General features: G+C 68.2%; 40 protein-coding genes and 1 riboswitch (2 of these 41 cut by a window edge). Of the genes, 14 read left to right on the top strand and 26 right to left on the bottom strand.

Features of this window, described 5'->3' with window-relative positions; all coding sequences use genetic code 11:
* The 5 genes in view from ACSFA7_RS06800 to ACSFA7_RS06820 are tightly spaced (at most 21 nt apart) and all read right to left on the bottom strand, a layout consistent with a single transcriptional unit that may run on beyond the window.
* Window positions 1-508, bottom strand: partial view of an urea amidolyase associated protein UAAP2 gene (locus ACSFA7_RS06800; RefSeq protein ID WP_435498658.1) — the 5' portion only. Its footprint begins 182 nt before the window's first position; only the first 508 of its 690 coding nucleotides appear in the window; the start codon lies at window positions 506-508; its stop codon lies beyond the left edge, outside the window.
* Window positions 509-529: 21 nt separating this feature from the next.
* Window positions 530-1339 carry an urea amidolyase associated protein UAAP1 gene (locus ACSFA7_RS06805; protein WP_435498659.1) on the bottom strand — a complete coding sequence of 270 codons (810 nt, stop codon included), beginning with the start codon at window positions 1337-1339 and terminating at the stop codon, window positions 530-532.
* A 17-nt stretch (window positions 1340-1356) separates the two neighbouring features.
* On the bottom strand, window positions 1357-2241 hold the full coding sequence (locus ACSFA7_RS06810; protein WP_435498901.1) for an ABC transporter ATP-binding protein: 885 nt from the start codon (window positions 2239-2241) through the stop codon (window positions 1357-1359).
* Between the two features lie 9 nt (window positions 2242-2250).
* Entirely contained in the window at window positions 2251-3105 is an 855-nt protein-coding gene (locus ACSFA7_RS06815) for an ABC transporter permease (RefSeq protein WP_435498660.1), read from the bottom strand.
* Between the two features lie 10 nt (window positions 3106-3115).
* On the bottom strand, window positions 3116-4129 hold the full coding sequence (locus ACSFA7_RS06820; RefSeq protein ID WP_435498661.1) for an ABC transporter substrate-binding protein: 1014 nt from the start codon (window positions 4127-4129) through the stop codon (window positions 3116-3118).
* Window positions 4130-4187: 58 nt separating this feature from the next.
* A riboswitch (guanidine-I (ykkC/yxkD leader) is annotated at window positions 4188-4305 on the bottom strand.
* 250 nt (window positions 4306-4555) lie between these two features.
* Between ACSFA7_RS06820 and ACSFA7_RS06825 the strand changes: the two genes are divergently transcribed.
* Window positions 4556-4690, top strand: coding sequence for a hypothetical protein (locus ACSFA7_RS06825; protein WP_435498662.1), 135 nt, complete (start codon window positions 4556-4558; stop codon window positions 4688-4690).
* A gap of 22 nt (window positions 4691-4712) precedes the next feature.
* On the opposite strand, the gene ACSFA7_RS06830 is transcribed toward ACSFA7_RS06825, so the two are convergent.
* Window positions 4713-5357, bottom strand: coding sequence for a TetR/AcrR family transcriptional regulator (locus tag ACSFA7_RS06830; RefSeq protein ID WP_435498663.1), 645 nt, complete (start codon window positions 5355-5357; stop codon window positions 4713-4715).
* Between the two features lie 161 nt (window positions 5358-5518).
* On the opposite strand from ACSFA7_RS06830, the gene ACSFA7_RS06835 reads away from it, so the two are divergent.
* Entirely contained in the window at window positions 5519-7159 is a 1641-nt protein-coding gene (locus tag ACSFA7_RS06835) for a tannase/feruloyl esterase family alpha/beta hydrolase (RefSeq protein ID WP_435498664.1), read from the top strand.
* A gap of 27 nt (window positions 7160-7186) precedes the next feature.
* On the opposite strand, the gene ACSFA7_RS06840 is transcribed toward ACSFA7_RS06835, so the two are convergent.
* The gene (locus ACSFA7_RS06840) at window positions 7187-8539 is read right to left on the bottom strand and encodes an LLM class flavin-dependent oxidoreductase (RefSeq protein WP_435498665.1); all 1353 of its coding nucleotides are present in this window, start codon (window positions 8537-8539) and stop codon (window positions 7187-7189) included.
* 332 nt (window positions 8540-8871) lie between these two features.
* Between ACSFA7_RS06840 and ACSFA7_RS06845 the strand changes: the two genes are divergently transcribed.
* The 3 genes from ACSFA7_RS06845 (at window position 8872) to ACSFA7_RS06855 (ending at window position 15673) form a co-directional block, all read left to right on the top strand.
* Window positions 8872-10998: a TonB-dependent siderophore receptor gene (locus tag ACSFA7_RS06845; RefSeq protein ID WP_435498666.1), complete on the top strand. Its 2127-nt coding sequence runs from the start codon at window positions 8872-8874 to the stop codon at window positions 10996-10998.
* A gap of 1 nt (window position 10999) precedes the next feature.
* Window positions 11000-13564: a PepSY domain-containing protein gene (locus ACSFA7_RS06850; protein ID WP_435498667.1), complete on the top strand. Its 2565-nt coding sequence runs from the start codon at window positions 11000-11002 to the stop codon at window positions 13562-13564.
* Between the two features lie 165 nt (window positions 13565-13729).
* Window positions 13730-15673 (top strand): PAS domain-containing hybrid sensor histidine kinase/response regulator, encoded by a 1944-nt coding sequence (locus ACSFA7_RS06855; RefSeq protein WP_435498668.1) that lies wholly within the window; start codon window positions 13730-13732, stop codon window positions 15671-15673.
* Between the two features lie 26 nt (window positions 15674-15699).
* Here the strand turns inward: ACSFA7_RS06855 and ACSFA7_RS06860 are convergent, their stop codons facing one another.
* The 4 genes from ACSFA7_RS06860 to ACSFA7_RS06875 all read right to left on the bottom strand — a co-directional run bounded on the left by ACSFA7_RS06860 (window position 15700) and on the right by ACSFA7_RS06875 (window position 18131).
* A complete protein-coding gene (locus ACSFA7_RS06860; RefSeq protein WP_435498669.1) occupies window positions 15700-16074 on the bottom strand; it encodes a response regulator in 375 nt (124 codons plus the stop codon).
* Window positions 16075-16184: 110 nt separating this feature from the next.
* The gene (locus ACSFA7_RS06865; RefSeq protein WP_435498670.1) at window positions 16185-16817 is read right to left on the bottom strand and encodes a L,D-transpeptidase; all 633 of its coding nucleotides are present in this window, start codon (window positions 16815-16817) and stop codon (window positions 16185-16187) included.
* A 37-nt stretch (window positions 16818-16854) separates the two neighbouring features.
* Window positions 16855-17133, bottom strand: a complete 279-nt coding sequence (locus tag ACSFA7_RS06870) for a proteophosphoglycan ppg4 (protein WP_435498671.1) — start codon at window positions 17131-17133, stop codon at window positions 16855-16857.
* Window positions 17134-17267: 134 nt separating this feature from the next.
* On the bottom strand, window positions 17268-18131 hold the full coding sequence (locus ACSFA7_RS06875) for a c-type cytochrome (protein WP_435498672.1): 864 nt from the start codon (window positions 18129-18131) through the stop codon (window positions 17268-17270).
* Window positions 18132-18205: 74 nt separating this feature from the next.
* On the opposite strand from ACSFA7_RS06875, the gene ACSFA7_RS06880 reads away from it, so the two are divergent.
* The 3 genes from ACSFA7_RS06880 to ctaD are packed head-to-tail and all read left to right on the top strand — an operon-like array spanning window position 18206 to window position 22067.
* Window positions 18206-18631, top strand: a complete 426-nt coding sequence (locus tag ACSFA7_RS06880; RefSeq protein ID WP_435498673.1) for a c-type cytochrome — start codon at window positions 18206-18208, stop codon at window positions 18629-18631.
* Entirely contained in the window at window positions 18628-19563 is a 936-nt protein-coding gene (locus ACSFA7_RS06885) for a cytochrome c oxidase subunit II (RefSeq protein ID WP_435498674.1), read from the top strand. Before ACSFA7_RS06880 ends, ACSFA7_RS06885 begins: the two co-directional genes overlap by 4 nt.
* Window positions 19560-22067, top strand: coding sequence for a cytochrome c oxidase subunit I (gene ctaD, locus ACSFA7_RS06890; RefSeq protein ID WP_435498675.1), 2508 nt, complete (start codon window positions 19560-19562; stop codon window positions 22065-22067). Before ACSFA7_RS06885 ends, ctaD begins: the two co-directional genes overlap by 4 nt.
* Here ctaD and ACSFA7_RS06895 read toward each other — a convergent pair whose 3' ends face one another.
* The 8 genes from ACSFA7_RS06895 to ACSFA7_RS06930 all read right to left on the bottom strand — a co-directional run bounded on the left by ACSFA7_RS06895 (window position 22068) and on the right by ACSFA7_RS06930 (window position 39875).
* Window positions 22068-27239 (bottom strand): malto-oligosyltrehalose synthase, encoded by a 5172-nt coding sequence (locus ACSFA7_RS06895; RefSeq protein WP_435498676.1) that lies wholly within the window; start codon window positions 27237-27239, stop codon window positions 22068-22070.
* Window positions 27229-29067 (bottom strand): malto-oligosyltrehalose trehalohydrolase, encoded by a 1839-nt coding sequence (gene treZ, locus ACSFA7_RS06900; RefSeq protein ID WP_435498677.1) that lies wholly within the window; start codon window positions 29065-29067, stop codon window positions 27229-27231. Before treZ ends, ACSFA7_RS06895 begins: the two co-directional genes overlap by 11 nt.
* Window positions 29064-31226 (bottom strand): glycogen debranching protein GlgX, encoded by a 2163-nt coding sequence (gene glgX / locus ACSFA7_RS06905; RefSeq protein ID WP_435498678.1) that lies wholly within the window; start codon window positions 31224-31226, stop codon window positions 29064-29066. Before glgX ends, treZ begins: the two co-directional genes overlap by 4 nt.
* A gap of 49 nt (window positions 31227-31275) precedes the next feature.
* A complete protein-coding gene (locus ACSFA7_RS06910; RefSeq protein ID WP_435498679.1) occupies window positions 31276-32022 on the bottom strand; it encodes a mechanosensitive ion channel family protein in 747 nt (248 codons plus the stop codon).
* 46 nt (window positions 32023-32068) lie between these two features.
* The gene (gene treS / locus ACSFA7_RS06915) at window positions 32069-35383 is read right to left on the bottom strand and encodes a maltose alpha-D-glucosyltransferase (protein ID WP_435498680.1); all 3315 of its coding nucleotides are present in this window, start codon (window positions 35381-35383) and stop codon (window positions 32069-32071) included.
* A gap of 15 nt (window positions 35384-35398) precedes the next feature.
* Entirely contained in the window at window positions 35399-37477 is a 2079-nt protein-coding gene (locus ACSFA7_RS06920) for an alpha-1,4-glucan--maltose-1-phosphate maltosyltransferase (protein WP_435498681.1), read from the bottom strand.
* The gene (gene glgB / locus ACSFA7_RS06925; protein WP_435498682.1) at window positions 37477-39375 is read right to left on the bottom strand and encodes a 1,4-alpha-glucan branching protein GlgB; all 1899 of its coding nucleotides are present in this window, start codon (window positions 39373-39375) and stop codon (window positions 37477-37479) included. Before glgB ends, ACSFA7_RS06920 begins: the two co-directional genes overlap by 1 nt.
* Before the next feature lie 188 nt (window positions 39376-39563).
* The gene (locus ACSFA7_RS06930) at window positions 39564-39875 is read right to left on the bottom strand and encodes a hypothetical protein (RefSeq protein ID WP_435498683.1); all 312 of its coding nucleotides are present in this window, start codon (window positions 39873-39875) and stop codon (window positions 39564-39566) included.
* A 176-nt stretch (window positions 39876-40051) separates the two neighbouring features.
* Between ACSFA7_RS06930 and ACSFA7_RS06935 the strand changes: the two genes are divergently transcribed.
* From ACSFA7_RS06935 to ACSFA7_RS06945, 3 genes are all read left to right on the top strand, one after another.
* Entirely contained in the window at window positions 40052-40297 is a 246-nt protein-coding gene (locus ACSFA7_RS06935; protein ID WP_435498684.1) for a hypothetical protein, read from the top strand.
* 163 nt (window positions 40298-40460) lie between these two features.
* Complete coding sequence (locus ACSFA7_RS06940; protein ID WP_435498685.1) at window positions 40461-41093, top strand: response regulator; 633 nt, start codon at window positions 40461-40463, stop codon at window positions 41091-41093.
* Between the two features lie 22 nt (window positions 41094-41115).
* Window positions 41116-42396: a phospholipase D-like domain-containing protein gene (locus tag ACSFA7_RS06945; RefSeq protein WP_435498686.1), complete on the top strand. Its 1281-nt coding sequence runs from the start codon at window positions 41116-41118 to the stop codon at window positions 42394-42396.
* A 57-nt stretch (window positions 42397-42453) separates the two neighbouring features.
* Here the strand turns inward: ACSFA7_RS06945 and ACSFA7_RS06950 are convergent, their stop codons facing one another.
* Together ACSFA7_RS06950 and ACSFA7_RS06955 are read right to left on the bottom strand one after the other, a co-directional pair.
* On the bottom strand, window positions 42454-43434 hold the full coding sequence (locus tag ACSFA7_RS06950; protein WP_435498687.1) for a ferritin-like domain-containing protein: 981 nt from the start codon (window positions 43432-43434) through the stop codon (window positions 42454-42456).
* Between the two features lie 140 nt (window positions 43435-43574).
* Complete coding sequence (locus ACSFA7_RS06955) at window positions 43575-46187, bottom strand: excinuclease ABC subunit UvrA (RefSeq protein ID WP_435498688.1); 2613 nt, start codon at window positions 46185-46187, stop codon at window positions 43575-43577.
* Between the two features lie 138 nt (window positions 46188-46325).
* Here ACSFA7_RS06955 and ACSFA7_RS06960 point away from each other — a divergent pair, with 138 nt between their 5' ends.
* Window positions 46326-47513 (top strand): amylo-alpha-1,6-glucosidase, encoded by a 1188-nt coding sequence (locus tag ACSFA7_RS06960; RefSeq protein WP_435498689.1) that lies wholly within the window; start codon window positions 46326-46328, stop codon window positions 47511-47513.
* A 1-nt stretch (window position 47514) separates the two neighbouring features.
* Here ACSFA7_RS06960 and ACSFA7_RS06965 read toward each other — a convergent pair whose 3' ends face one another.
* From ACSFA7_RS06965 to ACSFA7_RS06975, 3 genes are read right to left on the bottom strand one after another with little or no spacing between them, the layout of a single operon-like run.
* Window positions 47515-48981 (bottom strand): N-acyl-D-amino-acid deacylase family protein, encoded by a 1467-nt coding sequence (locus ACSFA7_RS06965; RefSeq protein ID WP_435498690.1) that lies wholly within the window; start codon window positions 48979-48981, stop codon window positions 47515-47517.
* Between the two features lie 36 nt (window positions 48982-49017).
* A complete protein-coding gene (locus ACSFA7_RS06970; protein WP_435498691.1) occupies window positions 49018-50136 on the bottom strand; it encodes a DSD1 family PLP-dependent enzyme in 1119 nt (372 codons plus the stop codon).
* Between the two features lie 22 nt (window positions 50137-50158).
* Window positions 50159-51130 (bottom strand): Bug family tripartite tricarboxylate transporter substrate binding protein, encoded by a 972-nt coding sequence (locus tag ACSFA7_RS06975; RefSeq protein ID WP_435498692.1) that lies wholly within the window; start codon window positions 51128-51130, stop codon window positions 50159-50161.
* 166 nt (window positions 51131-51296) lie between these two features.
* Here ACSFA7_RS06975 and ACSFA7_RS06980 point away from each other — a divergent pair, with 166 nt between their 5' ends.
* Complete coding sequence (locus ACSFA7_RS06980) at window positions 51297-52193, top strand: LysR substrate-binding domain-containing protein (RefSeq protein ID WP_435498693.1); 897 nt, start codon at window positions 51297-51299, stop codon at window positions 52191-52193.
* 460 nt (window positions 52194-52653) lie between these two features.
* Here ACSFA7_RS06980 and ACSFA7_RS06985 read toward each other — a convergent pair whose 3' ends face one another.
* Window positions 52654-53691: a hypothetical protein gene (locus tag ACSFA7_RS06985; protein ID WP_435498694.1), complete on the bottom strand. Its 1038-nt coding sequence runs from the start codon at window positions 53689-53691 to the stop codon at window positions 52654-52656.
* Window positions 53692-53805: 114 nt separating this feature from the next.
* Window positions 53806-55167 carry a homoserine dehydrogenase gene (locus tag ACSFA7_RS06990; protein WP_435498695.1) on the bottom strand — a complete coding sequence of 454 codons (1362 nt, stop codon included), beginning with the start codon at window positions 55165-55167 and terminating at the stop codon, window positions 53806-53808.
* A gap of 310 nt (window positions 55168-55477) precedes the next feature.
* Here ACSFA7_RS06990 and ACSFA7_RS06995 point away from each other — a divergent pair, with 310 nt between their 5' ends.
* Window positions 55478-57671: the 5' portion of a bifunctional acetate--CoA ligase family protein/GNAT family N-acetyltransferase gene (locus tag ACSFA7_RS06995; RefSeq protein ID WP_435498696.1), read on the top strand. It continues 506 nt past the right edge of the window; only the first 2194 of its 2700 coding nucleotides appear in the window; it begins with the start codon at window positions 55478-55480; the stop codon falls past the right edge of the window.

Below are 57671 nucleotides of genomic sequence, written 5' to 3' on the forward strand. Positions count from 1 at the left end.
GCGTGACCGGCACGTTCATGAAGAAGTTGATGTTCGGCACGAGGTCGCGCTTCCCGAGGCCGATGTCGGCTTGGATCAACGCGGTCAGGAAGTTGTCGCGGCAGGAGTGCATGAACTTCTTCTGCAGCGCATAGCGCACCGTGTTGCTCTCGGCCGCGCAGGCGCCGCCCAGCGTGTCGTGCCGGCCGCAGGTGTCGGCCACGACGGTCAGCATCGGCCGGCCTTCGCTGGACACCAGCACCGAGCCGGTGGTGAGGTAGATGCCGCCCTGGCGCAGCAGCGTGTCGCTGGCGCTGTAGTGCTCGGCGACGTCGTGGCGGTTGTAGAACAGCACGTCGGCGGCCTGGTTGCCTTCGAGGTCGACGATGCGCACGGTCTGGCCGGCGCGGATTTCTCCGAGCCAGGGTTCCCCGGCAGGCTGGCGATGGCGCAGCACGGCGCGGGCCGGATCGAGCGCGCTTTCCTGCAGGCGCTGGGCGGATGAAGGGATGGAAGCGGTGGTGGTCATGGGGCTGCAAGGGCTGAAGGTTCAGGAGATCGCGAAGACATCCGCGTTGTGCAGCGCACGCGCGCACTCGGGACGAAAGTCGCGGCAGAAGTCGTCGGCCGGTGCGGCACCGGAGCGCCAGGCGGCGATGCCCACCTTGCCCGGCGCGTAGCCCAGGCGCGGATCGAGCGGATGCGGCGCGGTAGACACGGCAACGATCACATCCATCTCGCAGCGCAGCTCGACCGCATGGCCCTCGACACGCTGGCCGGCGTTGAAGCCGAAGTGGCCCTCGGCATCGACCGCGACCTGGCTGAACAGGTTGACGGGCGTGATGAGGTCGCGCGCGGACATGCCGTGCTTGCCGATCTCGATCAAGAGGCCGTCGCGGCCCGCGCGGTACATCGCGTTGCGGTGCGTCTCGTAGCGCTGCTCGCCGTGCTTCTCGCGCAGCCGCGCGGCATCGAGCAGGCCGCCGAAGGGGTCGTGCCAACCCAGGGTGTCGTGCGTGATCGAAGCCATGGCACGGCCCATGTCGCTCATCAGCACATGGCCGCGCGTGAAGTGCGCGGTGTGCAGCGCCTTGCAGGTGTCGGGCATGCTGTAGCGCTCGAGCTTGTCGTGCGCTGCATAGAGCAGCACCGAACAGTTGGCGCGCTCACCCATCGCCACGAAGCGCAGCGCGGTGCCGCGCGAGACGCGCCAGCTCCAGTGGCTGCCGCCGGGCAGCACTTCGCTCCACAGCACACGGTCGGCAGGCAGCTTGGCGGCGAAGCTGCGCCAGTGGGGCACGGCGTCGACGGGGGCGTGCGCCGTCGGATCGGGCGCGGCAGTGTTGTCGATATCGGTCATCGGGGTCTCCGTTTCATTCATGAAGAAAGGCCGCCCGGCTCGGGCGCGAGGTCGGTGGAGGCGGCATGCGAGAGCTTTTCGAGCAACTCGAAATCGGTCTGCATGCCCGAGGTCGCGCGGATGCGCGTGAGCACCTCGCGCTTGAGGGCCAGGAACTCAGGCGCGAGCTTCATGTCCTGCGTGCGCGCGTCGGGCAGCGGCACCGGGTAGACGGTGTCGATGCGCCCCGGCCGCGGCGCCATCAGCACCACGCGCTGGCCGAGGTAGATCGCCTCCTCCACGTCGTGCGTGACGAAGACGATGGTGCTGCGCTCCAGCCGGTGCACATGCAGGATCAGGTCGTGCATCACCTCGCGGGTCTGCGCGTCGAGGGCGCCGAAGGGCTCGTCCATCAGCAGGATCTGCGGCCGGCCCATCAGCGCCCGCGCGATGGCCACGCGCTGCTGCATGCCGCCCGAGAGCTGGCCGGGGTAGGCGTTCTCGACGTGGCACAGGCCCATGAGACGCAGCAGCGCATCGGCGCGGCCGGAGGCGGCTTCCACGTCGGCGCTGGTGCGCTCGCGGGTATGCACCTGCAGCCGGCGGCAGAACTTGATGTTCTCGATCACCGTGAGCCAGGGGTAGAGGCTGTAGTGCTGGAACACCATGGCGCGTTGCGGACCGGGGCCTTCGATCGGCGCGCCGTCGCACAGCATCTCGCCGGCGCTGTGCGGCTCCAGCCCGGCCAGGGCGCGCAGCAGCGTGGACTTGCCGCAGCCCGAGGCGCCCACGAGCGTGACGAACTCGTTGTCGGCGATGTCCAGGTGCGCGTTCTGCAGCGCGGCGGGGCCGGTGGTGTCGGTGCCGAAGAACTTCCATGCGCCGCGAACGCGCAGCTTGGGCAACTTGGGTGTGACTTGCATGTCCATGGCTCAGCGCCTCGCGTGCAGGTAGGGAAAGGCGCGCCGGTGCGCCCAGCGCATCGACTGGTCGATCGCGAGGCCGATGAGCCCGATCAGCAGGATGCCGGCGAAGATCTTGTCGGTCTGCAGGAAGCGCTGGGCCTTCAGGATCGAGAAGCCCAGCCCCGAACTCGCAGCCACCAGCTCGGCCACCACGAGGTAGGTCCAGGCCCAGCCCATGGTGACGCGCAAGGTGTCGAGCAGCGCGGGCTTGGCGGCGGGAACGATGACGAGCGCGATCACTTCCGCGCGGCTCGCGCCCATGGTCTGCGCGGCCTCGATCTGCGCCATGGGCACGCGCCGCACGTCCTCGGCCACCATCAGCACCATCTGGAAGAAGGTGCCGATGAAGATGATCGCGATCTTGGCGCCTTCGTCGATGCCCACCCACACCATCACCAGCGGAATGAAGGCCACCGCCGGCATGTAGCGGATGAAATCGGTCAGCGGCTCCAGCAGCGCCTGCATGCTGCGGAAGCTGCCGATCGCCAGGCCCAGCGGCAGCGCAAGCAGCGCCGACAGCGCCCAGCCCGCCACCACGCGCAGGGTGCTGATGCCGATGTCGCCCAGGAGGGCATCATCGACGTACCAGCCGTGCAGTCGTTGAAGCACCTGCCAGGGGCCAGGCATGAAGACGGGCTCGACCCAGCCGCTGGCCGCGAGCAGGCCCCAGGCCAGCAGCGGCAACAAGAGGCCCAGGCCCACCAGCACGGCGGTGCGGCGCATCGGGATGGCGCTGCGCACGCCCCACCAGGGCTGGCGCAACGCGCGCAGGGTCGGCGGCAACGGTGGTGCCTCCGGCAAGGGGCCGGGGTTCTGGCTCATCTCGACCGCCTTACTTGAGCGCGTCGGCCAGCAGGCTGGCGTCCACGCCGCGCGCCGCATCGGGCTTGCCGTCGATCAGCTTGTGTTCGAGCAGGAAGGCCGCGATGGTGGGCGTCACCGCCTGCAGCGAAGCGCCCTGCCCTGCATCGAGTGCGAGCTTGTTGGTGGCGGCGTCGAAGAAGCGGGTGCCCGGCAGGAAGACCTTGTAGTCGGCCGGCTTCATGCTGACCACCTTGGCCATGATCGCGGCCGCTTCTTCCGGGTGCTCGCGGATGAATCGCTCGGTGTCGAACCAGGCGCGGATCATGCCGACCAAGTCCTTGCGCTTGCCCTGGATGGCCTTGTCCTGTGCCACCAGCAGGTCGGGCACCAGGCCCGGCATGTCCTTCGAGGTGAACAGCGCACGACCTTTGCCGCTGCGCGTGATCTGGTCGATCCACGGGTTCCACACGACGGCCGCATCGACGCGGCCGGTCATGAAGGCGGCCGCCGCGTCACCCGCGGACAGGTTGGTGATCTTGACGTCGGAGGCCTTCAAGCCATTCTTCGCCAGCGCCGTGACCAGCACGAAATGCGAGACGCTGTACTGCTCCAGCGCCACGGTCTTGCCCTTGAGGTCGGCGAAGGACTTGATCTTCGCGCTCACCACCAGCGCATCGTTGCCGGCCGAGTTGTCGTTGACCAGCACGGCCTTCAGCGGCAGTCCCTTGGCCAGCGGCCCGAGCGTGTCAGACCAGGTCTGCGAATTGGCGTCGAGCTGGCCCGAAGAGAGCGCGGCGATGGAGTCGGTGTAGTTGGCAAACCAGACGAGCTTGACGTCCGCGCCCTGCTTCTTGAAGAAGCCTTTCTGCTCGGCCACGTACCAGGCCACCCAGCCCGGCCAGTCGGACACGCCGACCTTGACCTCGGCCATTGCAGGCCGCGATGCGCCCAGGCCACCCGCGAGCAGCAAGGCCCCCAGGAAGCCCGCGCAAGCGCGCCGATACCAACGCCGTGAAAGGCGTGCAAAAGAGATTCCAGACATGTTTCGGCTCCAAAAAGCGAATAGCAAAAGGCTGGGAAGCCACCTCGCAACGAAGTGAACCTCCCGGGCTTTTGTCCCGCCGTGGAGCCTGGACGCGGTCGTGCGCGCCTGAGGCCGGTTGCTCTCGGACCAGACATTGCACCGCGCGTGCAACCGGAACCCTAGCGACCCTTCGGTGAGCGACTGAACGTCGCTTCCCTGCCCTCTTCCACGCAAACGCCGTGCCAGGCATTTGCGCTGTTTTCACGTGTCGGCGCACTGTGGAACGCAAGGCATCGGTGCGCCTGCCGATTCACCGCACCCATCCAGTGCAACCTTTGGCAACTTTCTGGTGCTGCCCCGGCAAGGCTCGACGGCATGCGGCTTGCAAGCAAGCCGCATGTTCGATGTTCGGAATGCGTTGTGCCTGCCTTGAAGGAAAAACTTATGCCTGAATTCACCTTGCTGCGTCCGCTCTGGCGCGCATTCGCCGCTGCGCTCAGGGATGGGTTGCTGGCTCGCGCCGATGCGCGTGCGTGCTGGCACGCGCAGTCCACGGGCCGGTCCGGCAGGAAGACCTAGCGTGCCCTGCGGCCGCGGTTCCTCAGGATGACTTGCCCGGCCGCTTGCCCCGCGCCGTTTTCTTCGGCGCGACTTCCAGCCCCGAGATCCCGTTCACGAACAGCTGCGTCGCGATCGGCACCATCTCCTCGTAGGTGAACCGTCCGCCGGGCTTGAACCAGGTGAACATCCAGTTGAGCATGCCGAAGAGGAACATCGTCAGCAGCTTGTGAAGCTGCGCGTCATGCAGGTCGGGGCGCGTCGCGGCGATGGCATCCGCAAACACCCGCACCACCGTGCGTTCCTTGTCGAGCACGCGGGCCTGCGCTTCCGGGGCGAGGAATCGCACGTCTTCGGTGAGCACGCGATGCTCGCTCTGCGCCCCCGCGTACTCGAGCATGAACGCCTCGATCAGCTCGGGCAGCCTTTGCTCCGGCGCGAGGTCCAGCGCTTCCACCCCCGTCACGATGTCGACCAGCCGCGAGACATGGCCGTCCGCGATGTGCAGCAGCACCTCGGCCTTGTCCTTGAAGTGGTGGTAGAGGCCGGGCTTGGACAGGTGGCTGGCTTCGGCGATCTCGTTCATCGACGTCGCCGCGTAGCCCCTGCGGGCGAACAACTCTGCGGCGCTCTTGGCGATCAGGCTGCGCTGGTCGCCCGCGCGAGGAGAAAGGGATTCAGCGGTCATGGGTCGGGATGATGGGGCCTGCACGAAGCGGCGGGTCCGGCGATCTTAGGGGTTAGTCCCGAGCCGCAGCCGCTTGCCCGTGTTCGCATCCCTGCGTTACGCTCGCTCCGCCCACAAGCCGACCGACCGGTCGGTTCAAAACTCAAATACTGGAGACAACCATGCGTGACGAAAAGTGTGTGCCCCGTGCCCTGCTGCCCAAGGGCTTGCTGCTGGCGCTGGGCCTGGCCCTGCAAGCCTGCGGAGGTGGTGGCGGCGGTGGCGGCAGCTTCTTGCCGATCGTTCCCGCGCCCGCCCCTGCGCCGGCGCCCCCCGCACCTCCGCCCGCGGGACCCACCGCCGAGCAACTCAAGGCCACCTGCAACACGCTCAAGGGACAGGTCATCGAAGGCGTGACCGTCACCGGCACCGCGCGCTTCGAGGCCAAGGCGCCGATCTACCCGTCGGGCTTCTGCCAGGTGCTCGGCACGCGCGCCCCCTTCCTCGACATCGAGATCGACGTGCCCGACAACTGGACCGGCCGCTACTGGCAGCAAGGCGGCGGCGGCTTCGACGGTCGCATCGCCTCCGCGGTGACCAAGGACGTGGGCGGTGCGGTAACGGCCGTCGACCCCACGCTCGCGCTCAAGGGCGCGGTGTACGCGGCATCGAACGGCGGCAACCGCGCGAGCGTTCCCGCGGAGGCCGCCCCCGCCGTGTGGGCGAGCGGCACGCCCGAGGGCCAGCAGTCGGCGACCGACTACGCGTATGCCGCGGTGGGCACCACGGTGCGCTTCGGCAAGGCCGTCGCGAAGACCTTCTTCGGCAAGGCGCCGGGCCACAGCTATTTCAACGGATGCTCCAACGGCGGGCGCAACGCCTACATCGCCGCGCAGCGCTGGCCCCAGGAGTTCGACGGCATCGTCGCGGGCTGCGAGACCATGGACATGGCCGGCCAGACCGGCGCCTGGCTGCGCGCGGCATCGCTGACCGGCACGCCCGCGGCACTGAGTCCGGCCCAGACCGGCGCAGCCTATGCCGCCGCGCTGTCGGCATGCGATGCGCTCGACGGCGCCACCGACAACCTGATCGGCAATCCGCAGGCCTGCACCTTCGATCCGGCGGTCCTGCAGTGCGGAATGCCCGGTGCGAGTTCCGACCCCGCGATCTGCCTGAGCGCGGCGCAAGCGGGCACGCTGAAATCCTTCCTCTCGGAGTTGAAGCTCACGAACGGCAGCACCGTGCTCTCCGGCTACTCATGGGGCAACGGCCTGGGCCTCGGTTGGGGCGGTCTCGGCGGCGGCTTTGCGCTGCTCGCGAGCGGCGACCCGGCCTGGCTCACGCCCGCCAAGCAGGCGGGCTTCCAGTTGGACACCGACTACTACATGCTCGGCGCGGGCCTTGCGCGCATCGGCGCCGACCATGACAAGGCCGCCATTGCCAGCTTCGTGGCCTCGGGCCGCAAGCTCATCTCGTGGCACGCCGGCAGCGATGCGCTGCTCTCCCCGAACGACCACTACCGCAACTGGACGACGATGACCGGCATCGCAAGGTCGATGGGCCTTGCCGACCCGAACAGCGCCACGCGATTCTTCATCGTCCCCGGCGGCGGACACGGCGCCGGCGGCAGCTTGAAGGAAGTGGATTGGGCGTCCGCCATCATGGGCTGGGTGGAAAACGGCGAGGCCCCCACGCAGATGACCTACAACTTCACCAGCGCCGGGACGGCCCGCAGCATGCCGGCCTGCCAGTACCCCAAGTACCCGAAGTACAACGGGTCCGGCGATGTGAATGCGGCCTCGAGCTACAGCTGCAATACGTGACGGTTTCGCCGCCGCGCCTGCAGCCCGCTACGCGACCTTGCGGCCCTTGACCGAGAACTGATTGACCGGCCGCTCCAGCCCGAGGTTTTCGCGCAAGGTCCGGCCTTCGTACGCCGTGCGAAACAGCCCGCGGCGCTGGAGCTCGGGGATCACCAGGTCGACGAATTCGTCGAGCGATTCCGGCAGCACCGGCGGCATGACATTGAAGCCGTCGGCCGCGCCGTTCTCGAACCATTCCTGCATCCGGTCCGCGATGGTTTGCGGCGTGCCGACCACCACCCAGTGGCCGCGCGCGCCGGCCAGGTATTCATAGAGCTGCCGCACGGTGAGCTTGTCGCGCCGGGCCAGTTCCAGCACCACGTGCGCGCGGCTGTTGCGTCCCGGTGGCGGTTCCGGAATGTAGGGCGGCGGCGCGTCCAGGTCCCAGGTCGACAGGTCTTCGCCGGGCCAGAACGTGTGCAGCGTGTTGAGCCCGACGGACGGGTGGATCAGCTGCTGCAGCCTAGTCCACTTGGCATCGGCCTCTTCCTGCGTCCGGCCGATCACCGGCGAGATGCCGGGCAGCACCAGCAGTTGCTCGGGACGGCGGCCGTATCTGGCAAGCCGCCCTTTCACGTCGCGGTAGAACGCCTGCGCTTCGGCCAGGCTGGTCCATGCGGTGAAGATCGCCTCGGCCGACGCGGCCGCGAGTTCGCGCCCGGGCTCCGACGATCCCGCCTGCACGATCACCGGGTAGCCCTGCGGCGGTCGCTCCAGGTTGAGCGGACCCGAGACCTTGAAGTACTTGCCCGAATGGTTCAGGGCATGCAGCTTGGCCGGGTCGAAGTACTTGCCCGAGACGGGGTCGCGATGGAATGCGTCGTCCTCGAAGCTGTCCCACAGGCCCTTGGCCACGTCGATGAACTCGTGCGCCTGCTCGTAGCGGGAGACCGGATCGGGGTGTTTGTCGAGGCCGAAGTTGCCGTGGACGTTGTCCGCGCTGGTGGTCACCACGTTCCAGGCCGCGCGGCCCTTGCTCAGGTGGTCCAGCGACGCGAACTTGCGGGCCAGGAGAAAAGGATCTTCGTAGGTGGTGGACGCCGTCGCCACGAAGCCGATGTGCCGCGTCACCGCGGACAGGGCCGACCACAACGTGACCGGCTCGAAGTAGGACACCCTGCCCTGCCGGCTGAAGGCCTCGTCGTCGCCGTGGAAGGCGATGCCGGGGCTGTCGGCCACGAACACCTGGTAGAACAGGCCGCGCTCGGCGGTTTTCGCGACTTCGATGTAGTGGTCGATGTTGACGCCCGAGTCGACCTGGGAACCCGGGTGGCGCCATGCGGCCACGTGGTGGCCGGTGGCCATGATGAAGGCGCCGAGGCGCAGCTTGCGTTGACTCATGAGATCCGTTGCTGGCGAAGACGCTGGACCTTAGATCGCCATGGCAACGGCGCCAAAGAAGAAATTCGCGCTTCGTTATTTGGCGCGATTTGCTGCGCAGCGCGCATCGGTGCGGTGTCTCCCGCAGTTCTGCGCTGCGGCGTCGGCCGAACTCGGCCGCGAGGCCGACCATCCGAGCGAGCTCTTGCACCCGAACGTGCCGCTTGCGAGAGGCATTGAAATTGCTCTGGCATTCTGGCGAGAACGATTCTCATCCTCACGCCCTGCGATAAACTCCATCTGAATACTCTTTGAGTACTGCGCGCTTCACGCAACGCTGACTTCCCTCCTCCATGCACAAGCTTCTTCTGGCAACGCCACTCGCGTTCGCGGGCGCCTTTTCCCACGTCTCGTACGCACAAACGACCGACGCCACCACCTCCGAATCGCGCGGTCAGCTCGATACGGTCACCGTGGAGGGCGGCGCGACCAGCGGCTTCGTCGCGAACACCGTGGAGGCCGGCACATTCCGCGGCGCCAACATCCTGGAGGTCCCCGCAACCGTCAACACGGTCACGCGCGACGTGTTCGAGCTCCAGGGCGCAACAGGCATCTACGACGTGTTGCGCAACACGGCCGGCGTGACGCGCCAGCAGAACGGCGGCGACACCTTCGACCAGCTCGTGATCCGCGGCATCGCCGTGGAGAACCGGACGAACTACCGGCTCAATGGCTCGCTCGCCATTCCCAACGTCTCCGAGATCCCCATGGAGAACAAGGAGCGCGTCGAGGTGCTGAAGGGCGCATCGGCGCTCTACTACGGCTTCACCACGCCGGCCGGCATCATCAACCTGGTGACCAAGCGCGCCGGCAGCACGCCGGTGAGTTCGGTCGGGCTCACGGTCGACGACAAGGGTTCGCTGCAGGCCTCCACCGACATCGGACGGCAGTTCGGCGACCAGAACCAGTTCGGACTGCGCATCAACGCAGCCGGCGGCCGCGTCGGTTCCAACATCGACGACGTCGATGGCAACCGCAGGTTCGTGTCCGCGGCGTTCGACTGGCGCGTCAACAGCCGCCTCACCCTCAAGGCCGACGTCGAGAACTACCGCAAGCGCATCACCGAGCAGGCCGGCATCACGCGGCCCGCGGCCGTCAGGGGCGTGATCACCCTGCCCGCCCTGCCCGATCCGGACAAGCTGCTGGGCCCCGCCTGGGCCGTCTTCGACGCCGAGGTCACCAACACCCAGCTGCGCGCCGACTATTCGCTCAGCAACAACTGGGCGCTGACGGTGGAAGCCGGCCACTCCGAGGCCGAGCGCGATCGGCGGCTCGCCAGCTTCGGCAACTACAACGTGCAGACCGGCCTGGGCCGCATCACCGGCAACGACCAGAGCCTGAAGCAGACCTCCGACCTCTTCCGCACGGAGCTGTTCGGCACCTTCTCGACCGGCAGCGTGCAGCACGAGCTCACCCTCGGCGCCGCGCAGAGCAAGAAGACACAGGATCCGATCTTCCAGCGCAACTACGGCGGCGCGAGCACCGCGCAGAACCTGTACAACCCGGTCGTCATCGGCTACCTGCCGCTGACCGCGCTTCCGACCCGCCCCACCACCGGGGCGCAGGACAGCAAGGAACTGGGCCTCTACGCGCTGGACCGGATCACTTTCTCGCCGCAGTGGCAACTGGTGGTCGGCGTGCGCCGCACACACTTCGAGAGCACGCAGGGCGCCAGCGCGACGATCCCGCTGATCGCCTTCGACGTGCGCAAGACCACGCCGCTCGCGGCACTGAGCTACAAGTTCACGCCGGACCTCGTGGGTTACGTGTCGTATGCGCAAGGCGTCGAGGAAGGCGAGATCGCGCCTGCGGGCACCGCCAATCAGAACGCCCACATGCCGCCCGGCATCAGCAAGCAGAAGGAAATCGGCCTGCGCTGGCTCACCGGCGGCGGCATGCTGCTGTCCGGCGCGCTTTTCGACATCGAGCGCCCGGGCGCCTACACCAACAGCGCCAACACCTTCGTGGCCGACGGGCGGCAGCGCTACCGCGGCCTCGAGCTCTCGGCACAGGGCCGCCTGACCCGCGCCCTCGCCTGGCAACTCTCGGCCCAGTCGCTCGATGCCGAATTCCGCGACATCAATGCGCAGTACAACGGGAAGCTGCCCGAGAACACCGCCAAGCAGACGGCCAGCGCCTTCCTCTCGTACGACATCGCGGCCGTGCCCGGCCTGTCGGTCAACGGCGGGGCCTACTACACGGGGCGGCGCCCGGTGGACGACCTGAACCAGGCGTTCATCGGCGGCAACACCCTCTTCGGCCTGGGCGCGCGCTACGTCACGCAGCTGTTCGGCAAGCGCACGCTGTGGCAGATCAACATCGACAACGTCGGCGACAAGCGCTACTGGGCCGCGGCCGGCACGCGGCTGGCCGTCGGCACGCCGCGCTCGGTCAAGGCAACGCTGAAGATCGATCTCTGACATGGCACTCCTGCGGCGCATCTGGTTCCAGATCCACTGGTTCATCGGCATCACGGCCGGGTCCGTGCTCGTGGTGATCGGGCTGACCGGCGCCACGCTGTCCTTCCGCGCCGAAATCGTCGACGCGATCAATCCCGAGCTGCGCCACGTGGCCAATCCGCAGGGCGCGGCGGCGCTGCTTCCCGTGGCGCTGGCAGAGCGCATACAGGCGGCGCATCCGGCGGAGCGGATCGTCGCGCTCACCGTGTATGCCGAACCCGGCCGGCCGGCGCGCGTCAATTTCGCGCCGCCCGAAGGCCAGCGCCAGGGCGAGGCGCGGCTGGTCGATCCCTGGACCGCCGAACTGCTGCCCGAACCGAAGGGCGACGCCTTCTTCGAGTTCGTCGAGCGCCTGCACCGGTGGCTGCTGCTGCCCCGGGATACCGGCAAGCCCGTCACCGGCACACTGGCCACGGGCCTGCTGATCCTGGCGCTGTCGGGCCTCTACCTGCGCTGGCCGCGGCGGCCGCTCGCCTGGCGGGCCTGGCTGAAGCTGGACTTCGCGCTCACCGGCCGCGCCTTCCTCTGGAACCTGCACGCGGTTGTCGGCACCGTGGCGCTGCTGGCGTACCTGGCCTCCAGCCTGACGGGCCTCTACTGGGGTTTCGATGCGCTGCGAACGGTGATCGACAACGCCGCGGGCGAAGGACGTGCGGTTCGCGCACAACGCATGCAAACCGGCGCTGCGCCCGTCAAGAAGGCCGCGGCGCCCAGGCCCGACCTGCAGCGCGTGTGGCAATCCTTCCTGCAGGAAACCCATGGCGACTGGAGTCTGGTCACGTTCCGCATGCCGGGGCGCAATGCAACGCAGATCGAGGCGACCTACCTGCGCACCAACCCCGAGCACGAGCGCGCACGCAACCGCCTCTATCTCGATGCCGCCACCGGTGAAGCCTCGCGGCACGAGCGCTACGCCGACAAGCCGTTGGCGGGCCGCCTGCTCAACAGCGTCTACCCGCTGCACATGGGAACCTACTGGGGCCTGCCGGGCCGCATCGTGATGACGCTCAGCAGCCTGGGGTTGTCGCTGTTCGCCATCACCGGATGGATGCTCTACCTCGGTCGCCGCCGCACCAAGCGGGCCGTGCGCGACGAACGCGCCCGGCTGAGCCCCGCCCTGCCACCGGCCGGCGGCGGCACCGAACCCGTGCTGCTGACCTTCGCGACCCAAACCGGCCACGCCGAGCGCATTGCGCTGCAGACGGCGGCGGTGCTGCAATCGGCCGGCGTGGCGGTGGTGCTGCAGCCGCTGGTGCGCCTGAGCGTCGATGCGCTGCAGCGCTACCGCAAGGTGCTGCTGGTGGCCAGCACCTTCGGCGACGGCGATCCGCCGGACAGCCTGCGCGCCTTTGCGCGCCAGTTCGCGCGGCAGACCGGTTCCGGCCTGCAGGACGTGCGCTACGGCCTGCTCGCCCTGGGCGACCGGCACTACGCCAACTTCTGCGGCTTCGGCCGCACGCTCGACCACGACCTGCGCGGCCATGGCGCGCAGGCGCTGTTCCCGATGATCGAGGTGAGCAACGGCGATGTTGGCGCCCTCGCCCGCTGGCGACAGTCGCTGGCCGAAACCTTCGACGTGCAGGCCGACACCTGGCGGACGCACGAGACGAAAGAAGAATCCTTCGAGCCGTGGCGCCTCGTGCGCCGCACCTTGCTCAACGACGGCAGCCAGGGCGATCCGCTGTTCGAGATCGAACTGGCCCGCTCCGATGCAGCCGCCTGGGCGCCCGGCGCACTCGTCGAACTGCTGCCGCGCCAGGCCGCGTCTTCCGTCGAGCGGTTCCTGCGCGACAGCGGGCTCGACGGGCGAGCGCCGGTGCGTTTCGACGGCCATGAGCGCACGCTCGAAGAGGCGCTGGCCCGCAGCACGCTGCCGCCCGTGGCCCCGGCCAGCACCGCGCAAGCGCTGGCGGACACGCTGCGGCCCCTGGCGCCGCGCAGCTATTCGGTGGCATCGATCACGCCCGACGGGTGCGTGCAACTGCTGGTGCGCCAGGCTCGCCACGACGACGGGCTGGGCGTGGCCTCGGGCTGGCTGACCGCCTCGGCGCCGGCTGACGCCGCCATCGAATTGCGCCTGCTGCCCAACCCCGGTTTCGCGCTGGTCGACGACCAGGCGCCGTGCATCTTCATCGGCAACGGCTCCGGCTTTGCGGGCCTTCGCGCGCATCTGCGCGAGCGCGTGCGGCGCGGGCACGGGCGCAACTGGCTGGTGTACGGCGAGCGGAACGCCGCGCACGATGCCTTCTGCGCCGCCGACATCGCGCAATGGCGAGTGGCGGGCATGCTGGAGCGCGCCGACCTGGTGTTCTCCCGCGACCAGCCGCAGCGCTGCTACGTGCAGGACCGGTTGCGCGAGTCTGCCGACACGCTGCGGCAATGGGTGGCCGAAGGAGCCGTGGTCTATGTCTGCGGCAGCCTCGAAGGCATGGCCCCGGGTGTCGATTCGGCGCTGCGCGACGCGCTGGGTGCGGCTGTCTTCGACGACCTGGTCGCGCAGGGCCGTTATCGCCGCGACGTCTATTGAACGGTGGCAAGCGGCGCCCGAACCGGCGCCGCACCCCCGAACAGCGCGTCGTGCTGCCCGCGCCTGCGGCTTTGTCCGACACATGGGCGCAACAAAAAGCAATAACGTCTCGCACCACGCCGGCTGCTTGCCGCGCACGGCTTTCCAGAACGAGATCGACAACACATGGCAGATGGCCGCGCACCAGTCACGAACGAGGAATCTGCCCCCGATCTCAGCGCGCCCCTGAATCTCGGGCTGGTCACCAACGTCGACTACCGCCTGATGGTCGATTCCATCGCGGACTACGCGATCATCTTCCTGGACCCCGGCGGCATCGTGCTCAGCTGGAACAAGGGCGCAAGGCACCTGAAGGGCTACGAACCCCGGGAGGCGATCGGGCGTCACTTCTCGATCTTCTCTCCGCCCGAGCTGCTGGAGAAGAACTGGCCGCAGCACGAACTCGAGGTGGCCGCCCGGACCGGGCAGTTCCAGGAAGAGGGTTGGCGGCTTCGCAAGGATGGAAGCCGCTTCTGGGCCAGCGTGGTGATCACCCGCCTGCTGGGCCCCCACGGCGAGCTGCGCGGCTTCTCCAAGATCACCCGCGACCTGTCCGACCGCCGCAAACAGGACGAGCTGCTGCGCGCCAGTGAAGAACGCTTCCGGCTGATGGTGGACGGCGTGAAGGACTATGCGATCTTCATGCTCGACCCCGGCGGCTTCATCGTGAGCTGGAATACCGGCGCGAAAGCCAACAAGGGCTACGAGGCGCACGAGATCATCGGCAAGCACTTCTCGGTGTTCTACCCGGCCGAAGTGGCGGCCACTGGCTTTCCCGACCAGGAGCTGAAGACGGCGCGCGAAGTCGGCCGCTTCGAGGACGAAGGCTGGCGCGTGCGCAAGGACGGCAGCCGTTTCTGGGCAAGCGTGATCATCACCGCGCTCTTCGACGAGACCGGCCGCCACCGCGGCTTCGCCAAGGTCACGCGCGACCTGACCGACCGCCGGCGCATCTCCACGCTCGAAGACGAGGGGCGCCGCATCACCACCTTCCTGGCCATGCTCGGCCACGAACTGCGCAACCCGCTCACGCCGATCTCCAACGCGGTGGCCATCATGGAGCGCCTGGGCCCGGCCGCCGATGCGGCGACGATGGCCCGCATGAGCAACATCATCGGCCGCCAGCTCAAGCAGATCACCCGGCTCGTCGACGACCTGCTCGACGTCGGGCGCATCACGAGCGGCAAGATCCACCTCGAATCGAAGCCGGTGAAGCTCACCGGCGTGATCGAGGAATCGCTGGAGATGATGCGGCCCGCCGCCGACGCCAAGCGCCACGCGCTGGTCTTCCCCGGTCCGTCCGGCGAACCGTGGATCACCGGCGACCGCGCCCGCATGATCCAGGTGGTCTGCAACCTGCTGAACAACGCCATCAAGTTCACGCCCGAGGGCGGCCGCGTCGAGGTGCGGTTGCGCGAGGTCGGCGACAACGCGGAGATCAGCGTCAGCGACAACGGCCCCGGCATCCCGCCGCCATCGTTGCCGCAGATCTTCGAGCTGTTCGCGCAGGGCGAGCAGGAGATCTCCCGGCCGCAGGGCGGCCTGGGCCTGGGCCTCACGCTGGTGCAACAGCTGGTGACGCTGCACGGCGGCGACGTCAGCGCCTTCAGCAGGGGCACGCCCGGCGACGGCGCCGAATTCGTCATCCGCCTGCCGCGCGCGGCCGCGCCGCTGGAAAGGAAAAAGAGCAACGGCGCGGATGCCGGGAAGATCGTGCTCGTGGTCGACGACAACCGCGATGCAGCGGAAACGATGTGCCTGCTGGTGGAGAGCCTGGGCTATGCAACGCGCACGGCCGCCGACGGCCCCTCGGCGCTCGAGGCGATCAAGGTCGAGCAGCCGGACCTGGTCCTGCTGGACATCGGCCTGCCGGGCTTCAGCGGCGTGGAGGTGGCGCAGCGGGTGCGCCGCGAGGTCGCCCATCCACCCGCCCTGGTCGCCGTCACCGGCTATGGCCAGGCCTCGGACCGGGATGCGAGCATGGCCGCGGGCTTCTACGCGCACCTGACCAAGCCGGTCGATGCGCAGCACCTCGAGGGCCTGCTCGAACGCCTGCTCGGCAAGCCCTGAAAAGAAAAAAGAGAGACAAGGCGCGCTCAAGGCGCACCGGCGGCGCAGAACGCCAGGAACTCGTTGATCTCCGCCGCCTTGTCGAACACCGCGTCGGCACCCAGGCGGATGCACTCGGCGCGGTTGTCCGCGGAGGCCGCGTTCGTCAGCGCCACCACGATGCCGCCCGTTCGGCCGAGCGCGGACAGCGCATGCAGCACGCCCAGCCCGGTGCCCTTCTTGAGCAACAGGTCCACCACCAGCAATTGCCAGCCCTGCGGATTCGCGGTGAGCCAGGCCACCGCTTCGGCCTCGGAGGGCGCGGTGCCGACCACCTGCGCGCGCAGATAGCCTTCGAGCACGACCCGCAGGCTTTCCTCCACCGCCGGCTCGTCTTCCACGATGAATACAGCGATTGTCATGAGCCGCACGGTCGCTCGTGCGAGCGGCTGCGGGTGTAGGCATACAGCGCATCCGCATGGTGGCGCAACGGGAACTTGTCCGACCCGCTGGATTGCGGGTGCAACCGTTGCTACTGCAGGCCCGGGAATGTGAAGCGGGCCTGCATCGGCGCGGTCTCGGGCAGCACGTAGACCACGCCCTTGCGCAGCCCCAGCACCGGACGGATGTGGGTGTCGTAGAAACCCGCCGGGACATTGATGCACCCGTACGAGATGCGGTTGTCGTCCACGCCCGGCGTGGCGAGCCTCTGCAGGCGGCGCTCGGCCTTGTTGGTCGCGCGCACGCGGTGCATGGAGACTGCGGCGTCGTAGTCGATCCACACGATGTCCTCGCCCTGCAGGTTGCGGCCCGGCTCGCTCGCGAAGCGGCCCGCTGGCGTGGTGCGTTCGTCGGGGCGGATCTCGGACATCTTCCGTTCACCGATGCCCGGCACCGAATCGTCGCCGCGGGCCAGGCCCAGCAGCACCGGCGAGTCGCCCCTGAGCCGGCCTTCCGCATCGAAGACGAAGACGCGCGCCCTCTTCTTGTCGACCACGGCGAAAGCTTCGCCCCGGTTGTCGGCCGCGGCCACGACCGCTTTCGCGAGCCTGATCGCATCGGCCTCTGCGGCCATGCTCGTCGTCCAGACCACGGCAAGAACGCAGGGCGCGAGCGTGCGGAGCCAACGGCCCGCAGCGCCCGCCCGTGCTGTCGCGATGCTCATCGTCGAATCAGCGTTCATGTCGGCCTGCCAGGTGCCATCAGTTGCGGTCGGCGCGGGCCTGGCGCATCGGCGGCTCGCTCGCCATGGTCGAGTTGCTGCTCGTGCCCGCCGAACTCTGCGCCATCGGTGCAGCGGGGGCCTGCGCGGTGTTCTGCGGGGTGGTGCCGGTGGTGCCCATCGGGCCGCCCACAGGGTTTTGCTGGCCCGCGGCGGTCGCGGGGTTCGGGGGTGTGGTGGTGGGCGGGTTGCCCTGTGCGAAGGCGATGCCGGCGGTGCCGAGCGTCAGCGCTGCGATCAAGCTGGAAGTGCGGTTCATGGGGATGTCTCCTGAGGGTTTCGCCGGGCGGATGTCCGGCGCAGTTCCACACTGGGGGCGCGCGCGCCGCGACAGGTCGGTTGACGGCGCGGCCGACTGTAGGAGACAGCAACGGCGCGAAGGTCCCGGGCGAGTCAGTCCAGCGTCGCGAGATAGGCCGCAATGTCCTGCGCGTCCTGTTCCGTCACGCCCATTTCTGGCATGGCGGTGAGCGGATCGACGGTGCGCGTGTGGCGCAGCCACTGGACCATGTTGTCGGGCGTGTTGGCGAGCTTGCCGCCGATCATCGCGCGCCTGGCCATGCCGGCCAGCGGCGGCCCGACATGGGGAAACGAGCCCGTGGTGCCGGGTATGGCGTGGCACGCGTTGCAGGCGTATTGCGCGAGGGCGCGTTGACCGCGCCGCACGCTGTCCTGCGCACCATCGGCCGCGCGCGGCCCCGGTCCGCACGCCGGCCCGGCCGGTCCGCCCTTCCCCGACGGCATCATCGGTGCGCTCGCCTCTGCGTACTGCTGCGGCGTCATGTCGGGCAGCCGCTCGAGAAACGCGACCAGGGCCCACAGGTCCTGATCGGAGAGGCGGTACTCCCACGCCGGCATGCCGCTCATCTTGATGCCGTTCTTCGTCACCCAATAGAGCTCGCGCGCATTCCAGCGCTGGCGCGCATCGACGAGCGGGCCGGGCAGCGGCTGCATGCTCTTGCCGATGTCGCCCTGTGCCACGCCCGGTGCGCCGTGGCACTGCACGCACTTCTCGCGGTAGCAGGCGGCGCCGTGCATCACCTGCGCTTCTGCGCCGAGCGCCGGCGGCTCGATGCCGCGGGCCCGCAGGCGCACCGACTGCCGCATCGCGGTTTCCAGGAGCGAATACACCGGTTGCGTGTGCTGCGCGGTCGCGGAGACGTTGTAGAGACCGCCCCACACCATCCACGCCGCGCCGGCCGCCGCGGCCAGGCCGAGCGCCGCGACGGTGAGAAGGATGGTCTTGGGTGTCCCCATTTGGCGGCATTGTCTGACGCGCACCAGGGCAGCCGTGTCGGCGCAAGCCGCGTCCGCGCTCGCAGAATCCGCAGATGGCTATTTCCGCCGTCGCTGCCACCGTTCCTCGTGCCGCGCTCATGCATCGGGTGTTCCCCGTTTCTGCCGTGCTGCTGGTCGCGGCGTTCACGAGCGGCTGCGAACTCGGCGAGCGCGATCTGCCGTATGGCGGCGCGCCATCGGCCCAACGCCTCGCTGGCCAGCGCCTTCTCGCGCAGTACCAGTGCGGCAGCTGCCATGCCATTCCCGGCGTGCCGATCGCACAGGGCGCGGCCGCCCCGCCGCTCGGCGCCTTCGGCCGGCGCAGCTACATTGCCGGCCGCGTGCCGAACCGCCCGGACACGCTGGCCAACTGGATCGTCGCTCCCGCATCGCTGGTGCCCGGCACCGTGATGCCGGCCATGGGCGTGTCTCCCACCGACGCGCGCGACATGGCTGCCTACCTGCTCGCGCTCGAATGAGCAACGCGCCTTCGCAATCCGCACTGCAGGCCGCCGGGCCGGTCGCCGACACGCTGCTCGGCGTCACCGGCCTGCTGGTCGTGGGCGCGACGGTGATCTTCCTGGGCGTGATGGCGCTGCTCGCGCTTGCTGCGCGCAGGCACGCCGGCACGCTGAACGCGCGCCTGTGGGTCATCGGTGGCGGGGTCGCCTTTCCGGCGGTGGTGCTGGTCGCGCTGTTTGCGTACAGCGAGTGGCACCGGCCGACATGGCGGGCCGTGCCGCCCAAGGATGCGCTCATCGTCGGCATCACCGGCCACATGTGGTGGTGGGAGGTGCGCTACCGCGACCCGGCCACCGGCGCGGAGATCACCACCGCCAACGAAATCCGCATCCCCGTCGGCCGGCCCGTGTACTTCGGCCTCGGCAGCGCGGACGTGATCCACAGCTTCTGGGTGCCCGCGCTGGGCGGCAAGATGGACATGCTGCCCGGCCGCGTGCAGCACCTGCTGCTGCAGGCCGGCAGCCCCGGCACCTACCGCGGGCAGTGCGCCGAGTACTGCGGCGAGCAGCATGCGCGCATGGCACTGCATGTGGTGGCCGAAGCGCCCGCAGCCTTCGATGCCTGGCTCTCCGCGCAGGCGAAGCCCGCCACCCATGCGGCGTCCCCCGACATCGAACGCGGCCGCGAGGCCTTTCTCGCGAACCGCTGCAATGCCTGCCACACGGTGCGCGGCGTGAGCGAAGAAAGCCGCCTCGGCCCCGACCTCACCCACGTCGGAAGCCGCCTGTATCTGGGCGCGGGCGCGGTGCCCAATACCCCCGAACAGCTCACCGACTGGGTCGCCCACACGCAGCAGCTCAAGCCCGGCGCACGCATGCCTTCCTCGGGCGAGCGCATCGACGCGGCGACCCTGCAGTCCATCGCCGCATGGCTCGGCCAACTGAAATGACCCACCCCGCCGAACGCCCCGAAGGCGAACGCGAAGCGCTCGAGCGCGCATGGCGCGCGCCGCGCGGCTGGCGCCTGCTCTCGGCGGTCAACAACACGCACATCGGCGTCTTCTACATCGCGACCGCGATGCTTTTCTTCGTGCTGGCCGGCATCCTGGCGTTGATGATGCGTGCGCAGCTCGCGGTGCCGGGCAACGACCTCATCGGCGCGCAAACGTACAACCAGCTCTTCACGATGCACGGCACCGTGATGATGTTTCTCTTCGCGGTGCCGATCGTCGAGGCCATCGCGGTCTACCTGCTGCCGGGCATGCTGGGCGCGCGCGACCTGCCGTTTCCGCGGCTCTCGGCCTATGCGTTCTGGGCCTATGCGATCGGCGGCCTGGCGTTCTTCTGCACCATCTTCTTCGGCGAATCGCCCGACGGCGGCTGGTTCATGTACCCGCCGCTCACGAGCCGCGAGTTCTCGCCGGGCCGGGGCGCGGACTGGTGGCTGCTGGGCATCGGCTTCATCGAGATCTCGGCCATCGCGGGGGCCATCGAGCTGATCATCGGCATCCTCTTCACCCGCGCGCCGGGCATGACGCTCATGCGCATGCCGGTGTTCGCATGGGCCATGCTGGTGAGCGCGCTGATGATCGTGTTCGCGTTTCCCGCAGTGATCGCGGCGACCACGTTGCTGGAGATGGAGCGCGCCTTCGACTGGCCCTTCTTCATTCCCGCGCGCGGCGGCGACCCGGTGCTGTGGCAGCACCTGTTCTGGTTCTTCGGGCACCCGGAGGTCTACATCATCTTCCTGCCCGCGGCCGGCATGGTCTCGGTGATGGTGGCCACGCTCGCGCGCACGCCGCTGGTGGGCCACCGCGCGGTGGTGATGGCGCTCGTCGGCGTGGGCGCGGTGAGCTTCCTGCTGTGGGCGCACCACATGTTCACCACGGGGCTGGGCAACGTCTCGATGCTGGTGGTCTCGGCGGCCAGTTTCATGGTGGCCATTCCGAGCGGCATGCAGGTGTTCGCTTGGATCGCCACCTTCTGGCGCGGCCGCGTCACCTTCGATGCGCCCACGCTGTTCCTGCTGGGCTTTCACTTCATCTTCGTGCTGGGCGGCCTCACCGGCGTGATGGTGGCGGTGCTGCCCTTCGACTGGCAGGCACACGACAGCTACTTCATCGTGGCCCACCTGCACTACGTGCTGATCGGCGGCATGGTGTTCCCGGTGTTCGCGGGCTTCTATTACTGGGCGCCAGTGTTCAACGGGCACCGGCTCTCGGAGCGATGGGGCCGCTGGGTGTTCGGGCTGATGTTCGGCGGCTTCAATCTCGCGTTCTTTCCGATGCACATCGCGGGACTCATGGGCATGCCGCGCCGCATCTACACCTACCCGGGCGACCTCGGCTGGAACGGGCTGAACATGGCCTCGACCGTGGGCGCCTTCGTGCTCGCGGCCGGCGTGCTGCTGTTCTTGATCGACGCGGTGCGCACCCTGCGCCGTCCCGACAAGGACCATGGCAACCCCTGGGGCGCGGGCACGCTCGAATGGCTGCCCGCGCGCGACTACGGCGTGCGCAGCATTCCCGAGGTCGATTCGCTCTATCCGCTGTGGCGCGAGCCCGATCTGCCGCAACAGGTCGAGGCCGGCCGGTACTGGCTGCCGGGCACCGTCTTCGGCGGGCGCGAGACGCTGGTCACCAGCATGCGCGATGCGCGGCCGATGCACCTGCTGAGGCTGCCGACCGACGGCTGGTGGCCGCTGGTGGCGGCCGTGGGCACCGCCGGGTTCTTCCTGCTCCTGACCGCATCGCAGACGGTGCTCGCCTTCGCCTTCGGCCTGCTCGCGATCGTCGCCATCCTGCGCTGGCTCTGGGATTCCGACCAGCCACCGCCGACGGCCACCGCTGCGGTAGGCCACGGCGTGCGGCTGCCGGTCGGCGCCACGGGGCGGGCCTCGCATTCGTGGTGGGCGGTGATCGTGCTGATCGCGGTGGACATGACGATCTTCGTGTCCTTCCTGTTCGCGCACATCCACCTGTCGATGGCGGCCGAGATCTGCCCACCGCCCGGCGCGGCGCTTCCGCCGCTGCGCTGGCCGCTCGCGTCGATGTTGTTGTTGCTGCTGGGCTCCGCCGGCATGGCGGTGGCGATGCGGATGCTGAAAAAGCCTCCTAAAGAAGGCCAGGGCGCCGTGCGGCTGCTGACGGCCTTCGCCATGCTTTGCGCGGCCTGCGCGCTCGGCCTCGAAATCACGGGCCACTGGAAGGCGGGCCTCGATCCGCGAGACCAGGCCTGGAGCGCGACCGTCGGCATGCTGCTCGGCTACCAGGCATTCCACGTCGCCGTGCTGATGCTCATGGGCGGCTACGTGCTGGCGCGTTCCTGGACCGGCAGGCTGCAACCCGCGGCGCGGGCCACGCTCGACAACACCGCGCTGATGTGGCACTGCGTCACCGCGCAGGGCCTGATCGGCGCGCTCACGGTGCAACTGGTGCCGGTCGTCCTTGGCTGATCACGGCGCAGTGCTGATGACCAGCGCCGCCCACGGCATGTGGCGGAAGGCGTCGGACAGGCGCACGATGCCGGCAGCGGCCGGAACCGTTTCGCCGGTCAGCAGGTTGTCGAGCCCGCTCGTGCCGAGCCCTGAAGACAGGCGCACTGTCGTGCCATTCCACTTCGCCGCGTCCGGCAGCACCGGTGTGGCGTCATCATCCGCACCGTGGCTCGAGAGCCCGACGAACAACCGTCCCGCGAGGATCAGCAGCACCTGGCCTTCATGTCGGCGCGCAAACGCCACGACGTGCTTTTCAAGCGGCCCCTCGACCGTCAACGGCTCGTAGCCGCCTTCGCGGAACAGCAGCGGTTGCGCCCGCCGCAACGACAGCAACCGCCAGATGAACCAGAGCTTCGCCTGGCCATCGTGCGGCGCCCCGGCCATCGCCCCCACGCGCGCGGCCAGGCCGTCCTGGTCGGCCATCGCATGGAGCGCATCGAGCCGTTGCTGCCGCAGCGCGTAGTCCACCGGCCGCCGGTTGTCCGGATCGACCAGGCTCAGCTCGATGAGTTCGCTGCCTTGATAAAGATCGGGCACGCCCGGCGAGCCGTATTTCAGCAGCGTGAGCGTGAGACTGTTCCATGCGCCGAACCACGCCAGCCGATCCGCCAGCCGCTGAATACCCGGCAGGCAGGTGCCCTCCTCCGCGCCCTCGGCGGGGGTGAGGATCTCGCGCACGAAGTGCTCCAGCGCGGCTTCGTAGCCCGCGTCCGGCTGCGTCCAGCGCGTGCGCAGCTTGGACTCGCGCGCGGCCTTCTGCATGTACTGCCAGATGCGGTCGGCATACCCGGGTGCCGTTTCCGCATCGAGACCGCCCAGCGGCAAGGTGCCCAGCAGGGTCTGGTAGAGCAGGTATTCGTCGATGCGCGACGGCGCCTCGCCCTCGCCTTTGCCGCCTTCGAACCTCTTGCGCGTGCCCCGGCACAGGCCGTGCCAGCGCGTCAGCGCCAGCATCCACTCGTTGGGCATCTCGGAGAGCACATCGATGCGGTTGCGCACGTCCTCCGAGCGTTTGTTGTCGTGCGTCGAAGTGGCCAGCATCGTGTGCGGCCAGCGCAGTGCGCGGTCGGCACTCAGCGCATGGAATGCCTCCACCTCGATGCCGAACAGATCGGGCTCGCCGCCCACCTCGTTGAGCGCGCTCAGCGGAAAGTAGCGGTAGAACGCCGTGTCTTCCACGCCCTTGGCCGCCACCGGCGCGCTGAACTGCTGGAAGCGCAATGCGAAGCGGCGCACCCGTTCGCCCAGCGCCGGCGGCGCGGAGGCAACGGCCTCGCCGCGCAGCGCGCAGCGCACGAAATCGAAGATCGACCGGTCGGCATCGCCGCTCTGCCGCGCGGCCTCGTTCACGGCCTCGTCGATGAATCGCGTGTCCTGTTCCGAAGGCCCGTCGACGATGTAGGTGCGATAGACCGGCATGCATGCGCCGACATCGGCCAGCGCGCGGCGCAGCGCATTGAGCGTGTAGTCGCGCGTGCTGCGGTGGCCCCTCGCGATGCGCAGCAGTTCGCTGGAGAGCACGTTCAGCTCCGACGAGAGCGCATTGCGCATCACCTCGCGCCGGCCCGCGCGGCAGATCGCGGCGAAGTCGTCCATCTCGCCGGTGAAGCGCTGCCACGCATGCAGCACGGCCGCTTCGGCGGTGGTGTCGACCAGCACGCCATTGGCCACGTTCGCGAAGCGATAGCCGGTGGTGCCGTGCACATGCCAGCTGTCGGGCACTTCCTCGTGCGCGCCGGCGATCTTCTCGGCGACCACGTACAGCGGGCGCGCGGGCCGACCGTCGGCATCGTGCGTGGGCAGCACGAGGCCGGCGCGGCGTGCATAGCCCTCCTGGAGCTGGCGGAAGTAAGCCGCCGGGTCGTAGAGCCCATCGGGGTGGTCGATGCGCAGGCCGTCCACCACGCCGGCCGCGGCAAGGTCGAGCGCGAACGACTGCGTCGCTTCGAACACCTCGTCGCGCTCCATGCGCACCGCCGCGAGGTCGTTGATGTCGAAGAAGCGGCGGTAGTTGATTTCGTCCGCCGCCACCCGCCAGTGCGCGAGGCGATAGGCCTGCGCTTCGACCAGCCGGTGCAGCGCGTCGCGGGCCTCGGGCTGGGCGAGGTTCAGCTCGGCCACCGAGGCCGCCAGCGCCTGTGCGACCGAGGGATGCTGCTGCGCCAGGCGTGCGAGCCGGGCCTTGAGCAGTTCCTTGTCACGCACGCGCTCGGCGAGCTCGTCGGGCGACGGCGCATCACGCCCCGGCAGATGGGCGAACGCGGTGGACAGACTCGCCAGGCGGTCCGAAGCATCGCCTCCCTCGCCATTCCCCAGGCGCGCCAGCGCCCGCTCCAGCACCACCGGGTAGCTCTCCGGCGCCAGCGGAAACCGGTGGTCGAAATAGCGGATCGCGAAGCTCCCGCCCTCGCGCTCGAAATGCAGCACGAGCTCGCCGTTCTCCAGTGCCTCGCCGTAGTGCACGCCCAGGATGGGCAGCAGCACCTTGCCGGTGAGCTCGACATTGAGCGGCTGCCAGTCGATGTCGAAATGCTGCGCGTAGCGCGACGCGGGGCCGTTTTCCAGCACGTCCATCCACCAGGCGTTGTCGGCGCCGAACACGCCCATGTGGTTGGGCACCATGTCCAGCAACTGGCCCAGGCCGTTGGCCTTGAGCGCCGCGACGAAGCGTGCAAAGCCCTCCTCGCCGCCGAGCTCGGGATTGACCTCGGCATGCGCGACCACGTCGTAGCCGTGCATGCTGCCCGCGCGGGCGCGCTGGATCGGCGAGCAGTACACGTGGCTCACGCCGAGCTTCGCCAGGTACGGCAGCACGCGGATCGCGTCGTCGAAGCCGAAGTCCTTGTGGAACTGCAGCCGGTAGGTGGCACGCGGCACGCGGGTTTGCAGGCCAGCGGGCGCGCTCCCCTCGGCAGCGGAGACCGGGCGTGGCCGCGCCGTGCGCAAGGCCTCGCCGATGCCGCGCATGCGCGCGCCCCCGGCCAGTGCCGCTGTCGCCTCGGGCAACTTCCGTCGCCAGTTGGGATGCTGGTCGACCGTGCCCGGCATGTTGGCCTGCGCCACCACGCCGGCCACATCTTCGAGCTGCACCATCATCAGCGCCGAAGGCGCGGCGGCCAGGAAGGCATGCGCCGCTTCGACGATGCGGGCCGATGGCAGCGCAAGGCCTGCCGCCTCGGCCACCTCCTCGCGCGACAACAGGCCGGCCTGTTGAAGGGCCTGCATCAGCTCGATGCGCTCTTGCATCCGGTCCGCCAACTGCTTGTCGAAGATGGCCGGGTCGGGAAACAGGTCGAGCGCGAGCCGCTCGCGCAGGTCGTTCGCCGTCCACCAGCCCGCGAAGGTCGCGAGGTCGTGCGTGCTGATCGCCACCAGCGCGGCTGGCGGATAGGCCTCGGGCGGCTTGAAGCCGCCGTCTCGCAGCTTCTCGAAATACAGGAGGCGATACGACAGCACATCGGCCTTCGCGAGTGCGTCGCGCACCGCATCCTCGACCGTGCCGAGGTCTTCGCCAACCACCATGCAGCGGTGCCGGTGGCTCTCGATCGCCACGATGGCGAGCATCTCGTCGAGCGGGTAGTAAACGTAGGCGCCCACGGTCGCGTCGCGGCCCGGCGGAATCCAGAACAGGCGCATGAGGCCCATCACATGGTCGATGCGCAACGCGCCCGCGCCGCGCATGCCGGCGCGCAGCGTCTCGGTGAAGAAGCGGTAGCCGTCCGCGCGCAGGCGGTCGGGGCGCAGCGGGGGCAGGCCCCAGCGCTGGCCGGCGGGGTTGAACTCGTCCGGCGGCGCACCGACGCTGGCGCCCTCTGCAAAGACCTGCCGGGCGCCCCATGCGTCGGAGCCTGCGCGTTCGACCGACACGGCCAGGTCCACATAGAGGCCCACGCCCATGCCCAGGGCATGGCAGCGCGCAGCGGCCCGCGCCAACTGGCGGCTGGCCAGCCACTGGAGGTACTGGTGGTACTGCACGCGCTCGGCGTTGGCGATCGCGAAAGCCGCCACCTCTGCGGAATCGGGGTCGCGGTAGGCATCGGGCCAGGCGTGCCAGTCCCATGCACCGCCGTCGGTGGCGAGAAAGTGGGCCTGCAGGGTTTCGAAAATCGCGTGCTGGCGCAGCGCCTCGCCGCGCTCGGCCACGAAGGCCTGGAACTCGCGCCCTGTGTCATCGGGTGCCGATTCCGGCGGCAGGTGCCGTGCGCGGAAATCGTCGAACAGCATCTCCAGCACCTCGAACTTGGCCGCGGCCACACCGGCATAGTCCACCAGCGCCGTCGCGCGCAAGCCTGCGAGCCGCGCCTGGAAATCGGGCGAGCGCACCCGCTCGAGGGCCGGCGTGCAGCCCGCGAAGCCGTCCACCGCTTCCACGTCGATGTAGAGCACGTTGAGCTGCTGCCGCGACGACGGGCTGTACGGACTGGTGTGCAGCGGCGTGCTCGCGAACAACGCATGCAGCGGATTGAGGCCGATGAGGTCGGCGCCCTGCGCGGCCATCTGTACGGCCAGCTCTTCCAGGTCGCTGAAGTCGCCGATGCCCCAGTTGCGCGGCGAGCGCAGGCTGTACAGCTGCACCGCGGTGCCCCAGACGCGCCCGCCGTCGCGCACCGCAGGCGGCCGGTAGCAACGCCCCGGCGTGGCGAGCACGAGCGTCTCGCCGCGCAGGCCTTCGATGCGCAGCCGGTGGTAGCCCGCTTCGAGCGATGCCGACATCGGCAAGGTGCGCTCGCTCAGTGCGCGCCCATCGTCTTCTGCACGGCCGGTCTCGGGCAATGCATCGACATCGACCTCGCCTGCCTGCTCGCGCCCTTGTTCATCGCTCAGTTGCCAGCGCACGTGCCGCATTGAACGCGGCAGCCGCAGCGGCACCGACCACGCCGGGCTTGCGGCCCGCACCACCAGCACCGGTGGCAGCGCCTCGGCGCGTTGCGCACGGCGCGCCGCATCGAGCGCACGGCCCGCATCGGCCACGCTGTCGAGGCGCACGTCGAACTCCGCCAGCAGCGCGATCAGGCTTTGCGCCGAGGCTTCCTGTCGTGCGCCGAACGCATCGAAGTAGCCGGTCGCGATGCCGTAGTGCTCGCAGAGTCGTTCCAGGTCGCCAGTGACATGGCTTGCCTCATTCACCATGCACGGCCTCCAGCGTCACATGCACCGCGCCGTGCGCCAGTTGCTGCGCGCCTTCGTGCGCCTGCACGCCATCGCTGTAGATCGCCTCGCCGGGCGGCATTTCGACACCCGTTGCCGGCTCCGAACCGAAGTGGGCCAGCATGTGGAGCCGAATCGGCGGCGCGCCCTCGGCCTCGGGCTCCAGATCCCACTGCACCCGGAGCATGTCGTTCTCGCAGCGGTAGATGCCCGCACCCGTCATCCCCGCGAGCCGCGGAACGATGTAGCGGTGGCGCAAGGCCAGCAGCTGCTGCACCTCGCTGAGCCGCGAGAAATGCGCACGCGTCCCACGCTCGCGCCAGCGCAGCTTCGACGCGAGAAAGGTCGCCTCGGCATTCGGGTCCGGAATGCGCGCGCGGGCGGCTTCGTCCTTGAAGGCAGCGAACCCGCCGAACTCCGAACGCCGCCCTTCGGACACCGCGGCCGCGAGGTCCGGTCCGAAGTCGCAGAAGTACTGGAACGGCGTGGAGGCCGCGAACTCATCGCCCATGAAGAGCATCGGCACATGCGGCGACAGCAGCAGGCAGGCCATGGCCGCGCGTACCAGCACCGGATCGCCCAGCGCATGGATGCGCTCGCCGAACGCGCGGTTGCCGACCTGGTCGTGCGTCTGCAGGAACGACACGAAGGCCTGCGGCGGCAACCGCGTGCTCGGCTCGCCGCGCCGCTCGCCGTGGCGGAAGGCCGACGGCTGCCCTTGGTAGATGAAGCCCTCGGCCAGTGCCAGCGCAAAGCGGGCGACGGGGTCGTCGGCATAGTCGGCGTAGTAGCCGTCGCGCTCGCCGGTGGCGAACACATGCACCGCGTGGTGCAGGTCGTCGTTCCATTGCGCGGTGCCGGCCACCGGCAGGCCACGATCGTTGCGCGTCAGCATCGAGGCCTGGTTGGTCTCGTTCTCCAGCACCAGGTGCACGTGGCGCTCGCGCGCCGGGCCGGCGTCGATCGCCTCGCGGATCTCGCGCACGATGTGCGGCCGCGTCTCGTCGTGGATGGCGTGGATCGCGTCCATGCGCAGGCCGTCGAAGCGGAACTCCTCGATCCAGTAGAGCGTGTTGTGGATGAAGAAATCGCGCACCGTGCGAGAGCCCGGCCCGTCGAAGTTGATCGCGGAACCCCACGGCGTGCGGTGCCCCGCGTTGAAGAACTCGGGGCAATAGGCATGCAGGTAGTTGCCCTCGGGCCCGAAGTGGTTGTAGACCACGTCGAGCAGCACCATCAACCCGAGCGAATGGGCGGTATCGACCAGCGCCTTCAGTTCGTCGGGCGTGCCGTACGAGGCATCGGGCGCGAACTGCAGCACGCCGTCGTAGCCCCAGTTGCGGCGGCCCGGAAAATCCGCGAGCGGCATGAGTTCGATGGCGGTGATGCCGAGTTCGGCGAGCGCGCCCAGCCGTTCGCGCGCGGCGTTGAAGCTGCCTTCCTCGGTGAAGGTGCCGATGTGCAGCTCGTAGACCACCGCCTCTTCCCACGGCCGGCCGCGCCATGCGTCGTCGGTCCATGCGAAGTGTTCCGGGTCCGTCACCACGCTCGGGCCGTGCACATCGTCGGGGTTGTAGCGCGAGGCGGGGTCGGGCACGCGCGTGCCGTCCGCGAGCCGGTAGCTGTAGCTGTCGCCGGGCTTGGCACCCGGCACCGTCAGGCGATGCCAGCCACCTTCGCGCGTCATCGGCTTCGAGGCAGATGGGTGCTCGAGCACGATGGTTTCCGCGGATGGCGCCCAGAGCGCGAAGTCCACGCCGTCGTTTTGCACCGTGGCGCCAAACGGCATCCGATGAACCCGCGCGCTCATGGCCGCACGTCCGGCCGGCTCATCACCACGAGCGAGCGGCATTGCAGCGGATAGGCCGCCTCACCCCACGCCGGCGCAAGCGACGCTGCGTCCTCGGTGGTGGGTGGTGGCGAATTGCTCGCGGTGTCCACCAGCAGCCGCCATGCGCCGTGCGGCATCGGCGGCAGCGTGAAGGCGATCTCGTCGTGGTGGGCGTTCATCAGCACCAGGAAGTCGTCGTCGTGCTGAACCTCGCCGCGCGGCCCGCGGTCGGCGATGCCGCCGCCGGGGATGTACATCGCGATGCAGCGGGCGTTGGTGTCGTTCCAATCGTCGGGCTGCATCTCGGCGCCGTCGGGCTTGAGCCAGTGCACGTCGGTGACCGTCTCGCCTTCGGCCGGCTTGCCCGCGAAGAAGGTGCGGCGCCGGAACGAAGGGTGCGCGCGGCGCAGCGCGACCACGCGCTCGACGAAGGTCGCGAGCGCAAGGCGCTCGGGCGTGGGTGTCCAGTCGAGCCAGCCAAGTTCGTTGTCCTGGCAGTAGACGTTGTTGTTGCCCTGCTGCGTGTGGCCGCGTTCGTCGCCCGCGAGCAGCATCGGCACGCCCTGCGAGAGCAACAGCGTGGCCAGCAGGTTGCGCTTCTGGCGCTCGCGCAGCGTCACCACCTCGGGGTCGTCGGACGGCCCCTCGACGCCGCAGTTCCACGACACGTTGTGGCTGTTGCCGTCGCGGTTGTCCTCGCCGTTGGCTTCGTTGTGCTTGTCGTTGTACGAGACCAGGTCGTGCAGCGTGAAGCCGTCGTGTGCGGTGATGAAGTTGATGCTGGCGCTGGGCCGCTTGCCCGACCAGCCGTACAGGTCTTCGGAGCCCGTCACGCGCTTGGCCACCTCTCCGATGAGACCGCCGTCGCCCTTCCAGAAGCCGCGCAGGCCGTCGCGGTACTGGTCGTTCCACTCGGCCCAGCCGAGCGGGAAGTTGCCCACCTGATAGCCGCCATGGCCCAGGTCCCACGGCTCGGCGATGAGCTTCACGCGGTTGAGCGTGGGGTCTTGCCGGATCGCATCGAAGAAGCCGCCCAGGTTCTCGACCTTGCCCGATTCGCGCGCGAGCGCCGAGGCCAGGTCAAAGCGGAAGCCGTCCACGTGCATCTCCTCGGCCCAGTAGCGCAGCGAATCCATTACCAGTTGCAGCGCATGCGGATGCTCCAGGTTCACCGTGTTGCCGCAGCCGGTGAAGTCGTCGTAGTAGCGCCGGTTGTCGGCGTTGACGATGTAGTACGAGGCGTTGTCCACCCCGCGCATCGACAACGTCGGCCCGAGCTGGTTGCCCTCGCAGGTGTGGTTGTAGACCACGTCCAGGATCACCTCGATGCCCGCGGAGTGCAGCGTCTTGACCATGGTCTTGAACTCCTTCACCTTGCCCGAGGCGCTGTAGCGCATTTCAGGGGCGAAGTAGCCGAAGGTGTTGTAGCCCCAGTAGTTCTGCAGGCCCTTCTCGGCCAGGTGGCGGTCGTTGAGGAAGCTGTGCACGGGCAGGAGCTCGACCGTGGTCACGCCCAGGCGCTTGAGGTAGTCGACCACCGGCGCGCAGCCGAGTGCGGCGTAGGTGCCGCGCAGCTCGGGCGGCACGTCGGGGTGCGTCATGGTGAAGCCGCGCACGTGCATCTCGTAGATCACCATGTCCTGCCACGGCACCGAGGGGCGGCGGTCGTCGCCCCAGGTGAAGGCGGTCTCGAGCACTCGGCCCTTCGGCATGAGCGGCGCGCTGTCACGGCGGTCGAAGGACAGGTCTTCGCGCTTGCTGCCGACCGTGTAGCCGTAGAGCGCGTCGCCCCATCGCAGGTCGCCCACCAGATCCTTGGCATACGGGTCGAGCAGCAGCTTGTGGGCGTTGAAGCGGTGGCCCTCTTCGGGCTTGTAGGGACCGTGCACGCGGTAGCCGTAGGCTTGGCCCGGGCGCGCCTCGGGCAGGTAGCAGTGCCACACGCCATCGGTGCGCTCGCGCATCGGAATGCGCTGCAGCTCATGGCGGCCGCGTTCGTCGAACAGGCACAGCTCCACCTTGTCGGAATGCTGGGAGAACAGCGCGAAGTTGACGCCTGCCCCGTCCCAGGTGGCGCCGCGCGGGTAAGGCCGGCCGGGCCAGACGGCCGTGATCGTTGGATTGGTTTTTCGTGTCATTCAGGTGGCGGGGTTCAAGACAGAGAGAGAAGAGAGATCAATGTGCGTTTCAGCGAGGTGGGCGGTCGTTGTCGAATCGCGGGGGCGTGCCTACGGGGGTGACGCCGGGCGTGGGCGTCTTGCTGTCCTTGATCTGCTTCGGCCACCAGCGCTCGATCTGCGACTTCGCCCAGTCCTTGCCCGCCAGCCCGAATGCCAGGGCCAACGCAAAAACCACGCCCGCCAGGATCACCAGGAAGCTCTCGCGCACGATGTCGCCGCCCACCTTGATCTGGTCGAGCGCGATCAGGATCACGAAGGCCATTACGGCGTACTGCGCGACCTTGCCGAACAGCGCCGCGTCCTGCACCTTCACGCCGCGGAAATAGCTGCCCACAGCCTCGCCCACGAAGCGCGCGAAGTACGACCCGAAGGCCAGCACCAGCAGCGCCACGAACACGTTCGGCACAAACCAGACGATGCGGCCCAAGAGGTCCGCGATGTAGCTCAGGCCCATGCCGTTGAAGGCAATGAGCAGCGAGGCCAGGATCACCAGCCAGTAGGTGAGGATGCCGAACAGGCTGCTCGTGTCGCCTGCCAGGCCCCCTTGACGCAGGAAGTTGTCCAGGCCCGCGCGCTCGGTGAGCACGTTGAAGTTGATGGCGCGTAGCGCCTTGGTCACCGCAAAGCGCGCCGCCTTGGCGACGAGCCAGCCGACGATGACGACCACCACCCCGATCAGCAGGCGCGGGATGAATGCGCCGATCTGGTAGAGGATGGCGCGCAGCGGCTCCAGGTGAATGCCGAAATTTTCCATGGTGTGTGAGTTCCGTTGAAGGTTGCGTCGGAGGACTTCAGGCGTATCAGGCGCGGGCCGGCTGGATCAGCGCGAGCACGCCGTGCAGCGGGACCTGCGCCCAGTCGGTGCGGTTGTTGAGCTCGTAGCGCAGCTCGTAGAGCGCCTTCTCCAGCTCGAACAGCGCGAGCAGCTCGGTGTCGACGGCTTCGCCATAGCCGGCCAGGAAGGCGTCGCGCGTGGCCTGCTCCCAGGCGATGGCCGTGGCGGCCAGCCGCTCGGCTTCTTCCGTGCTCTGCGCCACCCGGCGCAGCGCCGACCAGCGAGCGTAGTTGAACGAACGCAACATGCCCGCCACGTCGCGCAGCGGCGAGCTCTTGGTGCGGCGCTCGTCGAAGGTGCGCGCGGGCTCGCCCTCGAAGTCGATGATGACGAAGTCGTTGTCCTTCACCAGCACCTGGCCCAGGTGGTAGTCGCCGTGGTAGCGGGTCTTGATGCCGACACCCTCCACCGGACGGCGCACCGCGATGCCTGCCTGCAGCGCATCGGCCGCGGCCAGCAGCGTGCGCGCATCGGCCTGTGCGACACCGGGCAACAGGTCGATGCGTTCGCGCAGCAGCGCGAGCGTGGCGGTGGCGTCGCTGGCCGCGTGCGTCCTGAAGCTTTCGAAGTCCGCGGCCGCCAGCGGCTCGGGGTCGAAGGCCGTGGCACCGGTGCGCGTGGCGAGCGCGCGGTGCAGCTCGGCGGTGCGCCGGCCCAGCGTGGCCATGAGCGCGAGGAAGCCGCCGTGCACCGCGGCCACTTCGGCCGCGTCGGACGTCGTGGTGCCGTCGGTGGTGACCGCGTCGCGCAGGAAGCGTTCCAGGTAGCCGAGCGTGTAGTCCCAGCCGTCGCCCTGGTTGGCCATGTAGCTCTGCACCATCGCGAGCGTCATCGTGCGGCCGTCGTTGGTCATGTACTCCAGCGCGCCGAGCACCGGCACGCAGTGCGGGTAGCGCGCCACCTCGGTGAGGAAGCGGCCCATCTCCAGCTCGGGGTTGATGCCCTCGCGCACATGGCGGTAGCCCTTGAGGAACAGGGTTTCGTTCAGCGTGACCACCGTGTTGCTGCTCACGCCGCTCGGACGGCCGACCAGCAGCGCATCGATGTCGACGGACACCTCGGCAAAGGCGGCCGTCGGCTTGAAGACCAGCTTGCCGTTGGCCGTGGGCATTTCGGCGCCGTTTTCGATGGTGCGCACCAGCTCGCGGCAGAAGGCCTCGTCGTAGAAGGCATCGCCCATGAGGCCCACCTGGGCCTGCTGGCGGATGCGGGCGATGGCGGCCTGCGCCACGCCGGCCATGCGCTCCTCGTCGCGCTCTTCCCACGCGAGTGCGAGCGGCATGAAGTAAGTGGCGCCGCCGGGCGGGCCGTCCAGGTCGAGCAGCGGCAACAGCCAGCTCTGCCCGTTGGCCTCCCACACGGCGTGGTCGACCACCCGCGCGCGCCGGATGGCCGTGCCCTTGGAGGCATACCAGCGCTGGATCTCGATGTGGCGCGGCAGCGTCTCCGTCTCGAACTGGGTGCGCATGCGCTCGGACATGCCGATGCGCCACGGCATCACGCGCTCGCGGAAGAAGCTGGTCCAGCCATCGAACAGCACCAGCGTGGGCCACTCCTGCAGCGCCACGCCCTGCTCGTGCCAGCTGGGCGCATCGGCCTCGGCCGTGAGCTTGAACCAGTAGAAGCCGTAGGAAGCCAGCGTGAGCAGGTACGGCAGCTCGCCGATGGGCGGGAACGGCGCGCGGCCCAGCATCTCGATCGGCACGAAGCCCTTGAACTCCGAGAGGTCGAGCTCCACCGGCTGCGCGGCGCGCGAGAGGTTGAACACCGAGAGGATCACGTCGCCGTCGTACTCGCTCAGGTACGCGAGGATCTTGCGGTTGCCCGGCTTCAGGAAGCGCCGCTTGCCGCGCCCGAAGGCATGGCTGGTCTTGCGCACCGCGAGCATGCGCTTGGTCCAGTTCAAGAGCGAGCTGCTGTCGCGCGCCTGCGTCTCCACGTTGAGCGCCTCGTAGCCGAACATCGGGTCCATGATCGGCTGCAGGTACAGGCGCTGCGGATCGGCGCGCGAGAAGCCGGCGTTGCGGTCGGGGCTCCATTGCATGGGCGTGCGCACGCCGTTGCGGTCGCCCACGAACACGTTGTCGCCCATGCCGATCTCGTCGCCGTAATAGATGATGGGCGAGCCCGGCATCGACAGCAGCATGCCGTTCATGAGCTTGACGCGGTCCAGGTCGTTTTCCATCAGCGGCGCCAGGCGCCGGCGAATGCCCAGGTTGATGCGCGCGCGGGTGTCGGCGGCGTACATGGTGTACATGTAATCGCGCTCCTTGCTGGTCACCATCTCCAGCGTCAACTCGTCGTGGTTGCGCAGGAAGATGGCCCACTGGCAGCCCTCGGGAATGTCGGGCGTCTGCGCCATGATCTCCACGATCGGGTGCCGGTCTTCCTGCGCGATGGCCATGTACATGCGCGGCATCAGCGGGAAGTGGTACGCCATGTGGCACTCGTCGCCATCGCCGAAATACTCGCGCACGTCTTCGGGCCACATGTTGGCTTCGGCCAGCAGGAACCGGTTCTTGTACTGCGCGTCGATTTCCGCGCGCAGCCGCTTGATCACCGCATGCGTCTCGGGCAGGTTCTCGTTGCTGGTGCCGTCGCGCTCCACCAGGTAGGGAATGGCGTCGAGCCGGAAGCCGTCCACGCCCATGTCGAGCCAGAACTTCATCGTCTTCAGGATGGCGTCCATCACCGCCGGGTTGTCGAAGTTCAGGTCGGGCTGGTGGCTGAAGAAGCGGTGCCAGAAGTACTGCTTGGCCACCGGGTCCCAAGTCCAGTTCGAGGTTTCGGTGTCGGTGAAGATGATCCGCGTGCCCTGGTAGATCTGGTCGGTGTCGCTCCACACATAAAAGTCGCGCTCGGGCGACCCGGGCGGCGCCAGGCGCGCGGCCTTGAACCACGGATGCTCGTTCGAGGTGTGGTTGATGACCAGCTCGGTGATGACCCGCAGGCCCCGCTTGTGCGCCTCGGCCAGCATCTCGCGGAAATCGTCCAGCGTGCCGTACTGCGGATGCACGTCCTCGTAGCCCGAGATGTCGTAGCCGTCGTCTCGCAGCGGCGACGGATAGAACGGCATCAGCCAGATGGTGTTGACGCCCAGCTCCTTCACATAGTCGAGCTTGGCGGTGACGCCCCGGAAGTCGCCCATGCCGTCGTTGTTGGAGTCGAAGAAGGCCTTGACGTTGAGCTGGTAGATCACCGCGTCGCGGTACCACAGCGGATCGTCGCTGTTGTCGATCTCGACGGTTTCAAGCGCGATGTGGGAAACGGGTGCATTCATGGGCAGATGACCTTCTCAAAGGAAGTAGTCGAAGTCGCGCTCGTCGCCATGGCGGCGACGGACCACGAAGATGTGCGCGGGCACGCTGTGGGGATCGAGCCGCACGTAGTGCCAGTCGCCTTGCCACACGAAGCGCTGGTCGCTCAGGAGGTCGTGCATCTGGAACGCACGCCCGTCCTTCACGCCCACGCTCGCGGGCTCCAGCCCGACCCAGCCCGATTGCGGCGTGTGGGGGTCGAGGTTGACCACGGTGACGATCACGTTCTCGCCGTCGGGCGATTCCTTGGCATAGGCCAGCAGCTGGTCGTTGTCCACGTGGAGGAAGCGCAGGCCCTGGTTCCACTGCAGCGCGGGGTTCTCGCGGCGGATGCGGTTCACCCGCGCGATGAAGGGCGCGAGACTCGCGGGGTCGTCGTGGTTCCAGTGGCGCAGCTGGTACTTCTCGGAGTCGAGGTATTCCTCGCTCGACGGCCCACGCGGCAGGTGCTCGCGCAGCTCGTAGGCCGGGCCGTAGATGCCGTAGTTGGCCGCGAGCGTGGCGGCCAGCACCAGCCGCGACATGTAGATCGCGGGCTCGCCGGTCTGCAGCTGCTCGTGCAGGATGTCGGGCGTGTTGGGCCAGGCGTTGGGGCGGAAGTAGTCCGCGCCCGGTCCGCTCGAAAGCTCGGTGAAGTATTCCTCCAGCTCTTCCTTCGTGTTGCGCCAGGTGAAGTAGGTGTACGACTGCGAGAAGCCCAGCTTCGCGAGCCGGTGCATCACCTTCGGCCGGGTGAACGCCTCGGCCAGGAAGATGGTGTCGGGGTGCTCGCGCTTGATCTCGCCGATGACCCACTCCCAGAACGGGAAAGCCTTGGTGTGCGGGTTGTCGACCCGGAAGATGCGCACGCCCTCCCCGATCCAGTGGTCGAACACGCTCTTGAGTTCTTCCCAGAGACCGCGCCAGTCCTCGCACTCGAAGTTGAAGGGGTAGATGTCCTGGTACTTCTTGGGCGGGTTCTCGGCGTATTGCACGGTGCCGTCGGGACGCCAGCGGAACCAGTCCGGATGCTCCTTCACATAGGGATGGTCGGGCGCGCACTGGAAGGCGATGTCCAGCGCGATCTCCAGCCCGTGTTCCGAGGCCCGTGCGAGCAGATGGCGGAAATCTTCCGCCGTGCCGAGCGCCGGAAGAATCGACTTGTGCCCGCCCTCCGCCGCGCCGATGGCCCACGGGCTGCCCACGTCGTCGGGGCCGGCCGCGAGCGCGTTGTTCGGGCCCTTGCGCTGCATGCGGCCCACCGGATGGATCGGCGGAAAGTACAGCACGTCGAAACCCATGGCCGCGATGGCCGGCAGGCGCGCCTCCACGTCTTTGAAAGTGCCGTGCACGCCGGGCTCAGTGCCGGCCGAGCGTGGGAAGAGTTCGTACCAGGTGCTGAAGCGCGCGCGCTCGCGGTCGGCCACCAGCGGCAGCTCGACCGGATGGCGCACCGCATGCCGGCGGTCGGGATGACGGCGCGCCAGCTCGGCGTATTCGTCGTCCAGCGCCAGCGCCTTCAGCGAGGTGATGTCGGCGCCGGGGTTGGCGCCGCTCGCATCGAGCTCGGTGGCCCAGCGCTGCAGCGCGGCGCGATCGCGGCCTTCGGCGCGTGCGGCCGCGGCGGCGATCTCCAGCGCACCGACCTGCGCGGCGATGCGCACGTCCTCGGGATCGACGCGCCGTGCCAGTTCATGCCGCCACGACTCGAACGGATCGACCCAGGCCACGACGGTGTAGACGTAGCGGCCCAGCGCGGGCGGGGAGAACGCGGCCTCCCACACATCGTTGGGCAGTGCCTTCATCGGCACTTCGCGGAACTCTTTCTGGTCCTGCGCGCGCCAGCACAGCTGCACGCGCAGCACGTCGTGGCCGTCGGTGAAGCAATGGGCGCGCACCGTCACCCGCTCGCCGGCCACGCACTTGACGGCGAAGCGGCCGTTGTCCACGCACGGCAGCACCGCGTCGATGACCGCGCGAGTGGCGCCGTCGGCCTGCGGGATGTCGGCGCCCGTGGCGGTGCCGGTTGCCGCAGCTGAGGTGTCAGATGCGGTCTTCGTCGAGAAAATGTTCTTCATCAGGGCCGGTGCTCCAGGATCAGCGTGGACAAGGGGGGCAAGGTGATGCACACCGATTGCCTGTGTCCGTGGGAACGCACGGGCGCCGCCTCGACGCCCCCGAAATTGCCCCAGCCCGAGCCGCCGAACTCCGCGGCGTCGGTATTGATCACCTCCTGCCAATGGCCACCGAGCGGCACGCCCAGCAGGTAGTTGGTGCGTGGCACCGGGGTCATGTTGCTCACGACCAGCAGCGGCGGACTGCCGTCGCTCGCCTTGCGCAGGAACGCGAACACGCTCATGGCCTCGTCGTCGGCCGTGACCCACTCGAAGCCCGCGGACGAGAAGTCCAGCTGGTGGAGCGCCGGCGCACCGCGGTACACGCGGTTCAGTTGCGCCACCAGGCGCTGCAGGCCTCCGTGCCCCTCTTGCTCGCACACCCACCATTCAAGTTCGCCGTCGTGCGTCCACTCGCGGCGCTGGCCGAACTCGCCGCCCATGAAGAGCAGCTTCTTGCCCGGGTGCGCCCACATGAAGCCGTACAACGCCCGCAGGTTGGCGAACTGCTGCCAGGGGTCGCCGGGCATCTTGTTGATGAGCGAGCCCTTGCCGTGCACCACCTCGTCGTGCGAGAGCGGCAGCACGAAGTTCTCGTGGAAGGCATACACCAGCGAGAAGGTCAGCTTGTGGTGGTGGTACTTGCGGTTGACCGGGTCCTCTTTCATGTAGGCCAGCGTGTCGTGCATCCAGCCCATGTTCCATTTCTCGCCGAAGCCCAGGCCGTCCATGTCGGTGGGCCGCGAGACGCGCGGCCAGGCGGTCGATTCCTCGGCCACGGTGACGGTGTCGGGGTGCTCGCGGTAGACGGCGCGGTTCAGCGTCTGAAGGAAGTCGATCGCTTCCAGGTTCTCGCGGCCGCCGTGGCGGTTGGGAATCCATTCGCCGTGCTTGCGCGCGTAGTCGAGATACAGCATCGAGGCGACCGCATCCACCCGCAGACCATCGAGGTGGTACAGGTTGAGCCAGAAAAGCCCCGACGACACGAGGAAGCTGCGCACCTCCGCGCGGCCGTAGTTGAAGATGCTCGAGCTCCACTCGGGGTGAAATCCCTGGCGCGGATCGGCATGCTCGTAGAGGTGCGTGCCGTCGAAGTAACCCAGGCCGTGCTCGTCGGTCGGAAAGTGCGAAGGCACCCAGTCCAGCAGCACGCCGATGCCCTCTTGGTGCAGGTGGTCGACCAGGTACATGAAGTCCTGCGGCGATCCGAAGCGCGAGGTGGGCGCGAAGTAGCCCGTCGTCTGGTAACCCCACGAGCCGTAGAACGGATGTTCGGTGACCGGCATGAGCTCCACGTGCGTGAAGCCCATCTTCGTCACGTAGTCGGCCAGCTGGTGCGCCATTTCGCGGTAGCCGAGGAACTGGCCGTCCTTGCGGCGCCAGGAGCCCAGGTGCACCTCGTAGACCGACTGCGGCGCATCGAGCGCGTTGCGCGGTCCGCGGTTCGCCATCCAGTCCGCATCGCCCCATTCGTACGAGAGCTCGCAGATGCGCGAAGCGGTGGCGGGCGGCGGCTCGGCGGCGAAGGCGACCGGGTCGGCCTTGTCCACCGTGTAGCCGCCATGGCGCGAACGGATGCGGTACTTGTAGGCCTGGCCGATGGCGGCATGCGGCACATGCCCGCGCCAGATGCCCGTGCCGTCGGGGCTGGCCTGCAGCGGGTCGGCGTCGCCGGCCCAGTAGTTCCAGTCCCCCACCACCGAAACCGATTCGGCGTTGGGCGCCCACACAGCGAAGTGCGCGCCGCCGCCTTCTCCGGCGTTGGCGGGGTGGCACCCCAGCACGTCGTACAGGCGGGAATGCGTTCCTTCACGGAACAGGTAAGCGTCTCGATCGTCCAGCGATGAATGGTTCAGCGGCACCGGCGTTCCTTGGATTGTTTGGGCCCGCGGAACGGTTGTTCAAGGAACGACGCTGGCCTCCGCATGGCTGCCACCAATCTGCAAGACCGCCGGGCCTAGCGGCTACGGTCTGTGGCTCCTCGCCTTGTCGGAGAGCTGCCCGTATCGTGCTGCGCATGGGCGCGGACGGAACAGCCTCCCGAAAAATCTCAGGCGGCGACCGCGCCGTTCTGGTGCGTTGCCGCCGGTGCGCTCTTGTGCGCGGCCAGGTCGTCGAGCGTGAGCGTGATGACGGACTGCCGTGCATTTGTCCGGTAGTGCGCGATGACGGCAGGCTCGATCGCATGGAAGTTGTTCCTGCAGACATCGAGCAGGCGGTGTCCGACCTCGCGAGTTCCGAATCCGTCGTGCAGCGTGTCTTCCGAAATCTGCGCCACGATCCGTGCGCCCTGCGGCCCGTCGGGATAGACGGCAAAGCGCACCGACGCAATATCGAAACAGTAGATTCCTTCGAAGTTCATGGCCGTGTCTCCTGTGCTGTGCTGGGCGGTACGCCGCGGCAATGATTGGAGGTGCGCACCACCATGGTGTGCGATGGAATTCGGCGCATGTCCGTGCAGGAATCGTCCTACTTCGGCCGCTGTTCAGCCCTCTCCCTCGATGCGGTGCCGTCCCACGCCGGGGCACGCCGGCGGGCATGAGCATCCGCGTCATGCCTTCCACTCCCACACAAATCAACGCCCGCATTGCCTCCCACGTCGAATTCCGCGCGGGCGATGGTCCGCTGCTGGAAATTCCCGAAGGCAATTGCCAGGTCATCATCGACGGCGACAGCGCGGTCCTGACCTGGACAGAGGATGGCCAGCCGCTCACGGCCGCCATTCCGAGGATCGAATTCGATCGCTTCGTCGAATCGGGCGCCATCGTCCTGGGCGCCAGCTGACCATCGGCGGGAGAGATGCCCGTGGGCATGGAGGACACGTGTGGGTTCTCGTGCAGGACAAGAGCGCGTCCCGCATCGGCGGTCTTGAAACGCTCCTTGTATGTGGCATTGTTTTGACCTTGCCGCCAAGTGCGGTCACCGTTCAACACACTGGAGCAGCCTCATGATCAAGATCGGCATCGTCGACGACCACGCGGTCGTTCGCTCAGGCCTCAAGGCTTTCTTCTCCACCTTCGTGGATTTCCGGGTCGTCGGCGAAGCCGCCACCGGCCGCGAAGCGATCGACATGGTCCGCACCACGGAAATGGACGTGCTGGTGATGGACCTTTCCATGCCGGGACAGAGCGGCATCGATGCGCTCGCCATGGTCCGCGCCAAGGCGCCGCAACTGGGCGTGCTCATCCTGAGCGGCTACCCGGAGGAGCACTACGCGGTCAACCTGATCCGCCAGGGTGCATCGGGCTACCTCAACAAGGAATGCGAGCCGGAAGAAATCGCCAACGCCATCCGTACCGTCGCGCTCGGCCGCCGCTACATCTCGGCCTCGGTGGCCGAGCTGCTTGCGGGCCAGCTGGAGCGCAAGGACAGCGAGCCGCCGCACAAGCATTTGTCGGAGCGCGAGTTCCAGGTGTTCCTGAAGCTGGCCAAGGGCGAATCGGTGGGCAGCATCGGCGAGGCGCTGTCGCTTTCGGTGAAGACCATCAGCACCTACCGCACGCGGCTCATGGAGAAGATGAACCTCTCCACGAACAGCGACCTCACCTACTACGCGATCAAGACGCAGTTGATCGATTGAGCATGCCGCACGTTCTTCCAGCGTGAGGCACCGCAAGACTTTCAAGGCGATCCTCTGGACTTTCGTCCTGACGGTCGCCGCGACGCTGCTGGTGGTCAACCTCGGTGGCAGCGAAAAGAAGATCGACGAGCAGATCCGCCGCGAGTACGCGCTGCACGATGCGCAATACCAGCGCGCCCTGGGCGTGCTGCTCGGCCCGCCCATCACGGGCGGCAACCGCTTCGAGGCGCTGTACAACGGCGACCGCATCTTCCCGCCGATGCTCGAGGCCATTCGCGGCGCAAAGCAGAGCATCACCTTCGAGACCTACATCTACTGGTCGGGCGACATCGGCCGCGCCTTTGCCGATGCGCTGTCCGAGCGCGCACGGGCCGGGGTGCCGGTGCATGTGCTGCTCGACTGGGTGGGCAGCGCCAAGGTGGACGACGATTTCATCAAGGAGATGGAATCGGCCGGCGTGCAGATCCGTCGCTTCCACAAGCCGACCTGGTACGACATCGCCCGCATGAACAACCGCACCCACCGCAAGCTCCTGGTGGTGGACGGGCGCGTCGGGTTCACCGGCGGCGTGGGCATCGCGCCCGAATGGACCGGCAACGGGCAGGACCCGCAGCACTGGCGCGACTCGCACTACAAGGTCGAGGGCCCCGTGGTCGCGCAGATGCAGGCGGTGTTCATGGACAACTGGGTCAAGGTGTCGGGCGACGTACTGCACGGCGAACGCTACTTTCCGCCGCTGCCCGCCGCAGGCGACGGCCGCGCCCAGGTGTTCAGCAGCTCGCCTTCGGGCGGCAGCGAGAGCATGCACCTGATGTACCTGCTGTCGATTGCCGCGGCCTCGAAGACCATCGACCTCTCGAGTGCCTACTTCGTGCCCGACGACCTGACCGTCGGCGCGCTGGTCGCGGCCATGCAGCGCGGCGTGCGCCTGCGGATCATCACGCCGGGACCGATCATCGATTCGCAGACCGTGCGGCGTGCCTCGCGCGCCGGCTGGGGCCCGCTGCTGGAAGCCGGTGCCGAGATCAGCGAGTACCAGCCGACGATGTTCCATTGCAAGGTCTTCATGGTGGACGGGCTGCTGGTGTCGGTGGGCTCAACCAACTTCGACAACCGCTCGTTCCGCCTGAACGACGAGGCCAACCTCAACATCTACGACGCAGCCTTCGCTGCCGGGGAGACCGTGCAGTTCGAGGCGGACCTGAAGCAGTCCAAGCGGGTCACGCTCGAAGCCTGGAAGAACCGCCCTCTTCGGGAGAAGGCGATGGAGCACCTGGCGTCGGTGCTGTCGGCTCAGCTCTAGAACGAAAAAAAACCGCAGCCCTAAGGCCGCGGTTTCGCGAGGCACGTTGCTTGCAGGTCAGCTGCGTGCCTTGGCTTCGCGTGCGGCATTGCGCAGGTCGCGGATCTGATCGTGGTTGCGCTGCGCGCCTTGCGCCTGCGTCTGCAGGATCTGGCGCACGGCCGCAGGCAACTGCTGCTTCAGGGCCTTGCGATAGCGCGCCACGGCCGCGTCTTCACCGCGTTCGCACTCTTCGAGGATGGACAACTCGCTGTTCGCACCCAGGGCACCCTTCACATGGACCCAGCCGCGATGCATCGCGCCGGTGGCGGTGCCGCCTTCCGCAGGCTTGCCGCCGTAGGTGAGGACGAGTTCCACCAACTGGCTCGCGGCCGCCTGGCATTGCGCCGCGCGCGACGCGAAAACTTCCTTCAGGCGGCTGGTCTCCACCTCTTCGGCGCAGGTGCGGAAACCGTACTCGCCGTCGCGGGTGTTCTCGAGCAGGTCGTTCAGCACATCGACCACGTCGTCGTTCGACAGCGGTTCGCCCTCGGGGAATGCCGTGTCTTCCTCGCGGAAATAGAGGCGATCGGCGCGCTCCCATGCGGCGTGCGAGGCCGGGCGGGCACGCTCCCAGTCGAGCGACGAGGTGCCGCGGCGCGCCTCCCACTCGCGTGCGAGCGAAGGCTCGACGGCGGCGAATTCATCGACCGCCGCAGCGCGGCTTGACCAGCCCAGTTCGTAGGCGGGGCCGTAGTCGTCGTAGCTGCGGCCGGTCTCGTAGTAAGGCTCGCGGTCATAGGCGTTTTCCCAATGCGCGCGCTCGGCAGTCGGGTTCACGCGCTCGGCCACGGCCTTGCCGCCGAGCCCGCCGACCACGGCACCGGCCACGAGGCCGGCTGCCGCGCCCACGGGGCCGCCGACGGCGCCGATGGCCGCACCTGCCACCGCGCCACCCGTGGCGCCCACGCCGGTACCTACGGGATGGGCGCCGGGTGCGCCCGAGATGGGATCGCGGTTGAGATCGTCAGGATGAAGGGGGTTCTGTTCTCTTGCCATTGGGGGCTCCTTGAAGAAGGTTGAAGGTGAAATGAACAGACTTCATCCTGGGGGCCCGGGAACGCACCGCCGTGGGGCTTCGGCGCGGGTGCTTGTAGGTGCAGTCGGGCCTCGCGCCGACGACTTCCGACAGAAGCCAGTCAACCGCCGGGCGATGTCCAGCGCGCCAGGTACGGCGCGGTCCTGCTCCCCGCGGCCTTGGCCACGTCATGCGGCGTCCCGCTCGCCACGATGCGCCCGCCCTCCTCGCCCGCGCCCGGCCCCATGTCGATCACCCAGTCGCAGGCCGAGACCAGCCGCATCTCGTGCTCGACCACGATGACGGTGTTGCCGGCATCGACCAGCCCGCCCAGCTGCGTCATCAGCTTGTCCACATCGGACGGATGCAGGCCGGTGGTCGGCTCGTCCAGCACATACAGCGCATCGCCGCGCTGCGAGCGCTGCAGTTCCGTCGCCAGCTTGATGCGCTGCGCCTCCCCGCCCGACAGCTCGGTGGCCGGCTGTCCCAGCCGCAGGTAACCGAGGCCAATGGCCGCAAGCAGCCGCAGCGGCCGTTCGATGGCGCCGTCGTCCGCGAAAAAGGCATGCGCCTCTTCCACCGTCATGGCCAGCACGTCGGCGATGGTGCGGTCGCGCAGCGTGACCTTCAGCGTCTGTTCGTTGAAGCGCGATCCATGGCAGGTGGGGCACGGCGCATACACGCTGGGCATGAACAGCAGCTCGACGCTCACGAAGCCCTCGCCCTCGCAGGTCGGGCACCGGCCCTTCGCCACGTTGAACGAGAACCGGCCGGCATCGAATCGGCGCGCGCGGGCGGCCTTGGTGTCGGCGAAGCGCTTGCGCACATGGTCGAAAAGGCCCGTGTAGGTGGCCAGGTTGGAGCGCGGTGTGCGGCCGATGGGCTTCTGGTCCACGCGCACCAGCCGGCGGATGCGCTCCATGCCGCCGGCGATGTGCCCGCCGGTGCGGCCCGCGAGGCTGGGCTCGGCATCCGGCTCGTCGTCCGGCGGCGGCGCCTCGTGGCCCAGGTGGGCGGCCACCAGTTCGACCAGCGCCTGGCTCACCAGGCTGGACTTGCCCGAACCCGAGACGCCGGTCACCGCGGTCATCGCGCCGAGCGGAAACGCGACCGACAGGCCCTGCAGGTTGTTCCGCGTGACGTCTTCCAGCTTCAGCCAGGCGGCCGGCACCCGCACTGGCCTCGAAGATGCCGTGTGCGGCGCGAACAGATAGCGCGCGGTGTGCGACGCCTTCACATGGCGCAGTCCCTCGGGCGGGCCGCTATAGAGAACAAGGCCGCCCTTCTCGCCCGCATCGGGCCCCACGTCCACCAGCCAGTCGGCGCGCCGCATCAGGTCCAGGTCATGCTCGACCACGAACAGCGAATTGCCCGAGCGCTTGAGCGTGTCGAGCGCCACGACCAGTGCCTCGCCGTCCGCCGGATGCAGCCCCGCCGAGGGCTCGTCGAGCACATAGACCACGCCGAAGAGGTTCGAGCGGATCTGGGTCGCGAGCCGCAGGCGCTGCAATTCGCCCGGCGACAGCGTGGGCGTGCTGCGATCCAGCGAGAGATAGCCCAGGCCCAGGTCGTTCAGCACCGTGACGCGCTCCAGCAGGTCGTGGGCAATGCGCTGCGCGGCGATGCGCTTCTCGGCCGACTGGTTGGGCGTGCGGCGCACGTCGGGCGCCGCGGCATGAGCGCCGCCTTTCTCGCGCAAGGCGCTCCGCGAGCTGCCGCTTGCTGACGATGCCGGCGCATCGCCCGCTGCCACCGGCCGCAGCACCTGCGCGAACTGCGTGAGCGGCATGCGCGAGATCTCGCCGATGTCGTGCCCCGCAAAGCGCACCGACAGGGCCTCGGGCTTGAGCCGCTTGCCCTTGCAGGCCGGGCAGTCGCCGCCCACCATGAAGCGCGCGACGCGGTTCTTCATCAGCGCGCTCTGCGTCGTCGCGAAGGTGTGCAGCACGTACTTGCGCGCGCCCATGAAGGTGCCCTGGTAGCTCGGCTCCATCTTGCTGCGCAGGGCTGCACGCGTCTCGGCTGGCGTGAAGCCGGCGTACACGGGCACCGTGGGCTGTTCTTCGGTGAAGAGGATCCAGTCGCGCGTTTTCTTCGGCAGGTCGCGCCAGGGCTTGTCGACGTCGATGCCCATCGTGACGAGGATGTCGCGCAGGTTCTGGCCGTGCCAGGCGGGCGGCCAGGAGGCGATGGCGCGCTCACGGATGCTGAGCGTGTCGTCCGGCACCATCGAACGCTCCGTCACTTCGAAGATGCGGCCGAGGCCATGGCATGTCGGGCATGCGCCTTGAGGCGTGTTGGGCGAGAAGTCTTCCGCATAGAGCATCGGCTGGCGCGGCGGATAGTCGCCGGCGCGCGAATAGAGCATGCGTAGCAGGCTCGACAGCGTGGTGACGCTGCCCACCGACGAGCGCGTGCTCGGCGTGCCGCGCTGCTGCTGCAGGGCGACGGCGGGCGGCAGGCCGTCGATGGCGTCGACCGCGGGCACGCCCACCTGGTCGATGAGCCGGCGCGCATACGGCGCGACCGATTCGAAATAGCGCCGCTGCGCCTCGGCATACAGCGTGCCGAAGGCCAGCGACGACTTGCCCGAGCCGGAGATGCCGCTGAACACCACCAGCGCGTCGCGCGGGATGTCGACATCGACGTTGCGAAGGTTGTGTTCGCGTGCGCCGCGCACGCGCACGAAGTGGTCGGTGTCGCGAGCGGCGGTGCGGGTGGATTTGCTCGCCATGGTTGTTCTTTCTGTCTTCTGCGCGTCTTCTGGCTCGAGGACGCTGGGAGCTTGGAGGGTAAGGCCAGTTCGCCCTGTGAGAACCGGACGACCCCGGACGTCGGACTCGCGCGCGCGGCATCTCATACGATCCATCCCATGACGACGATGCCCGACACCGATTCGCTCGCGCTGACCGACGCCTGCTCGCAGGCCTCGCTCGCGCTCCTGGAAAGCAACCTGACACCGCACGGCATCCTGGCCGCCAGCCGCACCGAGGCGGCCGTGGCGCGGCGCTACACGCGCATCTTCGGGCGCGATGCCGCGATCTGCGTGATGGCCATGTGCGGCAGCGGCGTGCCCGCGTTGGAGCAAGGCGCGGTCGCAAGCCTCGATGCGCTCGCGGCGCAGCAGGCGGCCAACGGGCAGATTCCCAAGTACGTCGACCCCGAGGGCCAGGATGCGGACTTCTGGTACCTGGGCTGCATCGACGCCACGCTGTGGTGGCTGATCGCGGTGGACCATGTGCGGCGCCACGGCCAGGTCGGACCCTCCCACTGGGAAGACGGCGTGGCCCGCGCGATCGGCTGGCTGCTCGCACAGGAGCACCAGCACTTCCGGCTGCTGCAGCAGAACGAGGCGAGCGACTGGGCCGACATCATGCCGCGCTCGGGCTATGTGCTGTACAGCAACGCGCTCTGGTACGACGTCAAGCGCCGCTTCGCGCTGGACCACACCGAGGAGACGCGGCACCACTTCAACCACATGTTCAATCCGTTCCAGCGCGACCTGCCCGAGTACCACCGGGCGCGTCTGCTGCGGCACTACGCGCGGCGCGGGCGGCGCGATCCGGCGCTGTACCTGAGCTTCGTCAACTTCGCGTTCGTCGGCAACGAGGGCGACGTGTTCGGCAACGCGCTGGCGATACAGGCCGGCCTGAGCGAGCCCGAGATGGCCGGCCGCATCGTCGACACCATCGCGAACGCGCGCGCGGCTGATCCGTACCCGGTGCGGGTCGTGCTGCATCCGCTGTCGCGCCAGCACGAGCTGTGGCGGCCCTACATGGGGCGCCACCAGCAGAACGACGTGCATCAGTACCACAACGGCGGCATCTGGCCCTTCGTCGGCGGCTTCTGGGTGATGGCGCTTGCGAAGCTCGGGCAGGACGCCCTCGCCTGGGCCGAACTTGCCCGGCTTGCGAAGGTGAATGCGCTCGACGACTGGCGTTTCACCGAGTGGTTCCACGGCAAGACGCTGGTGCCGATGGGCATGGCCGGGCAGAGCTGGAACGCGGCGACCTTTTTGCTCGCCCGCCGCGCGCTGGAGGGCCGCGCGGACGCGTGGTGACTCAGCCCGTCGCTTTTTCAGTCTCGCGCGCCAGCACCCGCCCTGGCCGCGCACCCGTCGGACCGCCGCCTTGCCACACGACCGCGCCATTGACGATCACCGCCTCGATGCCGCGTGCAGGCGCCATCGGCGATTCGTAGGTGGCCGCTTCGTCCACCGTGTCGGCATCGAACAGGGCCAAGTCGGCATACGCGCCTTCCTTCAACACACCGCGGTCCTTCAGGCCGAAGTTCTTCGCGGTGAGGCCCGTCATCTTGTAGATGGCCGTCTCCAGCGGGAACAGCCCGAGCAGCCGGCCATAGTGGCCCAGCACGCGCGGAAAGCTGCCCCACAGCCGTGGATGCGGCGACGCATCGTGCGGCAGGCCGTCGGAGCCGATCATGGTCTGGTCGAACTTCAGGATGCGCTGCACGTCGGCCTCGTCCAGTCGGAAGTAGATGCCGCCCGCGGGGCTGAGCTGGCGGATCGCCTCGTCCTGGCTCACGCCCAGCTTCTTCACGATCACGTCCAGGTCCTGGCCCGCGTATTCGGGCATCGGTTTCGACCAGCTCACGATCACGCGCGACGAGCTTGCGGCGCGGTCGGATGAGAGGATCGTCGAGCCGGCCGTGTAGGGATAGCAGTCCAGGCAGATGGGCTGCGTGGCCATGTTCTTCTCGATGAACGAGAGCGCCTCCTGCGAACGGCCGTGGTTCTCGGGCCCGACCACCTTCATGTGCGAGATCACCACCTGAACGCCGACTTCGCGGCCGACGCGGAAAGTCTCTTCGAGCGAGTCGATCACCCGGTCGGCCTCGTTGCGCATGTGGGTGCAGTAGACGCCGTTGAAGTCCTTCAGCGGGCGGCAGGTCTCGATGACTTCCTCGGTCGGCGCGGCGACCGCGGGCTCGTAGTAGAGGCCGGTGGAAACGCCGATGGCACCGGCTTCGAGCGCTTCCTGCACCAGCGCGCGCATGCGGACGATCTGTTCCTCGGTGGCCGGCAGCCCCAGGTCGTCCAGCGTCGCGACGCGCAGCGTGGTGTGCCCCACGAGCAGCGCGCAATTGGTGGCCGCGGGCTTGGCGCGCAGCTCGGCAATGTACGACGCGAAGGTCGGAAAGGAGAACCAGCCGCCCTCCTCGTCCAGCAGGTTCAGCGGCGGCGTGACCGGCTGCGTGATGCCGCCCGGCATCGGCGCGAGCGAGATGCCGCAGTTGCCCGCGATCACCGTGGTGATGCCCTGGCTGACCTTGGGCGCCATGTCGGGGTTCGACAGCATGAGGCGGTCGTCGTGCGTGTGTGCGTCGATGAAGCCGGGCGCGGCGATGCGCCCTGCCCGGTCGATTTCCACCTTGCCGTGCAAGGCGGACAGATCGCCGATGCGGGCGATGCGGTCGCCGTTGATGCCGATGTCGCCCGTATAGCGAGGCGCACCGGTGCCATCGACGATGCTGGCGTTGCGGATGAGAAGGTCGAATTTTTCCTGCATCGAATGAGTACCTTGAATGCCTTGGGTTGAAGGGAGTTAAAGCAGCGCGCCACGCGCGGCGATGGGCCACAGGGCCTCCACCCGCCCGCCGCGCACGCAGACCAGTTCGTCGTAGAGGTTGACGGTCGGGTCGCAATGGCCGGGCACCAGCATCAGCTGGTCGCCCAGGGACAGCGCGGCGGCATCGGGCGTGGCCAGCACGCCGTGCTCGTCGGCGGCCTTCACGTAGCGCAGCTCGGGGCGCTGCCAGACGGTGGGCATGCCCGAATCGACGCTGGAAGCCTTGAGGCCCGCATCCACCACGGCGCGCTCGGCCGTCGCGCGGCTCAGGACGGTGGTGCGCACGAAGAGCGCGTGCTCGAACGCGACGTCGCCCTCGCCGCGCCGGTTGTCACCGTAGTCGCGGTCCATGAAGACATAGGAGCCGGCCTGGATCTCGTTGAAGACGCCCGAGTCACGCTCATGCTGGAAGCTGCCGGTGCCCGCGCCCGTCACGCGCTCGACGGCGATGCCGCAGGCCTCGATGGCGTCGCGGGTCGTGCGCGCGGCGTCCACCGCGCCGGCGATGGCCGCGGCGCGATCCTCGGGGGCGCGCAGGTGCTGGGCTGGCCCGTGGTAGCAGTGCAGGCCCATGAAGCGCAACTGCGGCGCGCCGTCCGCAACCTGCTGCGCGAGCCGCACCGCCTCTTCACCGGGTGCCACGCCGCAGCGGTTGGCGCCGACGTTGACTTCGACGTACACATCCAGCGTGACACCCTCCGCCTGCGCGACAGCGCTCAACGCTTCGACTTGCTGCGGATGATCGACCAGCACGCCCATGCGCGCCTTGCGGGCCAGCGCGGCGAGGTGGCGCAGCTTGGTCTCGCCGATCACCTGGTTGGTGACCAGCACATCTTCGATGCCGGCTTCCACGAACACCGCTGCCTCGCTGACCTTCTGGCAGCAGATGCCGGCTGCGCCCAAGGCGATCTGGCGCCAGGCGATTTCCGGCGTCTTGTGGCACTTGGCATGCGCGCGCAGCCGCACGCCGCTGCCGCGCAGCGCCCCGGCCATGCGAGTGAGGTTTCGCTCGAACGCGTCGAGATCGAGCACGAGCGCGGGGGTGTCGATGGCGCCGACGGGGTCGCCGGGCCTTGCGGCTTTCCAGGGGGTCATGGTGTGCTGGCCTTCAGTCGACTCAATCGATCTTGGCGCCGGAGTCCTTGATGATCTTGGCCCACTTGACCGTCTCGCGCCGCGAGAGTTCGAGGAACTGATCGGCCGTGCCGAAATCGGTCTCCGCGCCCAGCAGGCGGAAGCGCTCGCGCACCGCCGGGGTGGCCAGCGCGGTGCGGATCTCGGCATTGAGCTTCGCCACCACGTCCTTCGGCATGCGCGCCGGCCCGATGATCCCGCCCCAGGCCTCCACCTCGAAGCCCGGCACACCGGCCTCGGCGATGGTGGGAACGTCTGGATAAGTGGACGAGCGCTGGCGCGACGAGATGCCCAGCGCCCTCACCTTGCCCGACTGCGCGAGCGGACCGGACACGGGCGTGTTGACCATCATGAGCTGCACGCCGCCGCCGATGAGGTCGGTGACCGCCGCCGTCGCCGCCTTGTAGGGCACGTGCAGCATGTTCGTGCCGGTCATCGACTTGAAGAGCTCCACGCCCAGGTGCGCGGTGGTGCCGTTGCCATCGGATGCGAAAGCCAGCTTGCCCGGGTTCTTCTTCGCGTAGGCGATCAGCTCGGTCACGCTCTTCACCGGCAGGTCGTTGTTGACGATCATCAGGTTCGACAGGCGCAGCGTGTTGGCCACCAGCGTCAGGTCTTTCTCGACGTCGTACGGCACGTTGGGCAAGAGCGACCGGTTGGTGGCCAGCGAGACGATGTTGCCGTAGGCCAGCGTGTAGCCGTCGGGCGCGGCATGCACCAGGTCCATGGTGCCGATCGTGTAGGAGCCGCCGGGCTTGTTGTCGATCACGATGGGCACGCCCATCTGCTGCGACAGCTGCGCGCCCAGCGCACGCATCAGCGAATCGGGTGCGCCGCCCGGCGCCGAGGGCACGATCAGGCGGATCGCCTTGTCGGGATAGGCCGCGAGGGCCGGCAGCGAGACCACCGCCATCGCGGCGACGAAGAGAGCACACAGCAAGGCACGTGGACGCATGGCAGAGAACTCCGGCTGATGAAGGATCGGTGGCCCGATGATCAGTTCGTGTGCCGCATTGGACAAGCCACGTTTTCTGGGATTAGCATGAGCTTTCCTCATGCACGGTGGCGGTGCTTCCAGGGTTACCCCCAGAGAGCGCATACACCAGACTTGTTCTTTTCTCATGAACCAGCACGTTCGCGCTCCTTCGACGATGTCCTTGATGTGCCTGGAGGCCAGCGCGCGGCTGCGCTCCTTCACCGCCGCCGCGCAGGAGCTGCGCCTCACCCAGGGCGCGGTGAGCCGGCAGGTGAAGACGCTGGAAGACCGGCTCGGCGTGAAGCTCTTCACGCGACGGCGCGAGGCCCTGGCGCTGACGGACGCGGGCCGCTATTACCTCGGCGAAGTCGCACCGCTCCTGCAGCGACTGGAACGCGCTACCGCCAACGTGATGGCGCTCAAGGGACGCGGCGGCGAGTTGACGCTGTCGTGCGGCGCCTCGGTCGGCAGCTACTGGCTGATTCCGCGCCTGCCGGGGTTCACGCGCGACCACGGCGAGATCACGCTGAACCTCGGAACGCGCGTGGGGCCCGTGGATTTCAGTGCGACGCCGGTCGATGCGTCGCTCGAATTCGGTGATGGCAAGCGACCGGGCCTGCACAGCGAGTTCGTGCTGCCGCTGGACCTGTCGCCCTACGCGGCGCCCGCGTGGATCGCCGCGCACGGCAAGACGGTCGATGCGAACACGCCGCGCTCGGCGCTGATCCATCACCAGACGCTGCCCGGCGCGTGGGACGAGTGGTTCGCGCGCGAAGGCATCGTGGGCGAAGCGGGCCGCGAGGGGCCGCGCTACGACATCATGTCGATGGCGCTCAACGCTTCGTTGGCAGGCATGGGCGTGGCGCTGCTGCCGCCCTACATGAGCGACGAGTCGGTGGCCTCGGGGCGGCTGCGTCGGCTGTCGCGCCGCAAGTGGCGCTATGCCAAGGGCTATTACCTCGTGTACCCGGAAGAGTCGGCGCAGATGCAGTCGCTGCAGGTGTTCAGGCAATGGCTGCTGGCGCAGGCGAACGACGCATGACCGCGCGATGCGGCCAAGTGCCGGGTGCGGCCTTTCGGACGAGAGCGTGACAACGGTCTTGCTGCTCGTGGCCACCTGTGATGGATTTCCCGGTTTTCCTGCGCGATGCGTCGACGGCGAGTCGAGCCTGACAACGGATGCGCTGACCCGTCCGTTCAGAACAGGCCAAGCGCTTTTGCAGCCTTGCTTCCTGAAACCAAAAGTAATACATTGTTTCAAATCTATGAACTACGCACACATCAGAGCCAGGTACAACGTGCCCGCCAAGCGAGGTGCGCGGGTCGAGTTCAGGGGGCAGTTGGGAACGGTGACCTCGTCCAGTTCGGCGGCCGTCAGGGTCCGGATGGACGGAATGTCGCGCTCCCAGCCGTTCGGGCCGGACGAGCTTCGCTGGCTGGAAATGGATGCAGTGCTGCCACTCCAGCAGGGCGGCGCCAGGCCACTGCCGGCCTGAATTCGCTCAGAGCATGCGGACCATGTCCGCGATTCTGGCCAGCACACCGGCACCGGGCCAGCACCACGCCGCAGTCGATATCGCCGCAATCGCAACATAGACCGCCTGTTCCGCGGTCCCCAACGCCGACACGAAGCGGATGCGCACCAAGGGCTCCTGCGCAGAGCCTTCCGGCAGCGCCGAGCGGGTACCCAGATCGGCGGCGGAAAACCGGGGCAAGCTCCCGAGACGGGACCCGATCAGCGTCAGCAGCAGCATCGGCCACCAGAGCAGCGCGATCAGCAGCAACGCGGCCGAAGACAGCGCCTTTCCCTGCGCGGATCTTTCACCCCACGGCCGATAGTTCGTCATCTGTGTCCACAGGTTGTCGCTGAACTCCCGCAGCAGAGGCCTTCTGGCGCCTTCCAGGCATTCCACCTCCGGCAATGCGCGCCAGTCACCCGCCATGTACCGGCACAGAAACTCGTAATGCGCGAGGCAATCGGCGGGACTGTTGTTTGCGTTGCTGACGACGATCGTCTTCCCGGCGCCGCCTTCCGCCGGACCGGCCAGGCAAAGGTGACAGAACTGTGCACCGTCCGACATGGCGACTTCCACCTGCGGAACCAGCTGCGACCAATCGGCCTCGATCCGCTCCCCGCCCCTGAGCTGAACGACCTTGCCCGTCACCCGGTTGAAGAGCGTGGGAAATGCATAGGGCGCGGTCACCGCCTGCACCAGCGCGGCAACGGCAATCAGCGCGAACACGAAGACCGATACCGACATGATGAGCACGAAGGCCGTGTCGGCGCTGCCCTGCAGAAATGCCTCGGCGAGCTGCCAGCAGAACCACGCCGCAATCCCCAGCGACATCAGCCCCAGAAAAAGAACGATGCTCTTGAGCGCCGAAGACATGTTGCCGTGCGGCAGCGTCTGCAGCCGTGCCGCATCCATCGACAGGACGAGCCTGTCGCCGGAGGGGGCCGGCAGCGTCTGGACGGCACTCCCGGCCTTTGACTCCGGTTGCGATCCTCGGCTTTCTCCTGCATCCGGAGACTGCGGCATTGGTGGCCCTTTCATTGGCGATCACGCGTCGCCCGACCTCTGGGGCGACGGTGAAGCTAGCCCCTTTTCCGCCAGGCACACAGTGCCTAAAGTCATTCCTCCGTTTTCCCGAAGTCAGTTCGCGAGTTCTTCCACGCGAAGCGTCGTCACCGCGCCATTCACCGTCGGATGCGCCCGCAGCGCATGCATTGCCAGGTCGATCGCGGCTTGCGTTGCCGGTCCCGTCAACACCAGAACCTGGGGCCCCATCTCTGGCTGTTCCGCCGCCAGCACCACCTGCTGTACCGGCACTTGGTGTCCTGCCAGCAAGGCCGCGACCGCTTCGATCTGGCTCGCCGCATGCAAAGGCACTCGCAGGTAGTGCGAGGTGCGCACGGCAGCACGCGGCAACGCCTGCAGTTCGCTCATGGCATGCGCATGAAAGCCCAGGTGCGGCACGCGCTGCGCGGCATGGGTGCCATCGAGCCGGGCCACATCGACCAGGTCGGCGATCACGGCCGACGCCGTCTGCTCCGAGCCGGCACCTGCACCGTAGTACATCGTCACGCCCGATGCATCGCCCTTGACCATGACCGCGTTCATCGAGCCGTTCACATGCGCCATCAGATGCGCGGCGGGCACGAGCGCGGGCTGCACGCGCAGCTCGACGCCGTCCTCCTGCCGCCGAGCGATGCCCAGCAGCTTGATGCGGTAGCCCAGCTGTTCGGCGCAGGTCACGTCCACACCTTGCAGCGCGGTGATGCCCTCCACCTGCACATCGGCAAAGCGCACCGGCGTGCCGAACGCATTGGCAGCGAGCAGCGTCAGCTTGTGCGCGGCATCGATGCCCTCGATATCGAAGGCCGGGTCGGCCTCGGCATAGCCCAGGGCCTGTGCCTCGGCGAGCGCGGCGGCGAAGTCCAGGCCCTCGTCGCGCATCTTGCTCAGGATGAAATTGGTGGTGCCGTTGATGATGCCCGCCACCCATTCGATGCGGTTGGCCGTCAGCCCCTCGCGCAGCGCCTTGATGATGGGGATGCTGACCGCCACTGCGCCTTCGTAGGCCACCGCCACGCCGTGTTGCCGGGCGGCAGCGAAGATCTCGGCGCCGTGCTCCGCCAGCAGCGCCTTGTTGGCCGTGACCACATGTTTGCCATGCGCGATGGCCGCCAGCACCCAGTCGCGTGCCGGGCCGGTGCCGCCGGCCACTTCGACCAGGACGTCGATGTCGGGGTGCGTGGCGAGGTGCATCGGGTCATCGGTCAGCGGGACGCCATCGCCCACGATGCCGGCAGCCCGCGGCAGGTTGCGCGCGGCCACCATCACCACCTCGATGTCCCGCCCTGCCCGGCCGGCAATCTCGGCCTGGTTGCGGGCCAGCACACGGAAGGTGCCCGAGCCCACGGTGCCGATGCCGATCATGCCCACGCGCAGCGGGCGCATGGCTACGGGAACACCGTGAAGCGGCTGAAGGGACTGGACTGGATCGCGGTACATGGGACTTCTCCGAACGAAAGAACAAACAAAAAACCCAGCTGCCAGAGCTGGGTTTCATTCCTTCGGGGGAGAAGAGCGATTCACCAGGTGGCTGCCGGAACGGCCACCTACGCGTGCTCAGGTGGCCGCGGTGGTAATGGAGGTAATCATTCGTGCACCCATTGCCTGCGGGAGTGCAGGCGGCATCATCCGGCCCATGCGGGCGGCGGCGGATGCGGTGTGGAGTGGGAGGCACGACATGGAGGCCGGAGTGTACAGGACCCGTATGGGCACTGACGACAGGCCCCGCCTATAGGTGCAAACTTGGCGCATGGACAAGCACTTCCTGACCCCGCTCTTCGCACCCGCCTCCGCCGTGGCCTTCGTGGGCAACGCCAGCGACTCCGGCGGCCAGACCGCATCGGGCCGCGTGCTGCGCGAGGCCTTCCGCGCCGACCGCTTCGACGGCACGCTGCGCTTTCTCGACGTGCGCACCAAGGGCACGCTCGAGGAACTTTCGCAGACGCATGCCGACCTCGCCCTGATCGCGCTCGCGCCGCAGGACGTGGCGGCTGCCCTGGAGATCGCCGGACGCATCGGTTGCAAGGCAGCGGTGGTCATCTCCAACGGCATCGCGTCGGAGCAAGCGGCCCAGTGGCGCAAGATCGCGCGCCGCGAAGGCGTGCACCTGCTCGGGCCGAATTCGCTGGGCTTCCAGCGCCCACTGCTGCATCTGAACGCCAGCGTCGCGGGGCCGCTGGCCAAGGCCGGGCCGCTTGCACTGGTGTCGCAATCGGGCGCGCTCACCGCCTCGATGCTCGATTGGGCGCGGCAGAACGGCGTGGGGTTTTCCAGCGTGGTGTCGCTGGGCCCGCACACCTCGGTGGATATTCCGCAGGTGCTCGACTTCCTTGCCAACGACCAGGCCACGCACAGCATCATCGTGTACCTCGAAGGCATCTCGGACGCGCGCCGCTTCATGAGTGCCCTGCGTTCGGCTTCGCATGCCAAGCCGGTGGTGGTGCTCAAGGCCGGACGCAAGCCTGCTGGCAACGCGGCGGCGCAGACGCACAGCGCGGCCATCGTGGGCAGCGACGACGTGTTCGATGCCGCGCTGCGCCGCGCAGGCGCCGTGCGGGTGCGCTCCTTTGTCGAACTGTTCTCGGCCGCCAAGTGCCTCGCCTCCCGTTACCGCCCCGTGGGCAAACGACTCGCCGTGGTGACCAACGGCGGTGGCCCCGGCGTGCTGGCGGCCGACTGGATCAACGAGATTGGCCTCGACCTCGGCAAGCTCTCCGCGCCCGCGCAGAAGCTGTTGCAGCCCGCGCTGCCGCCGCTCGCAACGCTCACGGACCTGATCGACCTTTCCGAAGACGCCACGCCCGCGCATTACCGCGCCGCCATCGACACCGCCTCGGCCGACAGCCAGGTCGATGGCGTGCTGGCCATCTTTTCCCCCAAGGCCGGCGCCGATGCAGCCGCCACCGCCCGCGCCCTCGCCGACATCCCCCGTCCGATGAACAAGCCGCTGCTGGCCTGCTGGATGGGCGACTCGTCCGTCGGCAATGCGCGCGCGGTGCTCGCCGAAGCCACCATCCCGAGCTTCCGCACGCCGGAGGCAGCCGTGGGCGCGTTCGGCAACATCGCGGCCTTCTATCAGAACCAGCAGTTGCTGCAGCAGACGCCGCCGCCCCTCTCGGCCCTGGCCAAGCCCGACATCGAAGGCGCCCGCCTGCTGATCGAGAGCGTGCTGGCAGAGCGCCGCAAGGTACTGACGGAGATGGAGTCGAAGTCGCTGCTGTCGTGCTTCCATATCCCGATCACCCGAACGCTGCTCGCGCGCAGCGCCAACGAAGCCATGATGATCGCCACGCAGCTGGGCTTTCCGGTGGCGCTGAAGATCGATTCGCCCGACATCAGCCACAAGTCCGATGTGGAAGGCGTGGCGCTCAACGTGCTCAACGGCACCAGCGCGCGCGACACCTACGTCGAGATGATGGAGCGCGTCGCCCGCCTCGCCCCCGAGGCGCGCATCAACGGCGTGACGGTGCAGAAGATGGTGAAGGCGCGGCGCGGCCGCGAGATCTACGTCGGCCTCGTGACCGACGAGCCCTTCGGCCCGGTCATCGTCTTCGGCGCGGGCGGCACCATGATCGAGCTCATGAACGACCGCGCGATGGAGTTGCCGCCGCTCAACCAGTTTCTCGCGCACCGCCTCATCGAACGCTCGCGCGTGGCCGAGACACTGGGCGAATGGCGCGGCGCGAACCCGGTGAACATGGAGGCGCTCGAAGACGTGCTGCTGCGCGTCTCGGAAATGGTGTGCGAGCTGCCCGAGCTGCGCGAGATGGACATCAACCCCATCATCGTGGACGAGCATGGCGCGGTGTCGGTTGATGCGCGCATCGTGGTCGACAGCAGCCCGCAGGCAGTGGCGGGCCACGTGGGCAGCGGCTACCAGCACCTGGCCATCATGCCGTACCCCGCGCGCTACCGGCGCGAATGGCCGCTGCCCGGCACGGGCG

Origin of the sequence: Variovorax trehalosi (genome assembly GCF_051216415.1) — a bacterium.
Classification (GTDB): domain Bacteria; phylum Pseudomonadota; class Gammaproteobacteria; order Burkholderiales; family Burkholderiaceae_C; genus Variovorax.

Excerpts from the sequence above, each read along its gene's own strand:
- ACSFA7_RS06865 (WP_435498670.1), bottom strand. The coding sequence starts at position 16,817 with ATGAGCATCGCGACAGCACGGGCGGGCGCTGCGGGCCGTTGGCTCCGC.
- ACSFA7_RS06820 (WP_435498661.1), bottom strand. The coding sequence starts at position 4,129 with ATGTCTGGAATCTCTTTTGCACGCCTTTCACGGCGTTGGTATCGGCGC.
- ACSFA7_RS06840 (WP_435498665.1), bottom strand. The coding sequence starts at position 8,539 with ATGAGTCAACGCAAGCTGCGCCTCGGCGCCTTCATCATGGCCACCGGC.
- ACSFA7_RS06815 (WP_435498660.1), bottom strand. The coding sequence starts at position 3,105 with ATGAGCCAGAACCCCGGCCCCTTGCCGGAGGCACCACCGTTGCCGCCG.
- ACSFA7_RS06920 (WP_435498681.1), bottom strand. The coding sequence starts at position 37,477 with ATGAAGAACATTTTCTCGACGAAGACCGCATCTGACACCTCAGCTGCG.
- ACSFA7_RS06875 (WP_435498672.1), bottom strand. The coding sequence starts at position 18,131 with ATGGGGACACCCAAGACCATCCTTCTCACCGTCGCGGCGCTCGGCCTG.
- ctaD (WP_435498675.1), top strand. The coding sequence starts at position 19,560 with ATGACCCACCCCGCCGAACGCCCCGAAGGCGAACGCGAAGCGCTCGAG.
- ACSFA7_RS06930 (WP_435498683.1), bottom strand. The coding sequence starts at position 39,875 with ATGAACTTCGAAGGAATCTACTGTTTCGATATTGCGTCGGTGCGCTTT.
- ACSFA7_RS06885 (WP_435498674.1), top strand. The coding sequence starts at position 18,628 with ATGAGCAACGCGCCTTCGCAATCCGCACTGCAGGCCGCCGGGCCGGTC.
- ACSFA7_RS06960 (WP_435498689.1), top strand. The coding sequence starts at position 46,326 with ATGACGACGATGCCCGACACCGATTCGCTCGCGCTGACCGACGCCTGC.
- ACSFA7_RS06825 (WP_435498662.1), top strand. The coding sequence starts at position 4,556 with ATGCCTGAATTCACCTTGCTGCGTCCGCTCTGGCGCGCATTCGCCGCT.
- ACSFA7_RS06940 (WP_435498685.1), top strand. The coding sequence starts at position 40,461 with ATGATCAAGATCGGCATCGTCGACGACCACGCGGTCGTTCGCTCAGGC.
- treZ (WP_435498677.1), bottom strand. The coding sequence starts at position 29,067 with ATGAGCGCGCGGGTTCATCGGATGCCGTTTGGCGCCACGGTGCAAAAC.
- ACSFA7_RS06935 (WP_435498684.1), top strand. The coding sequence starts at position 40,052 with ATGAGCATCCGCGTCATGCCTTCCACTCCCACACAAATCAACGCCCGC.
- ACSFA7_RS06895 (WP_435498676.1), bottom strand. The coding sequence starts at position 27,239 with ATGGTGAATGAGGCAAGCCATGTCACTGGCGACCTGGAACGACTCTGC.
- ACSFA7_RS06810 (WP_435498901.1), bottom strand. The coding sequence starts at position 2,241 with ATGCAAGTCACACCCAAGTTGCCCAAGCTGCGCGTTCGCGGCGCATGG.
- ACSFA7_RS06985 (WP_435498694.1), bottom strand. The coding sequence starts at position 53,691 with ATGCCGCAGTCTCCGGATGCAGGAGAAAGCCGAGGATCGCAACCGGAG.
- ACSFA7_RS06955 (WP_435498688.1), bottom strand. The coding sequence starts at position 46,187 with ATGGCGAGCAAATCCACCCGCACCGCCGCTCGCGACACCGACCACTTC.
- ACSFA7_RS06870 (WP_435498671.1), bottom strand. The coding sequence starts at position 17,133 with ATGAACCGCACTTCCAGCTTGATCGCAGCGCTGACGCTCGGCACCGCC.
- treS (WP_435498680.1), bottom strand. The coding sequence starts at position 35,383 with ATGAATGCACCCGTTTCCCACATCGCGCTTGAAACCGTCGAGATCGAC.
- ACSFA7_RS06975 (WP_435498692.1), bottom strand. The coding sequence starts at position 51,130 with ATGCGTCCACGTGCCTTGCTGTGTGCTCTCTTCGTCGCCGCGATGGCG.
- ACSFA7_RS06835 (WP_435498664.1), top strand. The coding sequence starts at position 5,519 with ATGCGTGACGAAAAGTGTGTGCCCCGTGCCCTGCTGCCCAAGGGCTTG.
- ACSFA7_RS06880 (WP_435498673.1), top strand. The coding sequence starts at position 18,206 with ATGGCTATTTCCGCCGTCGCTGCCACCGTTCCTCGTGCCGCGCTCATG.
- ACSFA7_RS06980 (WP_435498693.1), top strand. The coding sequence starts at position 51,297 with ATGAACCAGCACGTTCGCGCTCCTTCGACGATGTCCTTGATGTGCCTG.
- ACSFA7_RS06990 (WP_435498695.1), bottom strand. The coding sequence starts at position 55,167 with ATGTACCGCGATCCAGTCCAGTCCCTTCAGCCGCTTCACGGTGTTCCC.
- ACSFA7_RS06970 (WP_435498691.1), bottom strand. The coding sequence starts at position 50,136 with ATGACCCCCTGGAAAGCCGCAAGGCCCGGCGACCCCGTCGGCGCCATC.
- ACSFA7_RS06845 (WP_435498666.1), top strand. The coding sequence starts at position 8,872 with ATGCACAAGCTTCTTCTGGCAACGCCACTCGCGTTCGCGGGCGCCTTT.
- ACSFA7_RS06850 (WP_435498667.1), top strand. The coding sequence starts at position 11,000 with ATGGCACTCCTGCGGCGCATCTGGTTCCAGATCCACTGGTTCATCGGC.
- ACSFA7_RS06805 (WP_435498659.1), bottom strand. The coding sequence starts at position 1,339 with ATGACCGATATCGACAACACTGCCGCGCCCGATCCGACGGCGCACGCC.
- ACSFA7_RS06855 (WP_435498668.1), top strand. The coding sequence starts at position 13,730 with ATGGCAGATGGCCGCGCACCAGTCACGAACGAGGAATCTGCCCCCGAT.
- ACSFA7_RS06965 (WP_435498690.1), bottom strand. The coding sequence starts at position 48,981 with ATGCAGGAAAAATTCGACCTTCTCATCCGCAACGCCAGCATCGTCGAT.
- ACSFA7_RS06910 (WP_435498679.1), bottom strand. The coding sequence starts at position 32,022 with ATGGAAAATTTCGGCATTCACCTGGAGCCGCTGCGCGCCATCCTCTAC.
- ACSFA7_RS06860 (WP_435498669.1), bottom strand. The coding sequence starts at position 16,074 with ATGACAATCGCTGTATTCATCGTGGAAGACGAGCCGGCGGTGGAGGAA.
- ACSFA7_RS06830 (WP_435498663.1), bottom strand. The coding sequence starts at position 5,357 with ATGACCGCTGAATCCCTTTCTCCTCGCGCGGGCGACCAGCGCAGCCTG.
- glgX (WP_435498678.1), bottom strand. The coding sequence starts at position 31,226 with ATGACACGAAAAACCAATCCAACGATCACGGCCGTCTGGCCCGGCCGG.
- ACSFA7_RS06950 (WP_435498687.1), bottom strand. The coding sequence starts at position 43,434 with ATGGCAAGAGAACAGAACCCCCTTCATCCTGACGATCTCAACCGCGAT.